The 55263-nt window shown below is 69.8% G+C and carries 58 protein-coding genes, 1 tRNA gene, 1 pseudogene and 1 riboswitch (2 of these 61 cut by a window edge); of the genes and pseudogenes, 27 read left to right on the top strand and 33 right to left on the bottom strand.

The window, feature by feature from the left end:
* A protein-coding gene (groL, locus tag ACIBF5_RS15400; protein WP_396811936.1) for a chaperonin GroEL crosses the window boundary here: on the bottom strand, nt 1–424 show its start. The gene continues 1199 nt to the left of window position 1, outside the view; only the first 424 of its 1623 coding nucleotides appear in the window; it begins with the start codon at nt 422–424; its stop codon lies off the left edge, out of view.
* 770 nt (nt 425–1194) lie between these two features.
* On the bottom strand, nt 1195–1398 hold the full coding sequence (locus ACIBF5_RS15405; protein ID WP_121157415.1) for a cold-shock protein: 204 nt from the start codon (nt 1396–1398) through the stop codon (nt 1195–1197).
* A gap of 367 nt (nt 1399–1765) precedes the next feature.
* Here ACIBF5_RS15405 and ACIBF5_RS15410 point away from each other — a divergent pair, with 367 nt between their 5' ends.
* Entirely contained in the window at nt 1766–2377 is a 612-nt protein-coding gene (locus ACIBF5_RS15410; protein WP_396812108.1) for a GNAT family N-acetyltransferase, read from the top strand.
* A gap of 87 nt (nt 2378–2464) precedes the next feature.
* Here ACIBF5_RS15410 and paaN read toward each other — a convergent pair whose 3' ends face one another.
* The 7 genes from paaN to ACIBF5_RS15445 form a co-directional block, all read right to left on the bottom strand.
* Entirely contained in the window at nt 2465–4138 is a 1674-nt protein-coding gene (gene paaN, locus ACIBF5_RS15415; protein WP_396811939.1) for a phenylacetic acid degradation protein PaaN, read from the bottom strand.
* A 67-nt stretch (nt 4139–4205) separates the two neighbouring features.
* On the bottom strand, nt 4206–5246 hold the full coding sequence (locus ACIBF5_RS15420) for a GNAT family N-acetyltransferase (protein WP_396811940.1): 1041 nt from the start codon (nt 5244–5246) through the stop codon (nt 4206–4208).
* Nucleotides 5247–5590: 344 nt separating this feature from the next.
* On the bottom strand, nt 5591–6889 hold the full coding sequence (gene thrC, locus ACIBF5_RS15425; protein WP_396811942.1) for a threonine synthase: 1299 nt from the start codon (nt 6887–6889) through the stop codon (nt 5591–5593).
* Nucleotides 6890–6900: 11 nt separating this feature from the next.
* Nucleotides 6901–7034, bottom strand: a riboswitch (SAM riboswitch).
* A 173-nt stretch (nt 7035–7207) separates the two neighbouring features.
* Nucleotides 7208–7522 carry a helix-turn-helix domain-containing protein gene (locus tag ACIBF5_RS15430; RefSeq protein WP_396811944.1) on the bottom strand — a complete coding sequence of 105 codons (315 nt, stop codon included), beginning with the start codon at nt 7520–7522 and terminating at the stop codon, nt 7208–7210.
* On the bottom strand, nt 7519–7920 hold the full coding sequence (locus ACIBF5_RS15435; protein WP_396811946.1) for a type II toxin-antitoxin system RelE/ParE family toxin: 402 nt from the start codon (nt 7918–7920) through the stop codon (nt 7519–7521). The genes ACIBF5_RS15430 and ACIBF5_RS15435 overlap by 4 nt, the downstream gene beginning before the upstream one ends.
* Before the next feature lie 66 nt (nt 7921–7986).
* Entirely contained in the window at nt 7987–8904 is a 918-nt protein-coding gene (locus ACIBF5_RS15440; protein ID WP_396812110.1) for an ABC transporter permease, read from the bottom strand.
* Nucleotides 8905–8906: 2 nt separating this feature from the next.
* A complete protein-coding gene (locus tag ACIBF5_RS15445) occupies nt 8907–11753 on the bottom strand; it encodes an alpha/beta fold hydrolase (RefSeq protein ID WP_396812112.1) in 2847 nt (948 codons plus the stop codon).
* A gap of 436 nt (nt 11754–12189) precedes the next feature.
* Between ACIBF5_RS15445 and ACIBF5_RS15450 the strand changes: the two genes are divergently transcribed.
* Genes ACIBF5_RS15450 through ACIBF5_RS15480 form a run of 7 tightly spaced genes read left to right on the top strand, consistent with a single transcriptional unit; the run spans nt 12190 to nt 20990 of the window.
* A complete protein-coding gene (locus tag ACIBF5_RS15450; protein ID WP_396811948.1) occupies nt 12190–13419 on the top strand; it encodes a hypothetical protein in 1230 nt (409 codons plus the stop codon).
* Complete coding sequence (locus tag ACIBF5_RS15455; protein WP_396811950.1) at nt 13406–16300, top strand: nitrate- and nitrite sensing domain-containing protein; 2895 nt, start codon at nt 13406–13408, stop codon at nt 16298–16300. Before ACIBF5_RS15450 ends, ACIBF5_RS15455 begins: the two co-directional genes overlap by 14 nt.
* Nucleotides 16297–16773, top strand: coding sequence for a roadblock/LC7 domain-containing protein (locus ACIBF5_RS15460; protein ID WP_396811952.1), 477 nt, complete (start codon nt 16297–16299; stop codon nt 16771–16773). The genes ACIBF5_RS15455 and ACIBF5_RS15460 overlap by 4 nt, the downstream gene beginning before the upstream one ends.
* Entirely contained in the window at nt 16770–17258 is a 489-nt protein-coding gene (locus ACIBF5_RS15465; RefSeq protein WP_396811954.1) for a DUF742 domain-containing protein, read from the top strand. Before ACIBF5_RS15460 ends, ACIBF5_RS15465 begins: the two co-directional genes overlap by 4 nt.
* Nucleotides 17236–18021 (top strand): GTP-binding protein, encoded by a 786-nt coding sequence (locus ACIBF5_RS15470; RefSeq protein WP_396811956.1) that lies wholly within the window; start codon nt 17236–17238, stop codon nt 18019–18021. Before ACIBF5_RS15465 ends, ACIBF5_RS15470 begins: the two co-directional genes overlap by 23 nt.
* 39 nt (nt 18022–18060) lie before the next feature.
* Nucleotides 18061–18672 carry a hypothetical protein gene (locus ACIBF5_RS15475; protein ID WP_396811957.1) on the top strand — a complete coding sequence of 204 codons (612 nt, stop codon included), beginning with the start codon at nt 18061–18063 and terminating at the stop codon, nt 18670–18672.
* A gap of 20 nt (nt 18673–18692) precedes the next feature.
* Entirely contained in the window at nt 18693–20990 is a 2298-nt protein-coding gene (locus ACIBF5_RS15480; RefSeq protein ID WP_396811958.1) for an AAA family ATPase, read from the top strand.
* Here the strand turns inward: ACIBF5_RS15480 and ACIBF5_RS15485 are convergent.
* The 3 genes from ACIBF5_RS15485 to ACIBF5_RS15495 form a co-directional block, all read right to left on the bottom strand.
* The gene (locus ACIBF5_RS15485) at nt 20987–22222 is read right to left on the bottom strand and encodes an acyltransferase family protein (RefSeq protein WP_396811960.1); all 1236 of its coding nucleotides are present in this window, start codon (nt 22220–22222) and stop codon (nt 20987–20989) included. The genes ACIBF5_RS15480 and ACIBF5_RS15485 overlap by 4 nt on opposite strands.
* 61 nt (nt 22223–22283) lie before the next feature.
* Complete coding sequence (locus tag ACIBF5_RS15490) at nt 22284–22775, bottom strand: GNAT family N-acetyltransferase (protein ID WP_396811962.1); 492 nt, start codon at nt 22773–22775, stop codon at nt 22284–22286.
* Between the two features lie 274 nt (nt 22776–23049).
* Entirely contained in the window at nt 23050–23892 is an 843-nt protein-coding gene (locus tag ACIBF5_RS15495; protein WP_396811964.1) for a hypothetical protein, read from the bottom strand.
* Between the two features lie 281 nt (nt 23893–24173).
* On the opposite strand from ACIBF5_RS15495, the gene ACIBF5_RS15500 reads away from it, so the two are divergent.
* The gene (locus ACIBF5_RS15500) at nt 24174–24389 is read left to right on the top strand and encodes a hypothetical protein (protein ID WP_396811966.1); all 216 of its coding nucleotides are present in this window, start codon (nt 24174–24176) and stop codon (nt 24387–24389) included.
* 4 nt (nt 24390–24393) lie between these two features.
* Here ACIBF5_RS15500 and ACIBF5_RS15505 read toward each other — a convergent pair whose 3' ends face one another.
* From ACIBF5_RS15505 to ACIBF5_RS15520, 4 genes are all read right to left on the bottom strand, one after another.
* Nucleotides 24394–24801, bottom strand: coding sequence for a DUF3263 domain-containing protein (locus ACIBF5_RS15505; protein ID WP_396811967.1), 408 nt, complete (start codon nt 24799–24801; stop codon nt 24394–24396).
* Nucleotides 24802–24953: 152 nt separating this feature from the next.
* Entirely contained in the window at nt 24954–25964 is a 1011-nt protein-coding gene (locus ACIBF5_RS15510; RefSeq protein WP_396811969.1) for an ABC transporter permease subunit, read from the bottom strand.
* Nucleotides 25961–26983: an ABC transporter ATP-binding protein gene (locus tag ACIBF5_RS15515; protein ID WP_396811971.1), complete on the bottom strand. Its 1023-nt coding sequence runs from the start codon at nt 26981–26983 to the stop codon at nt 25961–25963. Before ACIBF5_RS15515 ends, ACIBF5_RS15510 begins: the two co-directional genes overlap by 4 nt.
* A gap of 127 nt (nt 26984–27110) precedes the next feature.
* Nucleotides 27111–27896 carry a DeoR/GlpR family DNA-binding transcription regulator gene (locus tag ACIBF5_RS15520; RefSeq protein ID WP_396811973.1) on the bottom strand — a complete coding sequence of 262 codons (786 nt, stop codon included), beginning with the start codon at nt 27894–27896 and terminating at the stop codon, nt 27111–27113.
* Nucleotides 27897–28089: 193 nt separating this feature from the next.
* Here ACIBF5_RS15520 and ACIBF5_RS15525 point away from each other — a divergent pair, with 193 nt between their 5' ends.
* The 3 genes from ACIBF5_RS15525 to nagA are packed head-to-tail and all read left to right on the top strand — an operon-like array spanning nt 28090 to nt 31146.
* On the top strand, nt 28090–29019 hold the full coding sequence (locus ACIBF5_RS15525; protein ID WP_396811975.1) for an SIS domain-containing protein: 930 nt from the start codon (nt 28090–28092) through the stop codon (nt 29017–29019).
* Entirely contained in the window at nt 29016–30017 is a 1002-nt protein-coding gene (locus ACIBF5_RS15530; protein ID WP_396811976.1) for an ROK family protein, read from the top strand. The genes ACIBF5_RS15525 and ACIBF5_RS15530 overlap by 4 nt, the downstream gene beginning before the upstream one ends.
* Nucleotides 30018–30036: 19 nt before the next feature.
* Nucleotides 30037–31146 (top strand): N-acetylglucosamine-6-phosphate deacetylase, encoded by a 1110-nt coding sequence (nagA, locus tag ACIBF5_RS15535; protein ID WP_396811978.1) that lies wholly within the window; start codon nt 30037–30039, stop codon nt 31144–31146.
* A gap of 35 nt (nt 31147–31181) precedes the next feature.
* Here the strand turns inward: nagA and ACIBF5_RS15540 are convergent, their stop codons facing one another.
* Both ACIBF5_RS15540 and ACIBF5_RS15545 read right to left on the bottom strand, forming a co-directional pair.
* On the bottom strand, nt 31182–32453 hold the full coding sequence (locus tag ACIBF5_RS15540; protein ID WP_396811980.1) for an APC family permease: 1272 nt from the start codon (nt 32451–32453) through the stop codon (nt 31182–31184).
* A gap of 10 nt (nt 32454–32463) precedes the next feature.
* A complete protein-coding gene (locus tag ACIBF5_RS15545) occupies nt 32464–33246 on the bottom strand; it encodes a phosphatase PAP2 family protein (protein ID WP_396811982.1) in 783 nt (260 codons plus the stop codon).
* A 140-nt stretch (nt 33247–33386) separates the two neighbouring features.
* Between ACIBF5_RS15545 and ACIBF5_RS15550 the strand changes: the two genes are divergently transcribed.
* Genes ACIBF5_RS15550 through ACIBF5_RS15565 form a run of 4 tightly spaced genes read left to right on the top strand, consistent with a single transcriptional unit; the run spans nt 33387 to nt 35289 of the window.
* Nucleotides 33387–34607, top strand: coding sequence for a DUF4032 domain-containing protein (locus tag ACIBF5_RS15550; RefSeq protein WP_396811984.1), 1221 nt, complete (start codon nt 33387–33389; stop codon nt 34605–34607).
* 43 nt (nt 34608–34650) lie between these two features.
* On the top strand, nt 34651–34866 hold the full coding sequence (locus tag ACIBF5_RS15555) for a hypothetical protein (RefSeq protein ID WP_396811986.1): 216 nt from the start codon (nt 34651–34653) through the stop codon (nt 34864–34866).
* Nucleotides 34829–34954 (top strand): hypothetical protein, encoded by a 126-nt coding sequence (locus tag ACIBF5_RS15560; protein ID WP_396811988.1) that lies wholly within the window; start codon nt 34829–34831, stop codon nt 34952–34954. The genes ACIBF5_RS15555 and ACIBF5_RS15560 overlap by 38 nt, the downstream gene beginning before the upstream one ends.
* The gene (locus tag ACIBF5_RS15565) at nt 34951–35289 is read left to right on the top strand and encodes an XRE family transcriptional regulator (protein ID WP_396811989.1); all 339 of its coding nucleotides are present in this window, start codon (nt 34951–34953) and stop codon (nt 35287–35289) included. Before ACIBF5_RS15560 ends, ACIBF5_RS15565 begins: the two co-directional genes overlap by 4 nt.
* Nucleotides 35290–35370: 81 nt before the next feature.
* Here ACIBF5_RS15565 and ACIBF5_RS15570 read toward each other — a convergent pair whose 3' ends face one another.
* Nucleotides 35371–35751: a hypothetical protein gene (locus ACIBF5_RS15570; protein WP_396811990.1), complete on the bottom strand. Its 381-nt coding sequence runs from the start codon at nt 35749–35751 to the stop codon at nt 35371–35373.
* 113 nt (nt 35752–35864) lie between these two features.
* Between ACIBF5_RS15570 and ACIBF5_RS15575 the strand changes: the two genes are divergently transcribed.
* Nucleotides 35865–36716, top strand: coding sequence for a helix-turn-helix domain-containing protein (locus ACIBF5_RS15575; RefSeq protein WP_396811992.1), 852 nt, complete (start codon nt 35865–35867; stop codon nt 36714–36716).
* Nucleotides 36717–36723: 7 nt separating this feature from the next.
* Complete coding sequence (locus tag ACIBF5_RS15580; RefSeq protein ID WP_396811993.1) at nt 36724–36915, top strand: DUF397 domain-containing protein; 192 nt, start codon at nt 36724–36726, stop codon at nt 36913–36915.
* A gap of 71 nt (nt 36916–36986) precedes the next feature.
* On the opposite strand, the gene ACIBF5_RS15585 is transcribed toward ACIBF5_RS15580, so the two are convergent.
* Complete coding sequence (locus ACIBF5_RS15585) at nt 36987–38786, bottom strand: NAD-binding protein (protein WP_396811995.1); 1800 nt, start codon at nt 38784–38786, stop codon at nt 36987–36989.
* Between the two features lie 104 nt (nt 38787–38890).
* Between ACIBF5_RS15585 and ACIBF5_RS15590 the strand changes: the two genes are divergently transcribed.
* The 3 genes from ACIBF5_RS15590 to ACIBF5_RS15600 all read left to right on the top strand — a co-directional run bounded on the left by ACIBF5_RS15590 (nt 38891) and on the right by ACIBF5_RS15600 (nt 41890).
* Nucleotides 38891–39379 carry an MSMEG_6728 family protein gene (locus ACIBF5_RS15590; protein WP_396811997.1) on the top strand — a complete coding sequence of 163 codons (489 nt, stop codon included), beginning with the start codon at nt 38891–38893 and terminating at the stop codon, nt 39377–39379.
* Between the two features lie 73 nt (nt 39380–39452).
* On the top strand, nt 39453–41009 hold the full coding sequence (locus ACIBF5_RS15595; protein ID WP_396811999.1) for an FAD-dependent oxidoreductase: 1557 nt from the start codon (nt 39453–39455) through the stop codon (nt 41007–41009).
* 437 nt (nt 41010–41446) lie between these two features.
* Nucleotides 41447–41890, top strand: coding sequence for an HNH endonuclease (locus tag ACIBF5_RS15600; protein WP_396812001.1), 444 nt, complete (start codon nt 41447–41449; stop codon nt 41888–41890).
* 171 nt (nt 41891–42061) lie between these two features.
* On the opposite strand, the gene ACIBF5_RS15605 is transcribed toward ACIBF5_RS15600, so the two are convergent.
* Entirely contained in the window at nt 42062–42967 is a 906-nt protein-coding gene (locus ACIBF5_RS15605) for an oxygenase MpaB family protein (RefSeq protein WP_396812002.1), read from the bottom strand.
* An 88-nt stretch (nt 42968–43055) separates the two neighbouring features.
* Between ACIBF5_RS15605 and ACIBF5_RS15610 the strand changes: the two genes are divergently transcribed.
* Nucleotides 43056–43292, top strand: a complete 237-nt coding sequence (locus ACIBF5_RS15610) for a hypothetical protein (RefSeq protein WP_396812004.1) — start codon at nt 43056–43058, stop codon at nt 43290–43292.
* A gap of 60 nt (nt 43293–43352) precedes the next feature.
* Here ACIBF5_RS15610 and ACIBF5_RS15615 read toward each other — a convergent pair whose 3' ends face one another.
* From ACIBF5_RS15615 to ACIBF5_RS15625, 3 genes are all read right to left on the bottom strand, one after another.
* A complete protein-coding gene (locus ACIBF5_RS15615) occupies nt 43353–44270 on the bottom strand; it encodes a peptidase (protein WP_396812006.1) in 918 nt (305 codons plus the stop codon).
* A complete protein-coding gene (locus tag ACIBF5_RS15620; RefSeq protein WP_396812008.1) occupies nt 44270–45562 on the bottom strand; it encodes a VWA domain-containing protein in 1293 nt (430 codons plus the stop codon). The genes ACIBF5_RS15615 and ACIBF5_RS15620 overlap by 1 nt, the downstream gene beginning before the upstream one ends.
* Before the next feature lie 73 nt (nt 45563–45635).
* The gene (locus ACIBF5_RS15625) at nt 45636–45872 is read right to left on the bottom strand and encodes a hypothetical protein (RefSeq protein WP_396812010.1); all 237 of its coding nucleotides are present in this window, start codon (nt 45870–45872) and stop codon (nt 45636–45638) included.
* 117 nt (nt 45873–45989) lie between these two features.
* Here ACIBF5_RS15625 and ACIBF5_RS15630 point away from each other — a divergent pair, with 117 nt between their 5' ends.
* Nucleotides 45990–46640 carry an RNA ligase family protein gene (locus ACIBF5_RS15630; protein WP_396812013.1) on the top strand — a complete coding sequence of 217 codons (651 nt, stop codon included), beginning with the start codon at nt 45990–45992 and terminating at the stop codon, nt 46638–46640.
* 29 nt (nt 46641–46669) lie between these two features.
* Here ACIBF5_RS15630 and ACIBF5_RS15635 read toward each other — a convergent pair whose 3' ends face one another.
* Both ACIBF5_RS15635 and ACIBF5_RS15640 read right to left on the bottom strand, forming a co-directional pair.
* Complete coding sequence (locus tag ACIBF5_RS15635; protein WP_396812016.1) at nt 46670–47251, bottom strand: hypothetical protein; 582 nt, start codon at nt 47249–47251, stop codon at nt 46670–46672.
* Nucleotides 47252–47261: 10 nt separating this feature from the next.
* Nucleotides 47262–47465: pseudogene (locus ACIBF5_RS15640) on the bottom strand (RNA-binding protein); the annotation flags it as partial.
* Nucleotides 47466–47595: 130 nt separating this feature from the next.
* Here ACIBF5_RS15640 and ACIBF5_RS15645 point away from each other — a divergent pair.
* Nucleotides 47596–47802, top strand: coding sequence for a hypothetical protein (locus ACIBF5_RS15645; RefSeq protein WP_396812018.1), 207 nt, complete (start codon nt 47596–47598; stop codon nt 47800–47802).
* Nucleotides 47803–47859: 57 nt separating this feature from the next.
* Here ACIBF5_RS15645 and ACIBF5_RS15650 read toward each other — a convergent pair.
* Nucleotides 47860–47936: transfer RNA gene (locus ACIBF5_RS15650), tRNA-Thr, on the bottom strand.
* 323 nt (nt 47937–48259) lie between these two features.
* On the opposite strand from ACIBF5_RS15650, the gene ACIBF5_RS15655 reads away from it, so the two are divergent.
* Nucleotides 48260–49351: an ABC transporter ATP-binding protein gene (locus tag ACIBF5_RS15655; RefSeq protein ID WP_396812020.1), complete on the top strand. Its 1092-nt coding sequence runs from the start codon at nt 48260–48262 to the stop codon at nt 49349–49351.
* A gap of 56 nt (nt 49352–49407) precedes the next feature.
* Here the strand turns inward: ACIBF5_RS15655 and ACIBF5_RS15660 are convergent, their stop codons facing one another.
* The 4 genes from ACIBF5_RS15660 to ACIBF5_RS15675 all read right to left on the bottom strand — a co-directional run bounded on the left by ACIBF5_RS15660 (nt 49408) and on the right by ACIBF5_RS15675 (nt 52576).
* Nucleotides 49408–51603, bottom strand: coding sequence for an ATP-dependent RecD-like DNA helicase (locus ACIBF5_RS15660; protein WP_396812115.1), 2196 nt, complete (start codon nt 51601–51603; stop codon nt 49408–49410).
* A 394-nt stretch (nt 51604–51997) separates the two neighbouring features.
* A complete protein-coding gene (locus tag ACIBF5_RS15665; RefSeq protein WP_396812022.1) occupies nt 51998–52165 on the bottom strand; it encodes a hypothetical protein in 168 nt (55 codons plus the stop codon).
* On the bottom strand, nt 52162–52428 hold the full coding sequence (locus tag ACIBF5_RS15670) for a hypothetical protein (RefSeq protein WP_396812024.1): 267 nt from the start codon (nt 52426–52428) through the stop codon (nt 52162–52164). Before ACIBF5_RS15670 ends, ACIBF5_RS15665 begins: the two co-directional genes overlap by 4 nt.
* A complete protein-coding gene (locus tag ACIBF5_RS15675) occupies nt 52415–52576 on the bottom strand; it encodes a hypothetical protein (protein WP_396812025.1) in 162 nt (53 codons plus the stop codon). The genes ACIBF5_RS15670 and ACIBF5_RS15675 overlap by 14 nt, the downstream gene beginning before the upstream one ends.
* Nucleotides 52577–52859: 283 nt before the next feature.
* Here ACIBF5_RS15675 and ACIBF5_RS15680 point away from each other — a divergent pair, with 283 nt between their 5' ends.
* On the top strand, nt 52860–53726 hold the full coding sequence (locus ACIBF5_RS15680; RefSeq protein WP_396812027.1) for a helix-turn-helix domain-containing protein: 867 nt from the start codon (nt 52860–52862) through the stop codon (nt 53724–53726).
* Between the two features lie 16 nt (nt 53727–53742).
* On the top strand, nt 53743–53943 hold the full coding sequence (locus tag ACIBF5_RS15685; RefSeq protein WP_396812028.1) for a DUF397 domain-containing protein: 201 nt from the start codon (nt 53743–53745) through the stop codon (nt 53941–53943).
* A 164-nt stretch (nt 53944–54107) separates the two neighbouring features.
* Here ACIBF5_RS15685 and ACIBF5_RS15690 read toward each other — a convergent pair whose 3' ends face one another.
* Both ACIBF5_RS15690 and ACIBF5_RS15695 read right to left on the bottom strand, forming a co-directional pair.
* Nucleotides 54108–54533: a DUF4362 domain-containing protein gene (locus ACIBF5_RS15690; protein ID WP_396812030.1), complete on the bottom strand. Its 426-nt coding sequence runs from the start codon at nt 54531–54533 to the stop codon at nt 54108–54110.
* A 173-nt stretch (nt 54534–54706) separates the two neighbouring features.
* A protein-coding gene (locus ACIBF5_RS15695) for an epoxide hydrolase family protein (protein ID WP_396812032.1) crosses the window boundary here: on the bottom strand, nt 54707–55263 show its end. Its footprint extends 559 nt past the window's final position; the window shows 557 of its 1116 coding nt (coding positions 560–1116); the start codon falls outside the window, past its right edge — the gene reads right to left on this strand; it ends in the stop codon at nt 54707–54709.

Genomic DNA, 55263 nt, shown 5'->3' on the forward strand with positions numbered 1-55263 from the left:
GCTCCTTGGTCTCGACGTCCTTGGCGAGCTTGGCCAGCTCCTCCGCCACGGCGCCGACAGCGGCCTCGATGCCCCGCTTCAGGGCCATCGGGTTCGCGCCGGCCGCGACGTTACGCAGGCCCTCGCGGACCAGCGCCTGGGCCAGGACGGTCGCCGTCGTCGTGCCGTCACCGGCAACGTCGTCGGTCTTCTTGGCGACCTCCTTGACCAGCTCAGCGCCGATCTTCTCGTAGGGGTCCTCGAGCTCGATCTCCTTGGCGATGCTCACACCATCGTTGGTGATGGTGGGGGCACCCCACTTCTTCTCGAGCACGACGTTGCGGCCCTTGGGGCCGAGCGTCACCTTGACGGCGTCGGCGAGCTGGTTCATGCCCCGCTCGAGGCCACGGCGGGCCTCTTCGTCGAACGCGATGATCTTGGCCATACGGCGTTGTCCTCCTGGACACTCACGGCCGCCCGAGCCGGTTGTCCCGGATCGGCCGCCTGACTACGCACCTTCGGACGTCACCACTGCGCTGGCGCGCGGCATGATCCGACAGCGATCACACCGGACCGACTCCCGCGCGCTAGGCGGCAGTGACGTCCGTCGGTCGGGCCGGACAGCCCGCGACGACCGGCCATCCGCCGCGCCCCCGCTTCCGGTTGCGCGACCGTGGCCCTAACCGCCCCGACCTTCTGGCACTCACACCGCGCGAGTGCCAATCACTTGTTTAGCACTCTCCCATGGCGAGTGCAAGCGAGTGGGCCACAGCAGCCAAGGCCGAAAATGTCCAGGCGGGACGCCGACAGCAGCATCGACCAGGGAGATCTTCATGGGAGGCCGGCTCAGGCGCCCTCACCCCGGGCGGGCCGTACGGACACACCGCCGCGAACACCTCGGGAGAGCGACGCAGGGGTGAACGCCGAGGAGATCCGAAAGGAAGAACTCGCACAGGAAGCCTAGAAAAGCCCAAACAGGGCGGACCCGGACAACACGCGGGCCGAACGTACGAGGAACAGGTGCCGCCCGCGACACCGACTGACAGGGCTCGGCGCCCATCCGACTCCCGGGCACACACAAACCCGAAACGTCCCGTTCGAACGGGGCAATGACAGGGACGCCGCACTCCCGGGAAGCCGACGCCCTGTCGAATGAATCCGGCTGTCGCTACCGGTTGTATTCGATCAGCCAGACGACTGGTCTCGGACCGACGCTCAGGCGAGGAGGCGCACCTTCTCGGCCTGCGGACCCTTCTGGCCCTGGGCGATTTCGAACTCCACCCGCTGCCCGTCGTCGAGCGCCTTGTAGCCATCCATCTCGATCGCGGAGAAATGGACGAATACGTCCTGTCCGCCATCGACCGCAATGAAGCCGTAGCCCTTTTCGCTGTTGAACCACTTGACGGTGCCCTGTGCCACGGTGCACTTCCTCACTTCGATCGTGCTGGGTCGCAACCCCCGTGCCGACGTACGCCGGCCGGGGCGGCCAACTCGCCGAACCCATATCGGTCCACCGAATCAGCCGCCGAAATCGCACGCTACACGAGGTCCGACGCCGGTGCACTACCCCAAAAGGGACAGCAGGGACCGCTCACGCCCCACTCCGGCGATTAACTCCGCATCGTCGGTCGTCTTTACGTCGCACAATTGATCATGTATCCGTAGATGGGTACGCGTCGGCTGATCGCCGATCCGGTTGCCGGCTCGCGGCCCGACGGGGTAGGCATGCCTGATGACCAGCCTGCCGGCATTCGCCGCGAGCGCACCACCCGACGCGACCACCACCATGGCAAGCCCCCCTCCGGCTGGCCCTGGCTCCGACAGCAGCAGCCCCGGAGCGGGCAGCCACGACTCCGACGTCGAACGTGCCGATCAACCACGAATCCGGCGAATCGAGGCGGCCGATGCCGCACGGATGCGGGCACTACGGCTGGAGATGCTCGCTGACGCGCCACTGGCCTTCCTCGAAACGGTCGCCGAAGCGGCGGCTCGCCCACACGCCGAATACGCCTACCGAATCCGACAGAACGCCTCGCGCAGCGACGTCGTCGCCTTCGTCGCCGAACTGCCGGCCGCCCGGAAACTCGCACGCACCGCCGGGCGATTCGTCGGGCACGTCGGCGGGCACGCTCTCCCCAACGAACCGGGGCTCACCGTCATCTTCGCCGTCTACGTCACCCCGGCTCGACGCGGCACCGGCCTGCTCGCGGACCTGATCGAGCAGGTGGCGGTCTGGTCCAGGGCCGCCGGACGGCCGGAACTGATGCTGGAGGTGGTGGTCGGCAACGACCGCGCGCTCCGGGCCTACCAGCGCCTCGGCTTCGTCGACACCGGCGTACGGGTTCCGCATCCCCGCGTACCCGCCCTGACCGAGCTGCAGATGCGCCGCCGCGCTTGAGCGTCACCGCCGGTTCCCCACACCAGCGGTGTTAGGAAGGGCCCCTTCCTATACAAAAAGCGATAACAAGGGGCCCTTCCTTACACCTCAGATGTGGCGGCGGGACTGGACGACGCGGAACCGGTTGGCGACGTACGCGCCGTCGGTCAGTGCGGCATTCGCCGCCGCGTTGGCGCCACTGGCGTGGAAGTCGGAGAAGGCCGCCGACTGGTTGACGAAAACGCCACCGGTGAGGTTGCAGGAGAGGTGCACTCCGGCGTCGAGCGCCGCCGCCTCGGCCGCGTCGAGCACCTTGCCGTCGGTGGCGTAGACCGCCGCGGTCAGGGCGCCCTGCGCTCCCACGGTCTTCCGCAGGATCTCCAGGCTGTGCGCGGTCGAGTCCGTGGAGATCGCGAACGAAATCGGCCCGAACCACTCCCGGCCGTACGTCTGTGCGTCGTCCGCCCCGAGCCGGACGATGGCCGGGGTGCGGACCACCGCGTCCGGGTAGGTCGGGTGCGTGACCGTGCGCGACGCGAGCACCACCTCGCCGACGCCGGCCACCTCGTCCAGCCGGCCGAGCACGCCGTCGTTGACGATCGCACCGGTCAGCTCGACGGCCCGTGCCGGGTCGCCGGTGAGTTTGCCGACCACTGCGGCGATTGCGGCGGTGACCTCGTCGAAGGTCTTGTGCCCCTGGTCGGTGTCGATGCCGTCGGCCGGGACGAGGATGTTCTGCGGCGTCGTGCACATCTGTCCGCTGTAGAGGGTCAGCGAGAAACCGATGTTGCGGCACATGCCGGCGAAGTCGTCGGTCGAGTCGATCACGATGGTGTTGACGCCGGCCTTCTCGGTGTAGACCGAGGCCTGCCGGGCGTTGTTCTCCAGCCAGTCGCCGTACTCGGTGGAGCCGGTGAAGTCGATGATCCGGACCTCGGGGCGGAGTGCCAGCGTGGTGGCGAGCTTCTCGCCCGGTTCCTCGGCGGCGAGCAGCACCAGGTTGGGGTCGAACCCGGCCTCGGCGAGCACCTCGCGGGCGTACCGGACGGTGATCGCCAGCGGCAGCACGGCGCCGGGGTGTGGCTTGATCACCACCGGGTTGCCGGTGACCAGCGAGGCGAACAGACCGGGGTACGAGTTCCAGGTCGGGAAGGTGTTGCAGCCGATCACCAGCGCCACACCCCGGGGCACCACGTGGAACGTCTTGACCATCCGCAGCGGGTCGCCCTTGCCGGCCGGCTTCTCCCATTCGGCGCTGCCCGGGTGCCGGGTCATCTCGGCGTAGGCGTACGCGATCGACTCCAGTGCCCGGTCGAGGGCGTGCGCCCCGCCGGCCTGGAACGCCATCACGAATGCCTGCCCGCTGGTCGCGTGTACCGCGTTGGCCAGCTCGAAGATGTGCCGGTGCAGCCGGGCCAGGATTTCCAGGCAGACACCGGCCCGGGACTGCGGTCCGGCGTCACGCCAGCTCGGCAGCGCGGCGGAGGCGGCGGCGATCATCGCGTCGAGGTCGCCGTGCGGGTAGCGCACGGCGAGGTCGAACCCGAACGGGCTGGCCTCGGTCGCGACCCGTCCCTGGGTGCCGGGCTGGTCGAGCGGAAAGTCGGCGTCCAGGTAGGAGCGGTAGGCCGCCTCCCCTTCGGCGGCGGCGGTCTCGCCGTACACCCGGGGGCTGGGCGATTCGGGGAAGGCCGACCAGTAGGCACGCTCGGTGATCGCGGTCAGCGCCCGGGCGAGGGTGTCGGCGTGCGTGGCGTAGAGGGGATGCGGGGTCTCCGTCATCCCGTCATCATGCCCCAGCTCACCTCCGTCCTCCCTCCCCTGGGCGGGGGAGGGAGGACGCGGCGGGTCAGAGGGTCAGTTGCCAGTTGTTCCAGGAGTCGGCGGGGCGGAAGCCGATGGCCTCGTTGATAGAGATCATGTGGTCGTTGACCCCCGCGTTCCAGGTGTCGATGACCCGCAACTCGGGTTCGTGGGACAGGGTCCACCGCAAATTTTCGATCTTGGCGATGGTGCCGAGCCGGTGGCCACGGTGGTTCGGGTCGACGATGGTGATCTGTTGGAAGGCGTGCCAGGGCGGGGTCGCGCCGACGTCGATCATGGTCCAGGCGACGAGCCGACCGGTCCCGTCGTGGCGCAACGCGCTGCTGTAGAGACGCCGACCTCGTACGGCGAGCCCCGCGTCGACCGCCAGGATCCGCTCCCGGTCCGGTTTCGGCGCCTCCCACTCCAGGTCACCGAGGGGGGCGTCCTGGAGCAGCCGACCGTCGAGATACGCGATGTCGTCGAGGTACTCGTCGGGCGCGCTGCCGATCCAGCGGACCAGGGAGTAGCCGTCGGCCCGCTGCCAGGCGGCGGCGAGCAGTTCGTCGAGGTGCGGCTGGTCGAGAGTGGTGAGGTCAAGCCGCCGTCTGATGTCGACCAGCGCGTTCTTCGCGCCGATCGAGGCCGCGAACGCGGCGGCAGGGTCCTCCCGGGGCGCCTGGCCGGGCAGTACGTCGACCGAGACGGTATTGAGCCGCTTGCGCCCCAACTCGCGCAGCGTACGCAGGCTGTAATCGAAGAGTGCCCGGCCGACGCCACGACGCCGGTACTCGGGCAGCACCTCGATGTCGATCGAGGCGTTCTCGGTGTTCTCCAGCTGGGGGAGTTCGATGCAGAGGTAGCCGACCGGTCGCCCGTCGAGATGGGCCAGCACATACCGGTCCTCCTCGCCGGGCATGGGATGGCGGAGCTGGCCGAGGAAGCGTTGGTGACAGAGCGGCGGGAAGTCGGGCAGGTCGGCCGCGATGACCGCGGACCGGATCGCGTACGCCTGCTCGACCGCGAGATCGTCAGCGACATCGAGTGGGGTGACGGCGATGCCTACGGGGGTGGCGGCGGTGTCCATGGCTCCGAGGGTGCCCGGCTCGTACGAGGAACGCGAGCGAATTAGTTTCGCTCAGCTCCGCCGACCTTGGTCGGGAGGACGCTCGCACAACGCCTCCGGCGTCGGGTCGTAAGAGCTTGAAAAGTCTACGGCGATGCGTCCTCCCGCACGGAGCATTTTGCGTCGCCCGATTCGCGACGTCAAGCCCTCGTCGGGGTCTTTTGCTAACGGGTGGCAAATCGGCAGCTACCCACCGCATCGGACAGATCCACCGATCGGCCTACTTGTCCCGGTCCGAACGACTGACGGCGCGCTCCGGCGAGGCGGGCGGCCGTCAGTCGTCGAGACCAGACGAGTGGGCCACCTCAGCCCAGCAGGCCCGCCTCACGGGCGGCCTTCAGCGAAGGCTTCACCCGGTACGTCGGGCCGACCAGCGACGCCACCGCGTCGATGGTCTTCAACCCCTCGCCGGTGTTGTAGACAACCGTCTCGGCGGTCGGGTCGAGCAGGCCGCTCGCCACCAGCTTGCGGAGGCAGGCAACGGTCACGCCACCCGCCGTCTCGGCGAACACCCCGGTCGTACGCGCCAGCAGCCGGATCGCGTCGCGGATCTCGTCGTCGTCGGCGTACTCCATCCAGCCGCCGGTACGCCGCACCGCCTCCAGCGCGTACAGACCGGCGGCCGGGTCGCCGATGTTGAGCGACTTGGCGATTCCGGTCGGCTTCACCGGAACAATGGTGTCGGTGTCGTTGTGCAGGGCGGTCGCGATCGGGTTGCAACCGGCCGACTGTGCGCCGAAGACCTTCCAGCCGTTCGCGGGCGCCTCGACCAGGCCGATCTCGACCAGTTCGCTGAATGCCTTGTCGACCTTGGTGAGCAGCTCACCGCTGGCCATCGGGATGACCACCTGTTCGGGAATGCGCCAGCCAAGCTGTTCGGCGACCTCGTACCCCAGGGTCTTGGACCCTTCGGCGTAGTACGGCCGGACGTTCACGTTGACGAACGCGGTGTCCTCGAACTCGTCGGTCTCGACCAGTTCGCCGCAGAGCCGGTTCACGTCGTCGTACGAGCCGTCGATCGCGACCAGGTCACCGCCGTACACCGCGGTCGTGATGACCTTGCCCTGTTCCAGGTCGGCGGGGATGAAGACGATCGACGGCACCCCGGCGCGGGCCGCGTGCGCGGCAACCGAGTTGGCCAGGTTGCCGGTGGAGGCGCAGGCGAAGCGGCTGAAACCGAGGCCCCGGGCGGCGGTGAGCGCGACCGACACCACCCGGTCCTTGAACGAGTGGGTGGGGTTGGCGCTGTCGTCCTTGATCCAGAGCGGCGCGGTGATGCCCAACTCGGCGGCGAGGTGCGGGGCAGCCACCAGCGGCGTCAGGCCGGGGTCGAGGGTGACCCGGGTGGTCGGGTCCTGGCCGGCGGGGAGCAGGGCGGCATACCGCCAGATGTTCTGTGGGCCCGCCTCGATGTCGGCCCGGGTGACCTTGGACAGGGCGTCCTGGTCGTAGGCGACCTCAAGCGGGCCGAAACACTCGTAACACGCATGCTGGGCGATCAGCGGGTACTGCGCGCCGCAGCCCCGGCAGACCAGCGCACGCGCCGGGTTGGCCGGGGTTTCGCCGCTGGTGGAAGTCTGGGTTTCGCCGAGGGTCGCAGTCACGCGATGCCGTCCTCTCATCTTTCCCCTACACCGCACGGTGCGGCGGGGACGGACTTGGCACCTGCCTCGCCAGGCTCGTCATCGAGCCGGCGGGTGGTTGCCGGGGCTTCATCGGGCCGTATCCCTCTGCCCCTCTGGATGAGGTATTCAGTTGTGTTCCCGATCCTACGGGTGAACCCGCCTCCGGCCCAGCAGGCCGCCGCCCGTGTGACCCACACCCCACGCGCTCCGTGCCGTGCGGTGTGCACGGCACGGAAAGGCCCATCGGGTACGCGAGCAGGAGTCGCACTTACACCGACGTTGTCCGAACGAGGACGATCAGGCGATCTGCCGCAAGTCGGTACCGTAATCGAAGATGATACGAAGCTTTGCCCCCAGAGCTTCCGCATACCGAGCAAGCGTGGCGACCTCGTTCACGTCAAGATCGCCGTTCTCGATCTGACTGACCCGCCCCGGCGTCACACCCATGGCCTCAGCAACATCACGTTGAGTCAGCCCGAGGCGCTTGCGTTCCTCCGCAAGATGGAAAGCGCTCACCCACGCTTCGGTCCGGGCACGTTCCGTTGCCAGCGCCGCGTTGTCCCCATCGTCCAACTCGGCGCGGATCTCTTCCCAGTCGTGGAACTCCGTCATTGTTGCTTCTCCTGCCTGCGCTGACTCTCGTCGACGAGCCAGTCGGCAAACGCGTCCTCCGCTTGCGGGATCGCCTCGTCGTACCACTTCACCCAGTTCCCCGCCTTGTTGCCCGCAACCAGCAGTACAGCCTGCGACCAGGGATCGAACACAAACAGAATCCGCACCGCGACATCCCGACCGGAGCGAGGTCGCAGCTCCTTCAAATTGACCACGGAGGAGGCGCGAAGCGTGTCCACCAACGGTCTCCCAAGCCCGGGCCCGGTTTCGGCGAGGATATCGAGAGCGACGTTGACCGATCGGTAGACATCGGGGTCAGTCCGACGCAACTCGCGCAACCACTCGCGTACGCCGCCGGTCACCTTGATGAGCCACCGTCGCGAGGCTGACCTGGACATGACCCGCAGTATAGCTCGAGCTAAACACCAGGTCCATGCAACACGTCAAGTGAGCGCGACCAGCGGTCAGCTGACCACGTCCTTGCGGGTGAAGCGCCAGAACGCGAGGCCCCAGAAGATGGTGGCGTAGCTGATCGCCGAGATGCAGCCGCGTACCAGGTCGTCGGTCTGCACCGGAGTGGAGAGCAGCCCCAGCCAGGCGGTGCTGTAGTGGGTCGGCAGGAAGTCGCGCACCACGCCGAGCGCCTCGATCTGGTCCAGGATGCTGGAGAGGATCCAGAGCAGGACGGCACCGCCGACCGCTCCCAGGGCGGCGTCGGTGGAGACCGAGAGCAGGAACGCCAGTCCCGCCACCACCAGCAGCGCCACCGCCAGGTAACCGACGATGCCGAGCAACCGCAGCAGCCCCTCGGCGGCCGGGATCTGGGCCGCCACGGTGCTGCTCAACGGCTCCCAGCCGTAACGCAGGGTGCCGAGCAGCAGTGCGGTCCCGACCAGCAGCACCAACGCCAACCCGGAGTACGCCAGCGCGACCACCAGCTTCACCGCCAACAGCCGTGCCCTGGGCACCGGCACCGCCAGCAGATACCGCAGGCTGCCCCAGCTCGCCTCGCTGGCCACGGTGTCGCCGCAGAAGAGGGCGACGACCACAACCAGCAGGAACGACGCCGACACGAAAAGGCAGAAGAGGGCGAAGTTCAGTCCGCCGGTGGTGGCGAGGTCGATCAGGCTGGCGAACTCGCCGTTGCCGTTGTCGTCGTCGCCACCCGCGTTGAACTGGAACGCGATCAGGACGATCAGCGGCAGCAGCACCATCGCGGCCAGGGTCAACTGCGTACGTCGACGCGCGAACTGCCGACGCCACTCGGTCGCCACCGAGAGCGTCGCCCCCGGCCGGTAACCCGGCGCGGCACCCGCACCGGAGACGGTCACCTGGTCCGTACCGGCCATGTCGGCGGCCCCGCTTCCCGGAGAATCGGCCATCGTCATCGGTCCCCGCTCCCCCGCGAGTTTTCGCCGACCAGGGCGAGGAACGCGTCCTCCAGGCGCCGTCGCGGCATCACCCGGTCCACCCCGACCCCGGCCCGGACCAACTCGGCGACCACCTCACTGCGAGCGGTCCCGTCGACGTCCACCACCAGCGTCCCGTCGCCGTTGGACAGCACCCGCACCCCGTCGAGTCGGTTGAGCACGGTCCGCGCCGCCACCGGGTCGCTGACGTCGAACTGCACGCTCGGCGACTCGCCGACGATCTCCTCGACCGGTCCGGCGGCGACGATGGTGCCCTTGTTGACCACCACCGCGTGGGTGCACGACTGTTCCACTTCGGCCAGCAGGTGACTGGAGACCAGCACCGCCCGACCGCCGGTGGCGTACCGGCGCAGCACCCGGCGCATCTCGGCGATCTGCGGCGGGTCGAGCCCGTCCGTCGGTTCGTCGAGCACCAGCAGTTCGGGCAGGCCGAGCATGGCCTGGGCGATGGCGAGCCGCTGCCGCATCCCGTGGCTGTACGTCTTGATCCGACGGTGGATCGAGTCACCGAGCCCGGCGATCTCGATCGCCTCGTCGAAGTGGGCGTCGGCGAGGGGTCGCCCGGTCGCCCGCCAGTACGACCGCAGGTTCGCGATCCCGCTCAGGTGCGGCAGGAAGCCCGGCCCCTCGACCAGCGCACCGATCCGGGAGAGCACCGGCGAACCGGGGACGAGCCGGTGCCCGAAGACGTAGATCTCACCCGCGGTCGGCTGGGTCAGCCCCATCAGCACCCGCAGGGTGGTGGTCTTGCCGGCGCCGTTCGGGCCGAGCAGGCCCACCACCTGCCCCCGGTGCACCTCGAAGTCGACCCGGGAGACGGCAACGAAGCCGTCCGCGTACTCCTTGCGCAGTTCGCGGATGACCAGCGGGATGTCCGCGTACTCGGCGGTCACCGAGGTGTCGTGGCGGCGGTGCCGGCGGCGGACCACCAGCAGGACCACGACGAGACCGACCACGATCGCGGCGAGCAGTGCGGCCAGCGCCCAGCGCCACAGCACGCCCGTGGTGGCGATCGGCTCCCCGTCCACCGTGGGCAGGGTGATCTGGTCGCCGCCGAGAGCGACCGAGTAGACGGTCGGTTGGACCGGGGTGGCGTAACCCTGGTCGGAGGTGGCGACCACCAGCGCGAGCCGGTGCCCGGCCTCGACCCGGTGCACGATCCCCGGCAGGGTCACCCGGACCGGTGCCGCGCCGGCCAGGTCGGCCGGGAGGCCGCTCAGGCGGACCGGTGCGATCAGGCCGCTGGGCAGCTCGGCGGTGCCGTCCGGGCCGAGGTCGTAGAGCTTGACGAAGAGCACCGCCTCGCCGGTCGGCGAAGCGGCCCGGATCGAGACGGTCGGCGCCCCGACCACGTCCACCGGCTCGGCGAGCGGCTCGGTGACGAACCGGGCGTACTGTCCGGGCAGGTCGCCGGCGACTCCGCCGACCACGCTGGAGAGCACCCCGGCGAAGGGCACGGTCGAGATCGCGGCCGGGTTGCCGTTCGGAGGGTTGGCGACCTGCTGCGGCGGCCCGGCGACGGTGACCGTACGGGCGCCGCCCCCCGCCGAGGTGTCGGTGCCGGTCAGGCCCGGGTAGTCGGCGGTCCGGAAACCGGTCGCGACCAGGCCCCGGTCGAGCGCGTCGAAGCCGGCCAGTCGGGACCAGGTGAAGCTGGTGCCGGGATCGTCGGCGTCGCCGCGTACGTAGTGGTCGAGCCACTGCACGGTGAGGAACCTGGTCCGGTCCTGGTCGGTCTGGGGCCCGGCCCCGCCGTCGTGGCCACCGGTGAACCAGGCGACCCGGACCGGGGTGCCGGCGGCGGCGATGCCACGCGCGTTCGCGTCCGCCTCGGAGAGCGGAAAGAGCGTGTCGGCTTCGCCTTGGATCAGCAACGTCGGCGCTTTGATCCGGTCGAGTACGCCGGCCGGGCTGGAGCGGCGCAGCAGCGCGACCGCCTGCTCGGTGCCGCGCCCGGTGGTGGCGATGTCGAGGTAGGCCGCGCAGACGTCGGCGGCGAACCGACCGCAGGCGGGGTTGGGCGCGCCGGCACCGGGACCGGCGCCGGGCCCGACACCCGGGGCGGGTTCGTTACCCGTGGCAGCGCCCTGGGCCGGGCCGGTGCCAGCGACGGGTCCGCCGAGCCCACCGGGGCCGGTGCCGCCGCTTCCGAAGAAGATGCCGGCCCAGCCCTTCTTGAACACCCCGTCCAGGGTGGGTCGGCCACTCGACTCGGGCAGGAACGAGGCGGCCAGGTCGTGCCAGGTGATCATTGGAACGATCGCGTCGACCCGGGGGTCCGCCGCGGCGAGCAGCAGGGCGAGGCCGCCGCCGTACGAGCCACCGACGACGCCGACCCGGGGGTCACCCGTCGCGTCGGTGCGGATCTCCGGCCGGGCGGCGAGCCAGTCGAGTAGCCGGGCGGCGTCGCGTACCTCGAAGTCGGGGCTGTCCAGGTGGATCTCGCCGCCGCTGCGTCCGAAGCCCCGCGCGGTGTACGCCAGCACGGCGTACCCCTGCTCGGCCAGGTCTTCGGCGTCGCGGCGGACCGAGTCCTTCGTCCCGCCGAAGCCGTGCGCGAGCAGCACCGCCGGTACGGGCCGGTCCGCGCTGGCCCCCTCCGGTAGGTAGAAGGTCGTGTCGATGTCGACGGGCTGGTTCCCGTCCGGACCGGATCGGAGGCTGAGCAACCGGTTCTCGGTCCGGAAGGAGTCCCGCTCGGGCCAGACCGCCCAGCCGACGACGGCGGCGAGTAATGCCACGACCAGGGCCGCCGCGCCGAGTCGACGCCGGCCGAATCGGCCCTTCACGGCGTCCCGGATCGGGTCGGTCCGGACAGGACACGGTGCGGGGCACGGCGGAGCCGGGACGGCAGCGCGGAAGGCATGGGCACACCGTACGGGCCACAACCTGTGCTGTGGCTGAGATCCGCCGTACGTCCGTCCGGTCAACCCGAACGTCGGCCAAATCGGGTCGTATGAACATCCGAGGCCCAAAGCGAGGGGGACAAATTCGGACTATGTGAATTCCGATTTACTGGACATAAAACCCAATCGATGCATGTCGCTTGACAATAGGCACGCAGAGTGACGATTTTGAGTACCCGTGACCACGGGAGCGCAACTGACGTGAAACCGACTGTTCGTCGTGGACGGACGGAGTCGGGCGTTCAGTTAGTTTTCCGCTCCGGTGGGCGGGACCCCGGCGGCCTCCCGGCGCCCACCACCGGATCCTGGCCGTCGCCGGAGGAGATGCACGATGACAGTTCCCGCGCAGCGGCCACGACGATGGCCGAACGCGCCCGGAAAGGCACTGCGCCTCTCCCTAGCGGTGATCTTGATAGCGCCCATCGCCGCGCTCTTCGTGCAGCTACAGGGATCGGTCGACGACGATCAGGAGTTGGCCCTCCGGGAACAGCACGGCATCGAGTACCTCCGCTCCCTCGCCGATGTCACCGTGGCCCTGACCGAGGCGCAGTCGGCGGCGGTGGCGGGCCGCCCGGTGCTCCGCGAGGCGCTCGCCACCGCCGTGGAACGGACCACCGTGATCGACACCCGGCTCGGCGCCGAACTGCGCACCCGGGAACGCTGGGCCGGCGTACGCGCCAAGATCGAGGCGCTCCCGGATCGCGGCTCCACCGCGCCGGACGCCGTCTTCACCGTCTACCGCGAAGCAGCCGACCTGCTTCTCGCCCTCTACGACAAGGTCCGGGAAAGCTCCGGACTGATGCGTGACCCGGAGGCCGACTCGTACTACCTCCAGGACGCGGTCGGCGAAGAACTACCGTTCGCCCTGATCGCGGCCGGTCGCCTCGCCGACCTCGCGGTCCTCGGCGCGGCCCGGCGACCCGCCGAACGGCTCCGTACGGTCGCCGAACTGACCGCCGCCCGCACCTCCCTGCTCGACCCCGCCGGCGACCTGATCAAATCCCTCCAGGCGGCGGTGGACAGCACCGAGAGCCCCAACCTCGGCGGCAACCTGCTCAACCAGCTCGACAGCTACCAACGGGCCATCGAAGCCCTCGCCGCCGCCTCCGCCCTGACCGACGGCACCTCCGAGACGGACCTGACCCAGATCGCAGCGGCCCGGGTCACCGCCCACGCCGCCGCCGAACAGCTCTCCGCGATCATCCTCACCGAACTCGCCACCCTGATCGACGCCCGCGTCGACCGGCTCGCCCGCGACCAGCAGATCACCATCGGCGCCGGCATCCTGGCCCTGCTCCTGGTGCTGGCCCTGATCACGACAATCCTGCTCGGCGGCCGGGGACGGCGGTCAACCCCGGCGGCAACGGCTGCCCCCGACACCCCGTCGGCCGAAATCCCCGGAACCGAGCCCGGACGCTGGGACGCGCTGGTCGAATGGTCGGCCACCGGACCGGCGGGTTCCCCCGCCGCAACGCCCACGACCCGACCGGTCGCCGCAGCCGGAGCCGGTACGGGCGGCGACGGCCCCGGAACCTGGGGGCGTACCGATGCTGCTCGGTAGGCTCCGGATCCGGGCGAAACTCGCGCTGCTCGTGATCACCCCGCTGCTCAGCATGGTCGGTCTCGCCGTGCCGGTGGTCGTCGAACGGGTCAACCAGGCCAGCCGCGCGGCCGAGACGGCCGAGACCGTACGCATCGCCGGCCGGGTCGGCTCGTTGGTGCAGGAATTGCAGCAGGAACGGCTCCTCTCCATCGGCTACCTGATGAACCTCACCGACCGGTCCACACTGATCCAGCAGTCGGCCACGGTCAGTGACGAGATCGCCGACCTGCGGGCGGACCTCGGCGACAAGCTCACCGAACGGGTGTCGGGCGCGATCGCCGGGGTGCAGCAGCTCGCCGAGCTACGCAACGCCGTACTCAACCGTCGGGCCACCCCGGAACAGGTGCTGGGCAAGTTCGGACCGGTACACGTGGCGCTCATCGACGCACTCCAACTCTCGTACGAGGTGGACACCGCCACCCCGCAGGGACGGCAGGTCGTCGCACTCGACGCGGTACTCCGTACCGACGAGGGAATCAGCGCCGGAGCATCGATCATCGTCCTCGTGGTCGCGAGCAAGAACCAGGGTGCGATCACCGCCTACATCAGCAACATGGCCGCCCTCCAGGTCAGCACCAACCGGTTCAGCGCCTTCGCCACCCCGGAACAGAACGCGCTCTACCGGCTGGTCGAGGACGCGGTGGCAAACCGCACCAATCCGGAGTTCCTCACCACGTTCGCCCAGAACCCCGAGGGCGCCATCGCCGGCTTCTCCATGGCCCGGCTCTTCCCCGCCGTTCTGTCCCTGATCACCCTGGGACAGTTCGTGGAGAAGCGAATCGTCACCGACGTCATCGCCCAGGTCACCGCCGAGCAACGCGCCGCGCTGACCACCGCATACTGGGTCGGCGGGCTGGTGCTGTTCATCCTCCTGGTGGTCGTCCTGCTGAGCCTGGCGGTGGCCCGTACGGTCGCCCGCCCGCTGATCCGGCTCACCCAGTCGGCCGACCGGGTGGCCCGGGTCGCCGAGGGCGAACTGGTCCGGATCGCCGACGACGAATCCGAGTCCGTCACCCCGATTCGGCTCGACCCGGTGGACATCCGTGCCCGGGACGAGGTCGGCGACCTCGCCCGCGCCTTCGACCGGGTGCAGGGAACAGCGGCCCGGCTGGTGGAACGGCAGGCGGCGAGCCGGCGCAACGTGGCGCAGATGTTCGGTCACGTCGGTCGGCGTACGCAGAACCTGGTCGGCCGGCAGATCGCGTTGATCGACCGGCTGGAGCACCAGGAGACCGACCCCACCCGGTTGCAACACCTCTACCGGCTCGACCACGTCTCCAGCCGGCTCCGGCGCAGCGCCAGCAGCTTGGTCGTACTCTCCGGTTCGGCCGGTGCCGACGGACACGTGGCACCGATGCCGCTCGGCGACGTCGTCCGGCTCGCCCTCGGTGAGATCGAGGACTACACCCGGGTCGACGTCGGCGTACGGATCGACGTGGGGGTCGCGCCCGCGGTCATCGGCGATCTCGTACTGACCCTGGCCGAGCTGATGGAGAACGCCACCGCCTTCTCACCGCCGCACACCCGGGTGAGGGTCTCGGGCGAGACCATCGAGGGCGGCGTCCGCCTCATCCTGGTCGACCACGGCATCGGGATGAACGCGGAACGGCTGACCGAGGAGAACGCCCGGCTGACCCGACGGGAGCGGCTCGATCTGGCCCCGACCGAGGTGCTCGGACTCTTCGTGGTCGGCCGGCTCGCCCGCCGGCACGGCTGGCGGGTGACGCTCTCGGCGACCTCCGGCGGCGGCGTCACCGTCGAGCTGGACATCGCGGAACGGCTGCTGGTGGCGCGGCGTACCGAGTCGTCGGCGGTCGCGGTCGCGCGGGTGACCGTGCCGCCCGCGCCGCTGCGCTGGCCGGCCGGCGAGCCGGGATCGGTCGCCGCCGCGCCGCTGCCGTCCCGGCTGCCGTCGACGCCGCTCCCGGGCCCGATCGGTGTCACCCCGGTCCCGGGCCCGATCGATGTCACCCCGGTCCCGGGACCGATCGGTGTCACCGACATCGGCGTCACCCCGGTCGCGAATGCGCTGCCGCCGCTCACGCCCACCGCCCTGGCCGGGTCCGGCCCGGCAACCGACGACCCGGGAGCCGGCTCCGCCGGCACCGGCCCCCGACCGGAACCGGTCGACCCGGCCGGTGCCACCACCGTGTCCTCCTCAGCCGCGCCGGCCCTGGCCGGCACCGGTGTCGAACCGGTCTTCGACGCCGCGTTGCTGCACCGGGCGAGCCAGTCGCTCGCCGCCGGTGAGCCCTGGAACGCGTTCGCCGAAGCGCCCGCCGGCGGCACGGCCGGACCGACCGGCCCGGTCGACTACCCCGGCGGCACGGCCGGGCCGGCACCGACCACCGGGGCACCGGGCTTCGACGACGCCGCCTCGGCCAGGGCGATGGGACTGCGCCAGCGGGTGCCCGGCGCCCAACTGCCGGTCAATCCCGGTCCGGCCGCGAACGGCCGGGGCCCGGGACGCAACAGCGGCCCGCAGCCGGCCGATCCGGCCGTCGTGCGCGCGTTGATCGAGGAATTCGAAGCCGGCGTACGACGCGCACATCGCCAGCAACCAGCGACGGCAGCCACGACCGGGGCGAACCCCCGGGGTACGGCGCCGGAGGTCGCGCCGGTCGGAGCGGGGCCGGTGCAACTCACCCGGCGGGTTCCCGGTTCCCACCTGGACGCGTCGGGACCGACGGCCCGCCGGGACCGGCAACGGTCCATCGGCGCCCGCGTGGACGATCCCGACGCGGTCCGCGACCTCGTCACCCAATTCGAGGCCGGGGTGGCCCGCGCCCTGAGTGAAGTCCGCCCCGACCACCGTCACGAAGAGGAAACGCCACGATGACCAGCCCCTTCACTCGCGACAGCATCGAACGTGAGCAGCCCGGTACGGCCACCGCGGAACTCAGCCAGGAGGCCCGCACCTTCAACTGGCTGCTGGACTCGTTCACCACCAACACCGCCGGCGTGGTCGAGGCGATCGCGGTCTCGTCCGACGGATTGCTGATGGCGATGTCGGCGATCAAGGACCGGTCCAACGCGGAGCGACTCGCGGCGGTGGTCTCCGGCATGACCAGCCTGGCCGGCGGAGCCGCCAACTGGTATTCACTCGGCGGTCTGAACCGGGTGATCGTGGACATGACCGACGGCTACCTGCTGGTGAGTTCGATCAGTAGTGGCTCCGTACTCGGCGTGGTGGCCGACCGCTCGGCCAACCTGGGCACCGTCGCGTACGAGATGACGCTCTTCGCGGGCCGGGCGGGCAGTGCGCTCACGCCTCGGCTCATCGTCGAGTTGAAGAACTCCGTTCAGTCGTGACCCGGCCCGCGGCCGGCGCCGGGCGGGAACCCGAGCCGGCCATCCGGATCCGCCCCTACCTCCAGGCGGCGTCGGCGCCGGGCGTGCCCGATCCGGAGATCGACAGCACGGACCCGGAGGCGTTGCCGGGCGTGGCCCCACAGGGTCTGCGGCCGTTCGTGCTCACCGCCGGTCGGGTGGACAGTGTCGATCCGGCGATCTGCCTGGAGACGCAGGTGACGGCCCGGCCGGACGGGCCGTCCTGGACCAGCCCGCCACTGGGGCGCCTGGCACCGGAACTACAGGACATCGTCACGCTCTGCGCCGAACCGATGTCGGTGGCGGAGATCTCCGCTCGACTGCGGTTGCATCTCGGCGTGACCAAGATCTTGGTCGGTGACCTCCGGGCCACCGGTCACCTCGATGTGCACACCTATGACATCGAGGATGCCCACGACCCCGACCTCATTCTGCGAGTGATCGATGGACTTCGTGCGATCTCCTGACTGGCCGACCAGCCCGACGGCCAGCTTCCCCGTGAACAGCGCGCCCAGCCGGTACGGCGGGCCAACCAGTCACGGCGGCGGGCCGGGTGGCAACGGCGGCCCCGCCGGGTACGCCGGCCCCACCACCCCGGCCCGACACACGCGGCCGACCGACTACGGCGAACCGGCCGGTGCCGGCGGAGCCGCCCCCAGTCGTCCCAAAAGCGCACCGATCCCGGTGAAGATCCTTATCGCCGGTGGCTTCGGCGTGGGGAAGACCACCACGGTCGGCGCCATCTCGGAGATCGCGCCGCTGACCACCGAGGCGGAGATGACCGCTGCGGGGATCGGAGTGGACGATCCGGGTACCCGCTCGGAGAAGACCACGACGACGGTGGCGATGGACTTCGGCTGTGTCACGATCGACCGCAGTCTGAAGCTCTACCTGTTCGGCACACCGGGGCAGTCCCGGTTTGGTTTCATGTGGGATGACCTGGCCCGGGGCGCGCTCGGGGCACTGGTCGTCGTCGACAGCGCCCGGCTCGATGACTGCTACCCTGCGATCGACTTCTTCGAGCGCGCGAGACTACCCTTCGTTGTCGCGGTCAACGCGTTCGACGGGCAACTGGCCCACGATCTGGATTCGATCCGTTGGGCCCTGGCGATCGGCGAGCACGTGCCGCTGGTGCGGTTCGACGCCCGCGACCGGCTGTCGGTACGCGATGCCCTGCTGGTCGTCCTGGACCGCGCACTCGATCGAGCGATCCGGGAGCGGGAGACGTGAGCCGGTGACCACGGCGTGGCGTTCGGAAGAGGTGGCGTGATGCGAGGCGAACTGGACGACGCGCTGGCCCGCATGGCCAGGCGTGAGGAGTTGCTGCGACGGCGGGCCGCTCCGGCCGGGGAGAGCGCCGCGCCTGCGGGCGAGCCAGCCGGACCCACCGGTCAGGGCGTGCACCCGCCGGTGCCGGGCACCCGTTCCCCGAACGCCGGTCTGCGTCCACCGACACAGACCGTCCACTCGTCGGCCGAGGCGATCCGATCGTCGCCCCGGTCCCTGGCCGACGGCTTCCGTCCCGCCGCCGAGGCCCCCCGGCCGCCGGCCGACCCGGTACGCGAGGCGGCCGACGAGGTGGTCGAGGCGGTACGTCGGGTGCTCGCCCACCACCCGGGAGTGACGGTCAACCTGAGTGTGGAGCAGGGTGGTTCGCGGGCCGCGATCCGGGTCGGTTGGTCGGAGGGCATGGTTACGATGCTGCCGGTCAACGAGTCGCCCGCCGGGGTGGCGTCGTCGGAGCCGCCGGCCTGGCCGTTGTCGGTGCAGCCGATGCCGGCGTGGAGTGCCCCGGTCGACGAACGCCCTGGTGACTCGGCGGCCCGGCTGGCCGAGCTGATCCGACGCGATCCGTCACTTCTCGGCCGTCGGGACGAGTAGCCGCCGGTTACGCTCGGTCGGTGGCCGAGCCCGATCTCATCCTCACCGCGAACCTGCGTTCGGCGACCCTGGACGCGCGCCGGGGGATCGTACGGCTACACCCGAGTGTGCTCGCCGCGCTGGGACTGCACCCCGGCGACCCGGTGCGGCTGACCGGTCGCCGGACCACGTCAGGAATCGTGGCCCGAGCCGAACCGGGCGCCGGGCGGGACCTGCTCCACGCCGACGACCTGTTGCTCGGCAACCTCGGAGTGCGCGCCGGTGACCCGGTGACGGTCGCGCCGGCACCCGTGGTCGCCGCCCGCCGGGTCGTCCTGGAGGGCCCGGCGGAGGTCGCGGCGGTCGTGTCACCGGAACTGCTCCGCCTCGCCCTGCTCGGCAAACTGGTCACGGTCGGCGACGACGTGTCCCTGTTACCGCAGGACGTGCTGCCCGACGTCACGGTCCGCCCGTTGGTCGAGGCCGCCCGCCGCAGCCTCGCGAACAGCATGGGGTACGCCTGGACGAGCACCCTGTTGACGGTCGCCGCCGCCGAGCCGGCCGCTGCCGCACTGGTCACCATGGACACGGTGGTCGGCTGGCCGGACCGTACCGGCTCGACCGGGGTGACCCGCCGCGACGCCGGTGCCGGTGGGGTGGCGACAGCCGCGCGGGTGGTCGGAGCGGTCGGAGCGCCCGGTGTGGCCGCGTCGTCCGGGGCTGCCGGGTCGACGGCGACGACACCAGCACCGGAACCGGCACCGAATCTGGAGGACCTGCCCGGCCTGCGGGACCAGGCGCAGGCACTGACCGAACTGCTCGACCTCGGCTTCCACCACGGCGAGGTGCTGGGCCGGCTCGGCACCACGGTCTCGCTCGGCGTACTCGTCACCGGTCCAGCCGGGTCGGGCAAGTCGGCGCTGGTCCGGGCGGTCGCCGGTGAGGTCGGGGCCCGGGTCGAGGCGGTCTGGGCGCCGGAGTTGGCCGCGCTCACCAACGATGCGGCGGCCCGCCGACTGGAGGCGGCCACCACCTCCGTACGCGACCGGGGACCGGCGGTGCTCCTCGTCTCCGATGTCGAGGCGCTCGCCCCTCGTGACCAGCCGGGCCCGTTGGCGACGGTGTTCCGGCAGTTGCTCACCGAGACGGTCCGCTCCGGGGCGGCGGTGGTCTGCACGACCAGCCGGCCGGAGGCGGTCGACCCGTCGTTGCGCGCCCCGGACCTGCTCTCCCTGGAACTGGTCGTCCCGCTGCCGGACACCGCGCTGCGGCGTGAGCAGTTGACCGTCCTGACCCGGAAGATGCCGCTCGCCGAGGACGTACGGCTGGACGAGGTCGCCGCCCGTACGCCCGGGTTCGTCGCCGCCGACCTGTCCGCGCTGGCCCGCGAGGCCGGGGTACGGGCGGCGCTGCGCCAACGCACCGAGCCGTCGCCGCTGGTCACGATGGCCGACTTCACCGCCGCACTGGAGGTGGTCCGGCCGACGTCGATGTCGTCGTCGACGCTACGGCTGGCCACGGTGACCCTGGACGACGTCGGGGACATGACGGAGGTGAAGCAGACCCTGACCGAGTCGGTGCTCTGGCCGCTCACCTACCCGGACACGTTCGCCCGGCTCGGTGTGCAACCGCCTCGTGGGGTGCTGCTCTACGGACCGCCGGGCTGCGGCAAGACCTTCCTGGTCACCGCGCTCGCCGGCTCGGGGCGGGCGAACGTGCTCTCGGTCAAGGGCGCGGAACTGCTCTCCAAGTGGGTCGGTGAGAGCGAGCGGGCGGTACGCGAACTGTTCCGCCGGGCCCGCGATGCCGCACCCACCCTGATCTTCCTGGACGAGGTGGACGCCCTCGCCCCGACCCGGGGGCAGGCCACCGACGGGGGAACCACGGACCGGGTGGTGGCGGCCCTGCTCACGGAGTTGGACGGGGTGGAGACGCTCCGCAACGTGATCGTGGTCGGTGCGACCAACCGACCCGACCTGGTCGATCCGGCACTGCTGCGCCCGGGTCGGTTGGAGCGGCTGGTGTACGTGCCGCCGCCGGACGTGTCCGGGCGGGCCGACATCCTCCGCGCGGTGGCGAAGCCGGTGCCGCTGGCGCCGGACGTGGACCTGGCGGCGCTGGCGGAGTCCCTCGACGGGTTCTCGGCCGCCGACTGCGCGGCCCTGGTCCGCGAGGCGGCGCTGGCGGCGATGCGGGAGTCGCTGGCCGCGGCCACGGTCACCGCCGCCCACGTGGCCAGCGCTCGGCAGCGGGTACGGCCTTCACTCGACCCGGCCCAGGTCGCCTGGCTGGCCGCGTACGCCGCCAACCGGGAGGGCAGCGCGTCTGTCGACCGTTAGGGCGTCTCCTGGGGCCGGGCCGGCACGATCCGACGCCCCCGCTCGTCCGGGTTCGCCCCGGCCTCGGTAGAGCGCAGCCGTACGTCGGCAAAGTTGGCTCTCAGCCGGTCACGCAGCAGTCGGCTGACCGGTCGCTCGTAGACGATGGTCAGCGTCGCCGCGACGAGCGAGATGCCGACCACGACGCCACCGAGCAGCAGCCAGGGCGGGATGCCGCTGTCCCGGAGCCCGTGGATGACCTGCTGCCCGATCCGCTGGTGGAGGAGGTAGACCGGATAGGTGAGCAGGCCGATCGTGACCGCTCCCCGCCAACGGATCCACGAGAACCAGCCCAGCGCGACCCCGGTCATGACCAGGAGGAACGCCATCAGGAGCAGGAACGCCACCGGATAGTGGGTGACCTTGCCGTCCACCCGCCTGGCCAGCGAGACGGAGCAGAGGATGGCGGACATGCCGAGCGTCGACCAGAGCAGGAGACTCGGACCGAAGCGGTGCATCAGATAGAGCGTCATGCCCACCACGAAGTACGAGGTGTACATCGGCTCGAAGATGATCTGCAGCAGCCGGGTCTCGCTGGCCTCGGCGAACACCCCGCCGATCGTCCAGACCGCGCAGAAGAGCAGCACCCGCCGGTACGCCACGCCGAACCAGACCACGATCGCGAAGAGCAGGTAGAACTTGAGTTCCACGATCAGGGTCCAGTAGACCGTGTCGACGCTCGGGAAGCCCAGCAGCCCCTGGAGCATGGTGAGGTTCGCGAGCACCCCGGGGATCGTGAGCTTGTTGTCGGCGGCCGGCCCGAGGACGACGACGGCCGAGGTCAGAAGCACGGCCATGACGTACATGGGCATCAGCCGGGTGACCCGGGAGATGAAGAACTCCGAGAGCGTACGACCCCAGCCGCTCATGCAGATGACGAAACCGCTGATGACGAAGAAGAACTCCACGCCGATCCAGCCGTAGTGGAAGAACTGGCGGATCGGGTGGGTGAAGAGGGCCTCGGTGTCCGTACCCCACACCTTCGGCGGGGTCAGCAGGTGGTAGCCGACCACCAGCATGGCCGCCCCGAAGCGGAGCAGGTCGAGCACGTGGAGGCGGTCGTTCGAGCGGGTACGCGTGGCACGACGGCCCGGGTAAGCGGAGTCTGATCCCACCTGCTCGGCGGCGTCGTCGTGCGGCTGGGACGCGTCCGGACGCACACGTTCCTGGTACAGGCTGGGCGTGCTGTTCAAGCTTCTCGTCTCCTGCCGGCCAAGCTACTGGCGGCGGAATCCTACCGGCCGGAGCGCCGGGTCAGCCGAGGCGGATCTGCGCCCGTACGACGTCGCCGTCGCGCTTGAGTTCGGCGCCGGCCCGGCGGAGCACGCTCAGGGCGGGGGTGTTGTCCACGGTGGTCTCGGCGGTAACCAGGCGGGCGCCGGCTCCGACCGCCTCGGCGAGCAGTAGACGGAGCGCGGTGGCGGCGATGCCCTGCCCCCGGGCCGACTTGCCGAGCCACATGCCGGTCTCCATGGTCGTCGGCTGGCCGTCACAGGTCATCCGAATCATGCCGACCACGTCGTCGCCGACCATGATCGCGAACATGGCGGTACGGGTCGCGCCGGTCAGGCCGTCGAACCTCGCCCGGTGGAACTCACGGAACGCCTCCCTGCGGGCGTGCGACCAGCCTGCCGGGGCGTCGACCGGTGGCATCACGTCGTCCGGTTCCGCCTCTGCGGCGGCTACGGACAGCAACGGCTCCAGGGTCCGCTCGTCGATCGGCGTCAGTCGTACGTTGCTGCTCACGAAGCGAGTGTTCCCGCCCCGAACCCGAGTCGTCCACCGCTTTGCGCAAGGGTTGCCGTTCCGCCGTCACGCCCTGTCCGGTAAAACCCGCGCAAGACGCTGAACGGCCCTACCCACGGTGACCAAGGGGAGGACGGGGGCGTCGATCGGCGCGCTACCGGACCCGACGCGGCAACCCGGGTTCGGCCACCCTCTGGGGGCACCATCGGCCGATCGCCACCGTCGACGGTTGCGGTACGTAACCAAGGTGGCCACCATCCGGTGGGCGCGGCGGTCAGCGGTCGAAGCGGCAGAGTGCGACGGTGGCGTCGTCGTACTGCTTGAACCGGCGCCGATCCTGCCCCTCAGCGGTGCCCTGCTCCGCGATCCGGACGCGACGGATCAGCTCGCTCGGCCCCTCTGAGGTGAGCAGGGCGAGCAGGTTGTGCCAGTCGAAGAGACCCAGCTTGTCGACCGCGTACGACGCGCCGTCGGTGAGTAGCGCCGCTCGGCGTACCCGGTCCGGGCCGGTGAGCGAGAGCCCGCCGCCGATCGCGTGGTACGCCGCGTCCGGGTCGGCGGCGGCGACCCAGTAGCCACCCGGGGTGTTCATCTGCTGGCGCTGCCAGGTCACCGAGCGGCGGAACCGGGCCTGCGGGTCGGTATCCTCGCCGCCCGCCTTGCCGGCGAACGCGGCCGACTTCATCCCGACCATGGTGGTGTCGAGCCGGTCGTCGGTGATCACCTGCAACCGGCTGCCGAGGTCGACGACGAGCGGACTGTCGCAGAGGACCAGGTAGTCGACATGCTCGGCGCCCTCCCGGATCAGGCAGACGGTCGATGACGGCGTGCCCGGGTGCCCGAGGTCGCACCGGTTGCCGTGATCGCCGCGTACTGCGTCGATCGCGCCGGCCAGGATCTCCATCAGGGTGGCTCCGGGCTGGTCGGCGGCGACCAGGCCGATCCGCGCGGCGAGCCGGCGAACATACCACGCGGGGCCGTGTACGCAACCGGTGTCGAAGCCCTCCGGCACGGTCGCCCCGTCGAGCACGCCGACCAGTTGGCCGTACTGGAAGACGTGATCCTCGTTCGCCAGTCGGTCCGGTGCCGCCTGCGAGGCGGACCATACCTGCATCATCCTGAGGTCTCCGGCTCTGCCGCGAGGCAGCGGGGCTGCGCTCGGTCGAAGGGGTTGTCGAAGAAATCTCGCCTTGACCCATGTCTACCCGAGCGGGCCCGCGGGCCCTTACCGAATGAGTCCCTTCCCACCACGCGGAATACCCGTTCGATCGGCGAAAGTACGTGCCGGCAACGGATATGAGAAACCCGAGAACGACTCAGCATTACTGACGGTAACGTCAGGGACCTGACGGTGTGCCCGCCCGCGCCCGGGTGACAACACCGCGAGAGGGGGGCCAGATGCTGAGGAAGCTGCACGACATGGGTCTACGTTCAGACCACTGCTACATCGCCGGTTTTGCGAGTATCGCCCTGTCATTCGGCTGTTGGCTGGCGTCCAAGCAGTTCGAGAAGGGGGCGGAGATCGACCGTGCGGACCGCTGGGGCATCTTCGTTGGCGAGTGGGCCCCCACCTTCATCGCCCTCGGCAACGGCCTCCAGTCGTACGAGAAGTAAGCCGTCAACGGCGGCGGGAACGGGACCTGGCGGCCCGGAGCCGGCGCAGTCTGCCGATCAGCAACGGTTCGGCGGCCAGTGCGGCCGGGTTGTCGAGCAGTCCGTTGAGGAGTTGGTAGTAGCGCGTCGCGGAGAGGTCGAAGGTGTCCCGGATCGCCTGCTCCTTGGCGCCGGCATGCTTCCACCAGCGCTGCTCGAAGGCGAGAATCTCCTGCTCCCGTGCGGAGAGCCCGGTTCCGGCGGATTCGTCCGGGGCCGGTCTGGTCTGTTCTGGATCTTCGGCTCCGAAATCGGCCTGATCGGGCGCGGTCCGATGTTCCGGACCGACCCGCTGTCCCGGTACGACCGGCGGTGCGAGCTGTTCGGCGTGGCCGTCGTCGTCGGTGGCTGGAGCGTCGGCACCCGGCTTCATGGCGCTCCTCACCGACCTCGCGAAACCGCACCCGCCGTACGGCCCCACCAGCCTAATCGCGCCTGGCCACAAGCGCATCAGGCGCCACGGCGACACCGTCACCACCCGGGCGGAATCGACCGGGTGGTGACGGTCAGGTCAGGTCGGGCCGGTCAGGTGACGTCGCGGCTGCGCATCGCCCAGATCGCGGCGGCGAGCACGACTGCCGTACCGACGCCGAAGACCAGTCCGGAGTCCTGCCAGGTGAGGACGAGTTCCCCCGGGGCACACTGCCCCTGCTGAAAGTTGCAGGCGTTGTAGTCGAAGAGCTTCCACTCCTTCGAGAACCAGGCCAGCGCGTAGGTCGAGAGGACGTACCGGTCACCGAACGGGGTGCCGATGATCGCCATCACGGTCCGGATGCCGATCTCGCTGACCACGGTGACACCGACCGCGACGCCGAGCGCCATCGCGGTGTGCCGGCCCAGCGAGGCCAGCCCGAAGGCGATCGCGGCGACAGCCAGCACCAGGCCGACCGCGCGGAGTCCGGAGAGCGCGAACGACTGCCAGACCCCCGAGGTCAGCTTGCCGGTCACCCCGTCGAAGCGGCCGATCAGCCAGAACGCGGCCGTCCACAGAGCGCCGAGCACCAGGCTGAGGCCGAGGACCGTGCTGAGCAGCGCGCCCAGCTTGGTGAAGAGCACGGTGAGCCGTTTCGGGCGCCAGAGCAGGAGGTTCATCATCCCGCCGCTGTGCCACTCGGCGCCGACGTACGACGCGCCGACGACGAAGCCGAAGAGCGCCATGATGCCGGCGAAGATGGCGATGAAGTTGCCGAACTCGTCGCGGAAGTCGAACTGGTACGGCATGAACCACTCGGCCTGGAAGTTGTCCCGGGTCGGGGTCCACTCCCGCCCGCAGTCCGGCGGGTACCGGTCCGTGCCCGCACCGGCCGCCTTGGCCGCCTCGCAGGCACGCACGGACTCCTCGTGGTACTTCACCTGCTGCTGGTACTCCGCCTCCGCCCTGGCCTCGGCTGCGGCGACCTGCGCCGGTCCGACCTTGTGGCTGTTCGCGGTGAAGGCGATGGCGATGCCGCCGAGCCCGAGGACGAGCAGGACGAGCATGATCCTGGTGAGCCGGCGCTTGAAGATGCGGCGCAGCTCTGTCGTGTAGAGGTTCATACTCCCCAGCTCCCCGATGTGCCGCCGGATCCGTTCGCGTCCGGGTCGGAGCCGCCGACCAGCGCGGACTCGTCGACCTGGCGGTGCTGACCGGGCACCGGTGTGGTGGCGGTCAGGTCGAGGAAGACACTCTCCAGGTCGGCGGTGACCGGGGCCAGTTCGCTCACGTACAGGCTCTGGGCGGCGAGGGTACGGCTGACCCAGGCCGGTTGCTCGACGCCGTACACCATCAGGTGGTCGTCGTTGGTGGTGATCTCGGCGCCGGCCCGGCTCAACGCCTCGGCGGCGAGCGGCAGGTCGCTGACGGCCTCCAGGCGTACCCGCAGGCCGTTGCCGGCGTGCTGGGCGAGGACCTGGGCGACCGGTCCGGCGGCGACCCGTCGGCCGAGCGAGATGATGGTGACCGAGTCGCAGATGAGTTGGACCTCGCCGAGGATGTGGCTGGAGAGGACCACGGTCATGCCGGACTCGGCGAGGTTGCGCATCAGCGCCCGCATCTCCCGGATACCGCCGGGGTCGAGTCCGTTCGCCGGCTCGTCCAGGATCAGCAGTCGCGGGTTCTTCAGCAGCGCGGAGGCGACCGCGAGTCGCTGTTTCATGCCGAGCGAGTACGACTTGACCCGGTCGCCGGCGCGGTCCCGCAGGCCGACGAGTTCGAGCACCTCGGCGACCCGCTGCTGGGGCACCCCGCCGGCACCGGCCAGCAGGGAGAGGGTGTCCCGGGCGGTGAAGTGGGGGAAGAACTGCGGGCTTTCCACGATCGCGCCGACGGCGCCGGCGACCTCGGGCAGGGCGGCCGGCACCTCGTGGCCGAGCAGCGCCATCCGGCCGCCGTTGGGCTTGATCAGGCCGAGCAGCGTACGCAGGGTGGTGGTCTTGCCCGAGCCGTTGGGGCCGAGGAAGCCGTGCACCTGCCCTCGCTCGACCAGCATGTCGAAACCGTCGAGGGCGTGTCGTACGCCCCGGCGTCTACTTCGGTAGGTCTTTCGCAGACCCTCGATCTCCAGTACGGCCGTCAACGCCGACCTCCCGTGCCACGGTTAGGGCTCGCCCGACCTGCTCGGTATACCAGGCAAACCTGCTGTAAGTACCCGAAACTCATCATTTGCCCACAAACCCTGCCGCACGTCAGGCCAGCGGAGAACGTCAAGCGGTGATGACGTGCACCCCGGCCTGCCGGAACCCGTCGACGATCGCCGGGTCGGCCCCGGAGTCGGTCACCAGGGTCTCCACCCGTTCCACCGGGCAGATCCGGGCGAAGGCGTGACCGCCCAGTTTGGACGAGTCCGCAATGATCACCACGCGCTTGGCGCGGGCCACCATCAGATTGTTCATCGACGCCTCGCCCTCGTGGTGGGCCGCCGCGCCGAGCTGTACGTCGATCGCGTCCACCCCGAGCAACGCCACGTCCAGGGTCACCTCGCGCAGCAACGCCCCACCGAGCGGGCCGACCAGTTCGAACGACTGCGGCCGGACCACACCACCGGCCACCACCACCTTCATCCGGGAACGGACCAACAGCTCGTTGGCGATGTTCAGCGCGTTGGTGACCACGGTCAACTGCGAACCGTCGGCGCTGGTGTTGAGGTCCGGTCGGACGGCGAGCGCGCGGGCGACCTCGGTGGTCGTGGTGCCGCCGTTGAGACCGACCACCATGCCGGGAGCGACCAGCGCCGCGGCGGCGGTGCCGATCCGCTGCTTCTCGGCCGAGTGCTTCGCCGTCTTGTACCGCAGCGGCAGGTCGTACGACACCCCGTTGGCGACCGCGCCACCCCGGGTCCGGTTGATCATCTGCTGCTGGGCGAGCTGGTCGAAGTCACGGCGGATGGTGGCCTGCGAGACGTCCAGCCGTGCGGCGGCATCCTCCACACTGACCCGGCCGCTCTCAGTCAACAGCTCAAGCAGGGCGTTCCATCTCGCGTACCGGTCCACCGCGAGCCTCCATGCACGTACGGTGATTGATTGCGTGCACACTAGTGCGCGAAACTACCGTCGCGCAAAGAACGGCTCTGCGCAAAGCCGCATTGTAGTTGCCAGGTCGAACATGTTTCGAGCAGAATAACGCGCGAAAGACGCTCGGAACGAACGGTATCGCGCAGCAATTCTCGTCAACCGAGGAGCCCTGATGGCGTACGTCGACGCGGAAATCACCAGCCAACCCGACTGTTGGCTGCGGGCAGCCGCACTCGCCGACCCGTCGGCACAGGCACTGCCCCGACCCGGTGAACGAGTGGCCGTGATCGGCTGCGGCACCTCATGGTTCATCGGCATGGCCTACGCCGGCCTGCGCGAACGCGCCGGCCACGGCGAAACCGACGCGTTCCAGGCGTCCGAGTTCCCGACCGAACGACGCTACGACCGGATCATCGCGATCACCCGTTCCGGCACCACCACCGAGGTCCTCGACCTGCTCGCCGCCGTACGGGGCCGGACCGCGACCACGGTCATCGTCGGCGACCCGGACTCACCCGCGGTCGGCCTCGCCGACGCCGACGTACGCCTCCCCTTCGCCGACGAACGCTCGGTGGTGCAGACCCGCTTCGCCACCAGTGCCCTGGCGCTGCTCCGCGCCCACCTCGGCGAGAACCTCACCGCGCTGGCCGCCGACGCGGAGGTCGCCGTACGGGCCCCGCTCCCGGTCGACCCGGGCATGATCGAGCAGGCCACCTTCCTCGGCCGTGGCTGGACCATCGGACTCGCGCAGGAAGCCGCGCTGAAGTGCCGGGAGGCGGCCACCTTCTGGTCCGAGGCGTACCCGGCAATGGACTACCGGCACGGTCCGTTCGCGATCGCCGGCCCCGGGCGGATGGTCTGGGCGTTCGGCGAGATCCCGGACGGGCTGGCCGAGGAGATCGCCAGCACCGGTGCCGCCTTCGTACACAGCCGCACCAACGGCACCCACACCGTGCTCGGCGACTGGGCCGCCGGGCGTACCCCGCTCGACCCGATGGCCGACCTGATCCTTGCCCAGCGCTTCGCGGTGGCCCTGGCCACCAGCCGTGGCCTGGACCCCGACGCGCCACGAAACCTGACCAGGTCCGTGGTGCTCGCGTGACGGACGTTCTCCCGACGGTCCCGTCGACCGAGCCCGCCCACCCCACCGTGGTGATCGCGCTCGACGTCGGCGGGACCGGCATCAAGTCCGCCCTGGTCCGGCCGGACGGCTCCACCCACCACAGCGAACGCCACCCGACCGGCGCCGACCGGGGACCGGCGGAGGTGGTCGAGACCATTCTCGCCGTCGCCGAGGGCCTGGCCGGTCGGGCGCGCGCCGACGGGCTCGCCCCGGTGGCGGTCGGCATCGCGGTCCCCGGGGTGGTGGACCAGGCGGCCGGGGTGGCGGTCTGGTCGGCGAACCTCGGCTTCCGTGACGTACCCCTGCGGGACCTGGTCACCGAACGGCTCGGGCTGCCCTCGGCGCTCGGCCACGACGTACGCGTCGGCGGCATCGCGGAGGCGCGGCTCGGCGCCGGCCGGGGCGACCGGTACGTCCTCTTCGTAGCCATCGGCACCGGCATCGCCGCCGCGCTCACCATCGACGGTACGGCCTTCGTCGGCGCCCACGGCGCGGCCGGCGAACTCGGCCACATCGTCGTACGCCCGGACGGGCCGACGTGCGGCTGCGGCCAGATCGGCTGTCTGGAGGCGGTCGCCTCGGCCGCTGCCGTCGGACGCCGCTACACCGCACTCGCGGGCTCCGCGAGCACCGGAGATCGGGTCAGTGCCGCCGAGGTGGTCCGCCGGGCGGCGGGCGGCGAGGAACTGGCCGGCCGGATCTGGCAGGAGACCGTCGACGCGCTGGCGGACGGGCTGCTGATCGCCCAGGCGCTCTACGATCCCGCGGTGGTGGTGGTCGGCGGCGGTCTGGCCGAGGCCGGCGACGACCTGCTCGTGCCGCTGCGTACGGCGCTACGCGCCCGACTCACCTTCCACCGCGAACCCCGACTGGTGCCGGCCGCGCTCGGCGACGAGGCCGGCTGCCTCGGCGCCGCACTGCTCGCCCTGGACACCATCGGCGACCTCGAAACCGGTAGCGCCGACCACATCCCCTGACAGGCTGGAGAGAGCCCTCGTGACCGACCGCGTGACTGGCAAGGTGGTAACCCCGACCGGGATCGTCCGGCAGGGCTGCGTGGAGATCAGCGGCGAACGGATCACCGCGGTCGCGGAGTATCCGTCGATCCGGGACGGAAACTGGATCGTGCCCGGGTTCGTCGACATCCACAGCCACGGCGGCGGCGGGCACAGTTTCACCACCGGCGACGCCGACGCGGCGCGAGCGGCAGCACAGTTTCACCTCTCCCACGGCAGCACCACCCTGCTGGCCAGCCTGGTCAGCTCCCCGTACGAGTTGATGCAGGACGCCACCGCCGCGTTCGCCCCGCTGGTTGAGGAGGGCGTGCTCGCCGGGGTGCACTACGAGGGTCCGTACCTGTCGGAAATCCGGTGCGGGGCGCAGAACCCGGAGTTCCTCCGCGACCCGTCCCTGGACGAGCTGGACAAGCTGATCGAGATCGGTGACGGCGCTCTGCGCATGGTCACGATCGCCCCGGAGCGTCCGGGCGCACTGGAGGCGATCCGGATGCTCGTCTCCCGTGGCATCGTCGCCGCGATCGGCCACACCGACGCCACGTACGAGCAGACGATGGCCGGGATCAAGGCCGGGGCGACCGTCGCGACCCACCTCTTCAACGGCATGCGTACGCCGCACCACCGCGAACCCGGCCCGGTCTTCGCGCTGCTCGGCGCGGCCGGGGTGGTCTGCGAACTCGTCGCCGACGGAGTGCACCTGCACGACGGCACACTGAGTTTCGCCGCCACGGTCGGCGGCGCGGACCGGTCCGCGCTGATCACCGACGCGATGGCCGCCGCCGGGATGCCCGATGGCGAGTACGAGTTGGGCGGTCAGACGGTCACGGTCGCCGACCGGGTGGCCCGGCTGACCCGCGACGGCGCGATCGCCGGCAGCACCCTCACCATGGACGCCGCCCTGCGCCGGGCGGTCGGCGTCGGCATCGGCATGCCGGACGCCACCCGGATGGCCTCGACCACCCCGGCCCGCGCCATCGGCCTCGGCGACCACGTCGGTGCCCTCATCCCGGGCCTCCGCGCCGACCTGGTGGAACTGGACGAGAACCTCCAGGTCCTGCGCGTCATGCGCGCCGGCACCTGGCTCTCCTGACCGTCTCGCGGGTTCCGTCGCGCTCCCGCCTCCGTTCAGCCGTGGCGGGAGCGCAGGAGGGTGCGGGTGAGGGCGCCTACGGCGAGGACGGTTAGGCCGGCGAGGACGCTGGTCGGGGGCAGGGTCGCGGCGAGGGTGAGACAGCCGACCAGGCCGAGCAGGGCGATCAGGCGTACGGGCAGCCGCCGGGCGGGATCGGGGCCGAGGGTGAGCGCCGCCGCATTGGTGATCGCGTAGTAGACCAGCACGGTGCAGCTGGAGAAGCCGATCGCGGTGGTCAGGTCCCCGAGGCTGATCAGGATGATCACCAGCCCTGCCACCAGCAACTCCGCCCGGTGTGGCACCCGTCGACGCGGGTGTACGGCGGCGAGCGCACCGGGCAGGTCACGGCGCCGGGCCATGGCCAGTGCCGTACGGCCGATTCCGGCGACCAGGGCCAGCAGTACGCCGGTGACGGCGACCGCCGCGCCGACGCGTACCAGCCAGGCGAGGCCGGGTAGTCCGGCGGCGGTGACCACGTCAGCCAGGGGCGCGGACGAGTCGGCGAGCCGGTCGGCGCCGAGCACGGAGAGGCTGACCGTGGCGAGCGCGAGGTAGACCAACAGGACCAGTCCAAGCGCCAGCGGCACCGCGCGCGGGATGGTGCGCTCCGGTTCGCGTACCTCCTCGCCGAGAGTGGCGATCCGGGCGTAGCCGGCGAAGGCGAAGAAGAGCAGGCCGGCGGCGCCGAGTACGCCGTACCCGCTGATGCCGGCGCTGTCGACGAGCCGGGACGGGTCGGCGGACCCGGTGACCAGCCCGACGACGGTGACCGCCGCGAGCACGGCCAGGGTTGCCGCGACCAGCCAGCGGGTGGCGCGGGCGGTCTTGCTGATACCGCCGAGGTTGACCGCGGTCACCGCGACGACGGCGACCACGGCGACCAGCCGGGCATGGCCGGGCCAGAGGTACGCGCCGATGGTGAGCGCCATCGCGGCGCAGCTCGCCGTCTTGCCGGCGACGAAGCTCCAGCCGGCGAGCCAGCCGGCGAAGTTACCGAGTCGTTCCCGCCCGTAGACGTAGGTGCCACCGGATTCGGGGTAGCGGGCGGCGAGCCGGGCGGAGCTGTCCGCGTTGCAGTAGGCGACCAGACCGGCGACGGCGAGTGCGGTCAGGAGCCCGGTGGCGCTGCCGGCGGCGGCGGTCGCCGGGGCGAAGACCACGAAGACGCCCGCGCCGAGCATCGAGCCGAGCCCGATGATCACCGCGTCGCGTACGCCGAGCCGCCGGTCGAGGGGGGCGGCTGTCGTGGGCTGCTGTCGTTGCACGAGCCGCAGACTAGGGGGCGGAGGTGAACACTCCGGGTCGGTCGATCCCGTTACGGAGAGCCGGGAGGGGCAGGTCGTCCCAGGGGATCCGGGTGAGCAGCCGGTCGACGAAGAGGCCGAGCAGGATGCCGGCGACGCTGTCGGTGATCCAGTGCCAGCTCAGGTAGGTGGTGGTGCAGAAGACGATCAGCGGGGGCGCGATCCGGATGACCCGGGCCAGGGCCGCGGGCGGGTGCGGGCGGCCCAGTGTACGCAGGAGGGCGACCAGGAGCAGGGCGATCGCGCCGTACCAGATGATCGCGTTGGCGACGTGCCCCGACGGGTAGGACATGCTGTACTCGTCCGCCGGCAGGTGGCTGTTGAAGATCTTCACTGACTCTTCGGGCGGCAGGTCCGAGGTGGGTGCGGCCCGGTCGGTCCAGATCTTGAGTGGCCCGATGGTGAGGTACGTCGCCGCGTAGGCGGCGACCACCACGAGCAGCGGCCGGATCGAGCGGGACCGCAGGGCGGTGAGGATGCCGAGGATCGCGGCGAGCGGGGTGAGCAACCAGCCGCCCTGGCCGAGGAAGTTGAAGACCCGGGCGATCCAGTAGGCGTACTCGGGGCGGTTGTCGTCGGACCATTCGCGTACGGCCTGGTCGACGCCGTAGAGGTGGCCGTTGGCGAGGGCGAGGGTGAGTCCGGCCAGTCCGGCGAGCAGCAGAACGTCGAGCCACCAGCCACCCGGGTAGACCGGACGCAGCCGCGGCCAGCTCCGCCGTACCGTCTCGGTTCCCTGTCCGCTCTCTCGCACCCGCCCAAGCTACCGTGCCCGGTCGCGGTGCCCCGTTCCGCGCACACTGTCCCCCCGGCCTCTCCACAGGATCCGCACCGGCCGCCGGGGCGGGTGTGTGACGGGCCACGGTGGGGAGCGTTGTGGGGTCCGGAGCCGGCATGCTTGTCCCCGTGCGCATCACCTCGGCCCTCGTGGACCCGGCGCTGCTCGATCTACCGTGGTCGAAGCCGCTGGAGGAGTGGCCGGCTGACCATTTGGTGGCACTTCCCCAGGGTATTTCCCGGCATATCGTACGTTTTGTACGTCTTGCCAACACCGTGTACGCGGTCAAGGAAACCGGCGAACGGGTCGCCGAACGGGAGTACGACCTACTCCGCGCCCTGGAACGGATCGATTTCCCGTCGGTGCAGGCGGTGGCGATCGTCGCCGACCGGCAGGACGACAACGGGGAACCGCTCGACCCCGTACTGATCACGAAGCATCTGCAGTTCTCACTGCCGTACCGGGCGCTCTTCTCGCACACACTCCGCCCGGAGACGATGACCCGGCTGCTCGACGCGCTCGCCGCGCTGATCGTACGGATGCACCTGACCGGTTTCTTCTGGGGCGACTGCTCGCTGTCGAACACCCTCTTCCGGCGCGACGCCGGGGCGTTCGCCGCCTACCTGGTCGACGCGGAGACCGGGGCGCTGCGCAACCAGCTCTCCAACGGGCAGCGCAGCGAGGACATCGAGATCGCCCGGGTGAACATCTTCGGCGAGGCACTCGACCTCCAGGCCGCCGGACTGCTGCACGAGGCGATCGACCCGGAGCAGGTCGCCGACCAGGTGGTGGAACGCTACGAACGGCTCTGGCACGAGATCACGTACGAGCAGCAGGTGGAACGGGACGACCGGCACGACATCGAGGGCCGAATCCGGCGGCTCAACGAGATGGGCTTCGACGTCGCCGAAGTCGCGATGTCCCTTGTGGACAATGGTCGCTACCTGGTACGCCCCAAGGTCGTCGACGCGGGCTACCACAGCCGCCGGCTGCTCCGCCTGACCGGACTCGACGCCGAGGAGAACCAGGCCCGCCGACTCCTCAACGACCTGGACACCTACCGCGCCGAGAGCGACCTGTCGGACGAACAGCAGTCCGCGCACCGCTGGCTCACCGAGGTCTTCGAACCCGTCGTACGCGCCGTCCCGGCCCACCTGCGCCGCAAACTGGAGCCGGCCGAGCTGTTCGTCCAGATCATCGAGCACCGGTGGCGGCTCTCCGAGGAGGCCGGGCGGGACGTCGGGCTGGCCCCGGCGGTGCAGTCGTTCATGGCCGACGTACTCGTGCACCGACCGGACGAACAGGCGGTGCTCGGCGTACCGATCCAGTCCGTCTAGCCAACCACTGGCGACGACTTAACCCTGGGGTTAAGCTTTCCTGGTGGGTGGATGGCAGATCCTGCTCGTCGAAGACGTTGCGGAGTGGTTCAACGACCTTACGAAGAACGATCCCGGCACAGCCGATCTGATCGAAGACGCAATCGACCGCCTGGCGGCGGAGGGGCCGACCCTGGGTCGCCCGCTCGTGGACAGAGTAAAAAAACTCTCAGCACCACAACATGAAGGAGTTGCGGCCAGGATCAACGGGATCGAGTGAGGTTCGTATCTTGTTCGTCTTCGACCCGGTCCGACGAGCAGTGCTGCTCGCCCACCTGGCCGAACTGGAAACGAGGAACTACCAATGAGTGCGATCCCGTGGGAAGAGGCCAAGCGCCGCGCCGAGGAAACCCGCCGCGCCGCCGGCCATCCGATCCGTACCGATGCCGAGCGTGCCGCCGGTCAACAACGCCTGGACGACGAGATCCACGCGTTCCGCCTTGCCGAGGTAAGACGGAACCGCTCTCTCACCCAGCGAGAAGTCGCCGAGGTGATGGGAGTTTCCGGTCCCCGCGTCTCGGACGTCGAGCGCGGCAAGCTCGACACCGTGTCCGTGTCCGTTCTCCGCGCCTACGTCGAAGCCCTCGGCGGAAGGCTTCGCGTCACCGCCGAATTCGACGACTCCACCTACCTCGTCGCTTGAACCTGATGGGTGGCTAATCGCACGGGAAGGACCCGCGAAGTAGGTCGATCCCGCCGCGAACCAGGCTCGGCCGGGCCGAGCTCAGTCGGCGGGTTGACGCAGTCGGGCGGTCCAGTAGGTCAGGTCGGAATGGTGCTCGACCAGGGTGATCGGCTCACCGCAGGCTTCCTGGATGATGTCGACCGCTTCGTCCAGGTCACCCGGGTTGTGGTCCCAGTCGCCGTCGCGGAACATCCGCAGCCCCGCGTCACTGCGGTCGTAACCGATCACTTCGGCGGCCTCCGGCGGCACCAGCACGATCGTGTAGCGACCGGCCTCGACCTCGGCCTCACTCGGTTGCGGCTCCTCCGGGCGACCGCGACGGAATCGTTCCACCACCGACTCGATCGGTCCCGGCGAGTTTGCCGGGTCGTACGGATGCGCCCAGGGCGGCGCGTACCGGGACGGCTTGAGATCGCTCATGTTGACACTCCTCACGCAGTTGATCACCACGAGGTTGCTTGGCATCGCAATTTGCGATTAGATTGGCGTCCTGGCGTACGGATGTCAATACCTGATGGTGGAGGCGAGCGGACATGCCGAAGCAGAGCGCACCGACCGTTGTCGGCCGTGGACTCGGCGGTGAGCTGCGACAACTGCGCAAGGCCAAGGGCCTGACCGGTGCAGCCGTCAGTGCCCAGCTCGGCTGGCAGGCGTCCCGACTGTCCCGGATGGAGACCGGCCAGCAGGGCATCCCGCCCGAGGATGTCGCCTCGCTGCTCGTCGTCTACGGCGTCATCGGGGACGAACGCAAGCGCCTGCTCGCCATGTCCGAGCGGGGCAAGGACCGGGGCTGGTGGGAGACGTACGGCTCCGGGCTCACACCGTGGTCGCGTACGTTCATCCGGTTCGAGACCGAGGCGACCCGAATCGTCAACTGGGAGCCGATGCTCGTGCCCGGCCTGCTCCAGATCCCCGACTACACCAAGGCGATCATGCGCGCCTGCGACGTGCCCGATGCGGATGCCCAGATCCGGGTCGCCGCCCGGCTCGGACGGCAGGCGATCCTCTCCCGCGACGAACCACCCGAACTGCACGTCATCGTGGACGAGTCCGCCCTACGCCGGGTGCTCGGCGGGCCACGGGTGATGGCCCGGCAGCTCCGCCACCTGGCCGAGGCCGCCGAGCGGCCCGGCGTGACGCTGTCCGTGCTGCCGTTCGGCGTCGGCGGACACATCGGCGTGGACGGTCCGTTCGTCATCCTCGACTTCGTCCGTGACCCGGCCGTCGTGCACCTGGAGCACCGGATGTCGAGCCAATTCCTGGAGGAGCCCGCGCAGGTGGATGCCTTCCGCCGCGCGGCGGATAAGCTGACGAAGATGGCGCTCAGCCCGGCCAGATCGGTCGAGTTCGTTGCGCGCGTCGCAACCGAGCACGAGCGAGAGTGAGGCCCTGATGGTCGCTGCGGATCTCGGCGACGTGGTCTGGCGCAAGTCCAGCCGCAGCGGCTCCGACACCAACTGCGTCGAGATCGCCGAACTACCGCAGACCATCGCCGTACGCGACTCCAAAGACCCGGATGGGCCCGTGCTCACCTTCGTGCGCTCGGCGTGGACGAGCTTCGTCACCGACATCCACGCTCGGTGAGCCACTGTTCCAACCGAACGACCTGCGGTGCGTCGTTCCCTTAGGCGACTAGCCGGCCGACGATCCGTCCGTCAGCCGGGACCGGCGGTCGGGAAACGCGACTGGGTCGGCAGTGCCGGTGGCTCCGGGTCGGCCAGCGGCGGGCTCGCCTGTTTGAGCAGGGCACTGAGCGCCGCCCGGCGTACCACCACCACGAGTTGGTCCCCCACCGCGAGTCGCTGAGCGGGTGCCGGGGACCAGTTCAGGACCGGCTGGCCGACCGGGGTCAGCCCGATCACCCGTACCCCGGCGGTCTGGTCCACCTCGGCGAGTGCCCGGCCGACCAGCGACGACCCGGCCGCAACCGGCACCTCGCCGACCAGCAGGGCGTGCCGGTCGATCGGGATGGTCGCGATCACCTGGCGGTTGAGCAGTGCGGCGGCGAACGACGGCGCGGCCAGGTAGGACACGCTCCGGGAGATGTTCATGTTGAACGAGTTCTGGATCCGGTCGGCGAAGTCACCGTCGTAGAGACGCAGCACCACTCGCAGGTCGTTCTTGATCGCCCGGCCGTTCAACGCGGCCTGGAGGTTGGTCACGTCGTCGGTGGAGACCACCACCAGGGCCTGGCAGGTGGCGACCGAGGCGGCCTCCAGGTTCTCCTCCCGGGCACCGTCACCGACGATCAGCGGGACGTTCAGCCGGCGGGCGAGCGACGCCCCGCGCGCCTGCGGGTCCTTGTCGATCGCGACCACCTCGATGCCGAGGTCGTGCAGTTGTGCCATCACCCGGGTGCCGACGTTGCCGAGCCCGATCACCACCACGTGCCCGTTGCGCGGGCTGCGCAGCCGGCCGTCGTCCAACGCGAGCCGGGCGTTCACCATGCCGTCGACCACCGCAGCGGTGATCAACGGAATCAGTGCCAGCCCGGCCAGGTTCAGCACCACCTGCATGAGCTGCGCCGATGGTGTCTTGTCCGGGTCTGGGTCGGCGCCGCTGATGGTGGTGACCAGTGCGACGTAGAGCGCCTGCCAGACCGAGACCCCGCCGGCACGGACCAGCAGCGAGCCGGAGATGACAATCACCGCGAGCACCGCCAGGGTGGCGATCCCGATCTTGCGGGTGGCGAAGGAGCGTACGGCTCGCCAGATCGCGGCGCTCGGACGCTGCTTCCGGCGACGGGCGCGGATGATCCGCCGGGCCGCGACCTCGGTGCCGGGCGGCTGCCCGGTCGCCTCGGCCAGCACCAGGTCCGCCGTCGTCTGGTCCGAAGGGAGCAGCCGCACCTGGCGGGCGTCGTCGGTGTCGGCGAGGCCGCACACCACATGCTCCGGGCGTACGTCCTTGCGCCGGGCCACCACGAGAGTGCGGCCACGGAACCGGAAGTGGGTCGGCGTCGGCTCGCCGAGCGCCGCCGCCACGAAGGTCGGTGCGGCCATCGAGGCGTCGGAGAGGACCGCACAGTCGGCGAAGAGCGGCCGTACGCTGTTGCCGAGCCCGGTGTTGAACATCCGCAGCACCAGCCGGAGCCGGGGCTCGACCGCCTGGGCGCAGAGCGCCGCGTGGATGTTGCCGACATCGTCCTGGTGCATCAGGGCGAGGCCGTCCGCGCCGACCAGTCCGGCCGACCGGAAGGACTCCTCGTCCAGCCGCTCGGCCACGACCACCCGGATGCCACGGATCGCGCGGATGTCCGGACCCTCCGGTCGACGGTGCGGAGGAACGATCACGGTCACCCGTACGGACTCGGCGAGCAGCGCGTTGACCAGGTGCACGACCAGGTCGTTCTGGCCGCAGACAACGTAGTGGGGGCGGTTCTCGTTGGCCCGTAGCCCGTCGCGGAGTCGGGTCTCGACCGCGCGTCGCGCCCGGTTACGCCACTGATCCGCCATGCCCGGATCGTAGTCACCACGATCACCGTTCGCCGCCCGCTGATGATCCACAAGCTCCGTGGCGCCGCACGCATGCGGGCACCCGTCACGGGTAGTGCGGTGGGATGCAGACCTTCCTCCCGTACTCGGATTTCCGGGCGACCGCCCGGGCGCTCGACCCCCGGCGACTGGGCAAGCAGCGGGTGGAGGCACTCCAGGTGCTGCGGGCGCTGACCTGGCCACGGTACGGCTGGCGGCACCACCCGGCGGTCAAGATGTGGGCCGGGTACGAGGAGGCGCTGGTCCGGTACGGGCTGGACGTCTGCGACGTCTGGTCCGCCACCGGCCGGGGCGACACCGTCGCGACCACCCTCGTCGTCGACTTCACCGCTGCCTGCGGCACCGACCAGGTACGCACCCAGCCCGAACTGGCCGCCGCCGGGGACCTGCCACCGTGGCTGGGTCAGGAGGACCTGCACCTGAGTCACCGGGTGTCGCTGCTGCGCAAGGACCCCGACTTCTACCGCCCCATCTTCGGCGACCTGCCGCCGGACCTCCCCTACGTCTGGCCCCCCTCCGACCGCCCACCCGCCTGCCCGCCGCAACCCTCCTAGCCTTGGTTTGGAAGGGCCCCTTCCTATACAAAAAACGATAAGAAGGGGCCCTTCCTTACCCCCGGAGCGGAGGATGGGGTTTATGGGGCTGGTGGGGCGGGTGCTGGGTGTGCGGCCGGTCCGGGTCGACGCCGAAGGCGGCGCGGGCGGTACGTCGCGCGTACCGGACGGGGTGGACGCGCTGGTGGTCGGCGGCGGAATCGCCGGCATCTGCGCCGCCGTGGTGCTCGCCGAACGCGGGGTACGGGTGACCGTGCTGGAGGCCCAACCGACGCTCGGCGGGCGACTCGCCTCCTGGCCGGAAACGCTCGCCGACGGCACCGAGCAGTACGTCGACCACGGCTTCCACGCCTTCTTCCGGCAGTACTACAACTGGCGGTCGATCCTGCGCCGGATCGACCCGCCGCTCGGGCTACTGAAACCGGTGGCCGGTTATCCGGTCCTCTCTGCGGACTGGCCGTCTGAGGAGTTCGCCCGCCTGCCCCGCACGCCGCCGCTGAACCTGTTGGCCTTGATCATGCGCAGCCCGAGCCTGCGACTGCGGGACCTGCGCACGATGGACGGGGAGGCGGCGCTGCCGCTGCTGGCGTACCACCCGGAGCGCACCTACCTGGACCTGGACCGGGTCAGCGCCCAGGAGTTGCTCGATTCGCTGCGGCTACCGGACCGGACGCGGGCGATGCTCTTCGAGGTCTTCGCGCACTCGTTCTTCAACCACGCGCACGACATGTCGGCTGCGGAGCTGGTGGCGAACTTCCACTTCTACCTGCTCGGCAACCCGGAGGGACTGGCCTTCGACGCACCGGGGCGGGACTACGACTCGGCCATCTGGCGCCCACTCGCCCGCCACCTGCGGCGGCTCGGTGCCGAGGTGCTGACCGGTGAGCCGGTGACCGGGATCGGTCGTGGTGCCGACGCGGGCGGCGGCTGGCGGGTCATCGCCGGGGGTGCGGAACACCGGGCGCAGTCGCTGGTGTTGGCGGTCGACCCGCCAGCCCTGCGTACGCTCCTCGCCGCCGCGCCGGAACTCGCCGCCGAGGCGCCCCGCCTGGCCGGCCAGGCCGCCGCTTTGGAACCCGGGCCGCCGTACGCGGTGGCGCGCTTCTGGCTGGCCGGCGACGTGGCCCCGGACCGGGCGGTGTTCAGCGGGGTGTCCCGGCAACCGACGCTCGACTCGGTGACGCTCTACCACCGGCTGGAGGCCGGAGCGCGGCGCTGGGCCGGGGAGACCGGCGGGTCGGTGCTGGAACTGCACGCGTACGCCTGCGCGCCGGATCTGCCCGCGACCGAGCTGGCCGAGCGGATGCGCGCCGAACTGGCCGAACTCTGGCCTGAGGTGGCGAGGCTGCCGGTGGTCGAACTGCGGGCCCGGGTGGAGCGGCAGGCACCCTCGTTCCGTCCCGGGGGTCACGGTGACCGTCCGGCGGTGGTCACCGACGCCGAAGGGCTTTTCCTCGCCGGCGACGGGATCCGAGCCGGCACCGGAGGGGCGACCGATGTGCCGAGCGCGCTGATGGAGCGGGCCGCCGTCACCGGCATCCTGGCCGCGAACCAGATCCTGCGCCGGTACGGCACCGCACCCGAGCCGATCTGGTCCGTACGCCCACGCGGCCTGCTCGCCCGCCGCTGACCGGCGGCTCCGCCGCTGACCGGCGGCACTGCCGGACGGAACAGGGTTTTCGACCGCGCTTCGGGACGGAAACTGATCAAATCCGTTGGCGGTCACGGGTGGACACAATTACCGTTTAGCGCGTCAGGTCATCCACCCGATCGAAGGGTCAGCCATGAAGGCGTACGGCAATGGTGCGATGCGGCGGTTCCGACCGCTCGCCATCGTTGCGGTCGGCGCCGATCGGTTGACGTGTTGGCGTAAGGACAGGACAGAACACGAGCTGAGCAGGCTTCGCGGCTGACGTCGAAAACGACATGACGCCGCGCCGCCCGCCCCCAGCAGACAGGGAGAAGGGCGGCTTTCTGTTTCGGTCGCCCCGGATCCCGGATTAGTCGTCGGTCGATCAGCGCCCAGCCGGTCGTACCTGTGGATTTCCGAATCGGAAGGAGGACCCGGTGGACGCGGTGCTCGTCATCAACGCCGACCTCGGCCCACTACACAAAGTCAGTGTCCAGCACGCGATCCGGATGCTCTGCCGCCGGGTCGCCGAGATCCACGAGGCCGAGCCGGACCGGCGGATCGGGGTCTTCCCGATGCCCCGGGTGGTCCGGCTGCTGCGGTACGTCGTCACCCGCTGGCGGTTCAGCTCCGGCCCGGCCTGGTCCCGGTCAGGGGTACACGTCCGGGACAGCCACCGGTGCGCGTACTGCGACGGACGGGCGACCACCATCGACCACGTCCTCCCCCGCTCCCGGGGTGGACGGAACACGTGGAAGAACACCGTCGCCGCCTGCTACGCGTGCAACCAGCGCAAGGGCGACCGTACGCCGGCCGAGGCGGGCATGCCGCTGCGGTACGAGCCGACGGTCCCGGGCTGGGCGACGCTGGTACGCCTCTGACCGGTACGCCGCTGACCGGCCGGCGGGGATTCGGGGTCCCGCCGGCCTCCTGTCCCGGGGCGCGGGCCGTTCGGTCCCGCCCCCGGGCAGGGTCTACCGGTCCGCGTCGCTGGCAGGGTCTACCGGTCCGCGTCGCTGGCAGGATCTACCGGTCCGCGTCGCGGGCAGGATCTACCGGTCCGCGCGGTCCGGCGCCGGTCGGTCCGGTCCGAGTTGGTCCAGGGTGTAGCCGTCGGGGTAGGCCGCGTTGGGCTGACCGGGAGTCCAGAGGTCACGGTCGGGGATGGTGGCGAACCGGCGCAGCCGTCCCCGCAACCGCAGCAGTCCGTGCACGGCCATCTCGACGGCCCGGGAGGGTTCGGGGACGCCGAGGGCGGTGCGCACCGGCGGGTCGAGCATGGTGTCGGTAGCGGCGGCCATGGCCCGGCGGGCCCATCCGACGTTACGCAGGGCGGCGGGAAGCCGCTGCGCCATCAGGTCCTTGGTGGCCAGGATCAGGGTGCTGGCAGCCGGGTCGAAACCGAAGTTGACCCGTTCGAACTCGTCGAACTCGGCCTCGAACGCGGCGAGGGTCGGCGGGATGTCGGGGATGTGCATCGCGGCACCGACCCGGCGGTAGAACTGGAAGGTCGCCTCGTGCTCCGTCCGCGTCAGGGGACGCGGGCCGAACCGGTCGATCCACCTCCCAGGTACGAACACCAGCGTGCCGAGCACGTACCGGTACTCGGGGTCGCTGATGCCGTGGACCCGGTGCATCCGGTTCAGCATGGTCAGGACGCGCTGGCCGCGCGGGTGGTCGATCCCGTGGGCGATCAGCTCGTACATGATGGCGCCGGTGTCGTAGGCGCGCTTGACGGGACGGCCGGTCAGCTCACCCGTGGCGAGCAGCAGCCGGGCGATCGACGGCACCGCGTACGTGCGGTAGAAGGCCAGGTTCAGGCCGACCCGTGCCTCGGGCCAGAACTCGCGCATCACCATGTGGCGGTAGATCCGCTCATGGTCCGCCACCGGATCCAGCCCGCGCAGGTATCGGGGTGCACGTCGATCGGGCGTGGTGTCGCGCGCGGGGGCGGTCACCGAACTCTCCTTTCGCTGCCCGGCCGCTGACAAGAATCGGCGCCGACAAGAATCGGCCGGGTACCGTCCGTCAGCGTATATTGACGGCGTGCCGGACGAACCGCTCCAGGAGCTGCTCAGGCTCAGTGCGGGACCGGAGCCGTTGGAAAGTCTGCGCGCTGCGGCCGAGTTGCGCCGTGGGGTGGAGCGGATGGAGGCGGTGTTGGTCCGCCGGGCCCGGGTGGCCGGCGCGTCCTGGGCGCAGATCGCCGAGGCGCTCGGTGTCTCCAAGCAGGCCGCCCACCGCAAGTACGGCGGTGGTGGCCTCTTCCGTCAGGAACCGTGAGGTGTTAAGGAAGGGCCCCTTGTTATCGGATTCCGTTGTACTAGGGGCCCTTCCTTACATCTAGCGGACCACCGGGCGGCGGGGGCGGCGGGTCAGGGCGAAGCCGACCACCCCGGCAACCGCGGCCAGTACGCCGCCGGCCGAGGTCCAGATCCACCGGGACGAGAAGCCGTCGAACCAGCCGTCGAACCAGCCGAAGAAGAAGCCGTCGTCCTCGTTCGCGGCCTGGGCGGCGGGATCCGCACTGGCGCTGGTGCTCGGCGTCGGCGCGGCACCTCCCTCGGGCAGGATCGCTCCGGGCTTCACCGCCGGTACGAGCGGCGTCTTGAGGTCGCCGTCCTCCGGGGTGATGTTGTCGTCGTCGACCGCGCTGACCACCAGGCCCACCTGGATCGGCAGGCCCAGGTCCTGTTCCGGCAGGTCACTGATGGCGAGTCGGACGTAGTACGTGCCGGGCAGCGGGTCCCCGGACCACGGTTCGGCCCACGAGCGGACCTGGCGCAGGGTGCAGTTGAGCGCCACCGTGCTCTCGGTCGCCGCGACCGTCGGGGTCTGGGCACCGGCGGTGCACGCCTGCCGGCGGCGCAGCCCGTCGAAGACGTCGACCGTCCAGGTCGACTGGCCGTGCCGGTCCGCCGACGGCGGCAACGTCACGTTGATCGCGACGTCGTTGGTCTGACCGGCTTCGGCCGTGAACGACCAGTACAGGTAGTCGCCGGTGGAGGCGGCGACGTTGACCGGTTGACCGGCGGCGATCCCGGTGGCGGTGAGGAACGAGGTGCCGGCCTTGGTGACCGTGACCGCGCCCGGTGAGGGGGTCGGCAGCGGTGACGCCGGTGCGGCTTCCGCCACGCCGGCCGGGAGCAACAGGCCGGCGGCCGGGAGTAGCAGGCCAGCGGCGACGGCAAGCGTCGTCGCACCGAGGCGCAGCGCGGTGGCCGTACCCGCCGTGGCCGTCGGAGTCTGGTTGCGGGCCATCAGTTCTCCCTCCAGGTGGCGACCCACCAGCGGGTCAACCAGCCGGTGATCAGACCGGTGAGCAGGCCGGCGACGGTCAGCAGCAACAGCAGGACCCAGCCGCGGCCCAGCCCCGGGCTGTTCGGCGCGGGCGAGAAGTCGACCACGTCGATGGTCAGCTCAACCGGCATGCCGGGAACCTGGGCGGCGGTGTTCTGTCCCGAGAAGGAGTTGCTGACCACCAGGCAGACGGTGGGCGTCGGGACAATCAGGGTCGTGCCCTCGGCCGGTTCCTCGCTGGGCTCCTCGGTCGGCTCGTCCGGCTCCGAGGCCGACCAGCGCAGGCCGGTGGAGAGCACGTCCGTACGACCGCTGCCGGCGTCCGTTCCGCGTACGAGTTCGCGGCCGTCGGCTGCGGTGGCGCGCAGCAGGACGCCGTAGTCACGGTTGAGCGGGCGGTCGAGGGCGACGCTCACCGAGGCGCGCAGCTCCTGGTCGGCCCGGACCGGTACCCGGTAGTAGCGGTGTTCCTGGAACTTCTCCCGGTCGGAGTAGACGCCGGGGGCGAGGATCGGCGCGTTGCCGCACTCGCCGGTGCCGGTGACCAGCGCCGGGGTGGCGGTGTAGGTGTCGTTCGCGCGGTCGACCAACTGTCGGATCCGGCCACTGAGCTGCTCGACGCTGTTCGCGGAGGTGTACGTGCCGCCGGTGGCGGAGGCGATGCAGACGAGTTGCTTGCGTACCTTCTCGTCGGGGGCCAGACCGAGGGTGTCGACGACCAGGTGGGTGCCCTGGGCGGCGAGTTCGCGGGCGACCTCGCACGGGTCGGGCGGGGCGCAGGTGTCCTCGCCGTCGGTGATGAGCACGATCCGTCGGGTGGTGCCGCCGGTGCCGAGGTCCTGTGCGGCGCCGCGCAGCGCGAGTCCGACCGGGGTGAAGCCGGTGGGGCGGAGCCCCGCGATGGCGGCCTTGGCCTGTTCCCGGTTGACCGGGCCGACCGGCACGATCTGCTGGGTGTCCTGGCAGCCGATCTTCTTGTCGTCGCCGGGGTAGGTGGCGCCGAGGACCCGGATGCCGAGCTGAGTTTCGTCGGGTAGCGCGTCGACCACCTCGTGGAACGCCTGTTGGGCGACGGCGATCCGGGTGCGGCCGTCGATGTCGTTGGCCCGCATCGATCCGCTCACGTCGAGCACAAGCTCCACTTTGGGCGGCTCGGAGGTGGGTTCGTCGGCGGATGCCGGCGGAATACCAAGTGGCGTAAGGGCGGCCAGTAGTCCTAACAGGACTGCGATGGACCGTCTTATGATGATCACGCCGAGATCCTAGTGAGGATCGAATGGGTGCGATCTCAGTGGTATCGGCCGAATCCGACAGCCGGTACGGGGGTCAGTTGTCGCTGGTCGCGGCCCAGCTCGCCGCCGCGATGCAGAGCAGCAGGACGATGCCGCCCTTGCTCGCCACGATCCGGATCAGTCCCCAGGCCGCCTTGCGCATCCCGGGCACGCTCGCCTTCGTCTTGCGGTAGTCGACCCAGGAGCGGCGGGCGACGGCGTACGCGATCCCGACCGTCAGGCCGAGCAGCACTCCGATGGCCAACATGACTGCCGTCAGTGGGCGTTCCACCAGGTCAGTCTGGTAGGGGTGAACGAATCGCCGCTATCCCCCGTTCGGTGCATATAGTCATGAATCACCCTCATAATCGAGCTGCCCGCCGCACCTCACGTATGCCACGATCTGCCGGTGCGCGACGAGCCGGAACTAGCGCCGGCCCGCAAGTATCCGCGTACCCACCACCTGCCGGACTCCCCGGGCGCGACCAGCGACGACCGGATCCTCACCAACCTTGACGGGCTCACCGGCGAACTGGTGGTGACGGAGAAAATGGACGGCGGCAACGTCACCTTCACCCGTGACCTGATGTACGCCCGCTCGGTCGACTCCGGCACGCACCCCTGGGACCGGCCGGCGAAAGCGCTCTGGGCACGGGTGGCACACGAGATCCCGACCGGCTGGCGGATCTGCGGCGAGTCGATGTGGGCCCGGCGCAGTGTGGCGTACACCGATCTGCCCGGTGTCTTCCTGGTCTTCGCGGTCTGGGACGCCACGCACACGCTCCGGAGCTGGGACGAGACCGTCGAGTGGGCGACCCTGCTGGAGTTGCCGCTCGTGCCCGTACTCCATCGCGGCCCCGACCTGGCCACGGCCCGCGCGACCTGGTCGCGGCAGCGCGACGCCGCCGGTTCGGAGGGCTTCGTCGTGCGCACGGCAGCGCCGATCCCGGAGGCCGAGTTCGGCCTCCGGGTCGCCAAATGGGTACGCCCACAGCACGTCCGCACCGAAGCGTCCTGGCGGCACCGCGACGACTTCGCCGTCAACGGTTTCGCCCGGTGAGGCGCACGATCAGCCGGTGAGGCGCACGATCAGTTGGTGGCGGTGAACCGAACCTTCAGTCGATGAGCCTGCACCAGCTCCACCAGGCGTGGACTGCACACCATGGTCCGGTAGCGGGCATCGCGGGCGATCAGGAACTGGTTGGCGTACTCCTCCCGGTAGAAGGGCTCGGCCAGGATCGGTGACCCGCCACCGGCCGACGGGCGCTGCCGGGACCGGGCCTCGTCGATCAACGGCAGCACGGTCTTCACCCGGGCAACGGAGTAGTCGTCGTACTCCTCGGACTGACAGCGCACCACACAGCGGTGAAACTCCAGGTCCCGGTCGAGTTCCGACCCGATCGCCGCGACGAACGCGGCGGAGAAGATGGGAATGCGTACGCTCGCCGCCAGGTAGTCCGCGTTGCGGACCAGGCGGGCGGAGAGCCCCCTCTGGGCACGCGCGACCACGTTTGTGTGCCGCAGGAAACCGTCGTCACCGCTGTCGTGCACGAAGTAGGCGGTGAGCCGGTGACTGGTGCCCGGACTCGGCTCACCCGTCCGGGCGGAAACGAAGTCGAGCAGGTCCGGCACCCGGGCCAGAGTCGGTGAGGTGAGGTAGTGATAGGCCACGTCAGAACCGCTCCACGACCGTAAAACGCTCCGGTTGGTCCGCCAAGTCGACGACCGCACTCCGTTGCCCGGCAGCCGGCAGTGGATCCTGTTCAAGCTGGTAGTCGATTTCCAGTCCGGTGGTCGAGGTCTTCGTACCGTTCAGGATGGCCGCGACCAGCTGGTCGCGCAGTGGCCCGGGAAAGGCGAATTGGGCCTTCGGCAGGTCATGCATCCCCAAAGGCTACCGATCGATTCGACATCCCGACCCGTCCGAAATTGGCAGCGGACCCGATCACGCGCATCCAGCAGCGGGTCAGGCGCAGCCGACCTATGTTGGTGAGGTGACCACTGGCGGAAGTTCCATGGATACGCAGACGATCCCGCACGGGATCTGGACCCGGGTGGGCGACACCGGGGTCGAGGCGTACCAGGACACCGGCGTGGAGGTGCTGCTCTACGTCGATGCCGAGGAGGGCGAAATCACCGTGCCGGTCGGCTCCGCACTCCACCTCCAGTTCCGCGCCGCACTGAGCCGTCTCAGCGACGAAGACGAGGTATGGGGCAGGTAACGTCGCTCGACCCGCCCCGGGGTACGGGCCAGTCAGGGAGGTCCCTGCTGGCGGTGTTGGAGCCCCCGGCCGGGGTCGAACCGGCGACATCCCGCTTACAAGGCGGGTGCTCTGGCCAGCTGAGCTACAGGGGCAGTGTTCCGGGGGTCAGCATAGCCAGTGCGGTTGCGATCCCAGCGACGCCACGGTCGTGGGTGGCGAACTTCGCTTACCCCCGGCCGCCTGTTGATGACCCAACGTACCCCAATGCCCGAAATGTGAGTCGTTCGCATCTCTCCGTACGCCTCTGACCTTGGCAGGGTGGGCGGAGCGGATTACCGTGGCGTAACACGGACGACACGCCAACCACCCCAGTGGCCGTCGGCGGGTCGTCCGGACCGGCGCGGCCCCCCGCACCGGTGGCTCCTTCACTCGGATCGTCCGGCACGTTCCTGCCGGTGAAAGGAAGCGCTCCACCATGGCTACGGTCACCTATTCCAAGGCCACCCGCGTGTACGCGGGTACCGAACGCCCCGCGGTCAACCAGCTCGACCTGAAGATCGGCGACGGCGAGTTCCTCGTCCTGGTCGGCCCCTCCGGCTGCGGTAAGTCCACCAGCCTCCGGATGCTCGCCGGCCTGGAGGACGTCGACGACGGCTCGATCTTCATCGACGACCGCGACGTCACCCACCTGCCGCCGAAGGCCCGGGACATCGCGATGGTGTTCCAGAACTACGCGCTCTACCCGCACATGACGGTCTACGAGAACATGGCGTTCGCGCTGAAGCTCCGCAAGACCTCGAAGGCGGAGATCGACCGTCGGGTCAAGGAGGCGGCGGCGCTGCTCCAGCTCGACGACTACCTCGGCCGCAAGCCGAAGGCGCTCTCCGGCGGTCAGCGCCAGCGGGTCGCGATGGGCCGGGCGATCGTCCGCGAGCCGCAGGTCTTCCTCATGGACGAGCCGCTGTCGAACCTCGACGCCAAGCTCCGGGTGCAGACCCGTACCCAGATCGCGTCGTTGCAGGCCAAGCTCGGCATCACCACCGTGTACGTCACCCACGACCAGGTCGAGGCCATGACCATGGGTCACCGGGTGGCGGTCATGCTCGACGGTGTGCTCCAGCAGGTCGACACCCCGCGTGCGCTCTACGACACCCCGTCGAACGTCTTCGTCGCCGGCTTCATGGGCTCCCCGGCCATGAACATCAAGACCGTGCCGCTGACCGAGGGCGGCGCCAACTTCGCCGAGCTGATCGTCCCGCTCACCCGTGAGCAGGTCGAGGCGGCCAAGGCCGACGGCGGCAACGGCAAGGTCACCGTGGGCTTCCGCCCCGAGGACTGCGACCTGGTCAGCCCGACCGAGGGCGGCCTGCCGGTCGTCGTCGAACTGGTCGAGGACCTCGGCTCGGACGCGAACATCTACGGCACCGCCACGATTGACGGCACCTCCGAGCGGTTCGTGGTCCGGACCGACCGGCGCACGATGCCGAACATGGGTGACACCGTCTACGTGAAGCCGCGTACCGGCAAGAACCACACCTTCCACGCCACCACCGGCGTACGGATCTGAGCTAGTCCGAAACACGTCGAGGGGCGGTCCGCACGAGCGGGCCGCCCCTCGGCCTGTCACTGCCCGGCGGAGACCAGTCGGTGGGTCAGGGCGGTGTGCCGGCGACCGGTTCCGGCGGTACGGACCGCGATCGCGATCGCCTTGCGCGAACCGGCCAGCACGACGAGCTTCCGCGCCCGGGTGACGGCCGTATAGAGCAGGTTGCGCTGCAACATGGTGTACGAACTCATCGACACCGGCACCACCACCGCCGGATACTCACTCCCCTGCGAGCGGTGCACCGTGATCGCGTACGCGTGCTGCAACTCGTCGAGTTCGTCGAAGTCGTACGTCAGGTCCTCGTCCTCGTCGGTGCGGACGGTGAGCTGGCGGTCCTCGCCGCTGAGCGCGGTGACCACGCCGACCGTGCCGTTGAAGACCCCGGCCTTGCCCTTGTCGTAGTTGTTCCTGATCTGGATCACCTTGTCGCCTACCCGGAACACCCTGGCCCCGTGCCGCCGCTCCGGCATCGACTCCCGGTGCGGGGCCAGCGCCTCCTGGAGGATCGTGTTGAGGTTGCCGGCACCGGCCGGGCCCCGGTGCATCGGGGTGAGCACCTGGATGTCGCGTGGGTGCAGCTTGAACTTGCGCGGGATGCGGCGGGCGACGATGTCCACCACCAGCTTCGCGGTCTCCTCCGGTTCGTCCACGGGGAAGAGGAAGAAGTCGGGGTACTCGCCGATCGCGGGAGGCTGACCCGCGTTGATCCGGTGCGCGTTCACCACCACGCCGGACTCCTGTGCCTGCCGGAAGATCTTCGTCAGGCGTACCCGGGGGATGCTCTCGGCGCCGAGGATGTCGCGCAAGACCTCACCGGCACCGACCGAGGGCAACTGGTCCACGTCGCCGACCAGCAGCAGGTGCGCGCCCGGCGCCACCGCCTTGACCAGCTTGTTGGCGAGGATCAGGTCGAGCATCGACGCCTCGTCGACCACGACCAGGTCGGCGTCGATCGGGTTGTCCCGGTCATGGGTGGGTTCGCCGCCGGGACGCAGTTGCAGCAGCCGGTGCACGGTGGCGGCCGGGTGCCCGGTCAGTTCGGTCATCCGTTTCGCGGCCCGCCCGGTCGGTGCCGCCAGCACGATCTTCGCCTGCTTCGCGGCGGCGAGCGCGATGATGGACTTGACCGTGAAGGACTTGCCACAACCGGGTCCGCCGGTGAGGGCGGCGACCTTCGCGGTGAGGGCGAGCCGGACCGCCCGTTCCTGCTCCTCCGCGAGGTCGGCGCCGGTTCTGGTACGCAACCAGGCCAGCGCCTTCGTCCAGTCCACCCCGCCGAACGCCGGCATCCGGTCGTTGCGGTGGTGCAGCAGCCGGAGCAGGCTGTTCGCGAGCGCGGTCTCGGCCCGGTGGAACGGCACCAGGTAGACGGCCGGAATGGTGGTGCCCTCCGTGCTCGGGTTCGGCACCTGTTCGCGTACCACTCCCTCCTCGGTGACCAGGGTGTCGAGGCAGGTGCGGACCAGGTCGGCGGGGACCTGGAGAATCTCGGTAGCGTCGGCGACCAGGTTCGGTTCGGGCAGATAGCAGTGGCCGCTGTCGGTTGCCTCGGAGAGGGTGTACTGGATGCCGGCCTGGACCCGCTGTGGGCTGTCGTGGGGGATGCCGACGGCCTGGGCGATGGTGTCGGCGGTCTTGAAGCCGATCCCCCACACGTCGGCGGCGAGCCGGTACGGCTCGTCGCGGACCACGGCGACGGACTTGTCGGCGTACTTCTTGTAGATCCGTACGGCGAGCGAGGTGGAGACGCCGACCCCCTGAAGGAAGATCATCACTTCCTTGATCGCCTTCTGTTCCTCCCATGCGGCGGCGATCATCGCGGTACGTTTCTTGCCGAGCCCGTGCACCTCGACCAGCCGCCCCGGCTCCTCCTCGATGATCCGCAGGGTGTCGGCCCCGAACAGCTCCACGATCCGGGCCGCCATCTTCGGGCCGATCCCCTTGATCAACCCGGAGCCGAGGTACCGCTCGATCCCCTGGATCGTCGCCGGCAGCACCGTCGTGTACGAGTGCACCTCGAACTGCCGCCCGTACTTCGGGTGCGAGCCCCACCGCCCGACCAGTCGCAGGCTCTCCCCCGGCTGCGCCCCGAGCAGCGCGCCGACCACGGTGAGCAGGTCGTTCCCGGAGCGTTCGGTGGCGACCCGGGCGATCGTGTAACCGGTCTCCTCGTTGGCGTACGTGATCCGCTCCAACACCGCGTCCAGCAGCACCGTGCCCGGCGGCCGGCCCCCACTCGTCGCAGCGGGCGGTACGCCGGTTGCCGTCGCAGTCGTACTCACCGGTGCATCATCCATCAGTCCCGGCGAAGCGGCCGAAGGCCCACGAGCAATTGCCAAGCCACCCCGCCGCCGATTGACAAACCTGTAGGGACAACGGGCGATGGCTACAGAAAATAGACTCGCTCAACCGTGCCGTCCGGTTGCACGACCAGGAGCCCGCGCCCGTCGCTTCGGCTGAGTAGCTCATCGAGGACAAGGAGCAACGGCAGAGCACGGTTGATCGCTTCGGTCTTACTCTCACGCGCCCGGCCGCACACGCTGTCCATGGCGTCTACTGCACGGGGTGTGAGGTTCACCGTCACCTTGGTCGGGCGGTGCCCGTCGTCTACCCCAGACATCCCACCTGATCAGCCTCGGGATCGTAGGGTTCTAGCAATTCAGTCAACATCAGCAGCGCGTCGACGGTCATGTTTCTCTTCCAGGCAACCTCGGCCAGGCGGTGCATTTCGCCGTAGAACTCGGGCTCCTTGGTCAGTTGGTCGAGGGCCCTCACGACCTCCCCCTTCTTGCCGCTGGACGTGGGATGGTGACCTGTATAGGTCTCAAGCCGTCGCGCAGGGCGAGAACCGCGCGCCGGGTCCTCGCGAGCCCCTGCTGGTTGATCTCGTAGCCGTACAGCCAGATCCAACCGAGGCGGGCTTGGGTTGGCAGCACCTTGATCACGCGGAGCAGGATCTGTTTTTCGCCGGCATACCGTCGGTTGGCTTTCCTGCCAACCACCAGGACGTCGCCGGGCTTCGGGTCAACGCCGGGCATTTGGCGCGTGGTGGTGACGGCCGACGATCGCGCTGGTCGTGGAGCCGCACTGCGGGCACCACCGGCTCTTCACCTTGAAGGCGAACAAGCCGGCGAAGAAGCCGAGCAGTGTGCAGCCAACGACTGCGAAGAACAGGTTCAGGAGCATGACGACCTCCTTCTCACGGGGAGGCCCGGTGCCCGCTAGTTGCCGCTAGACGACCACCGAGCCTCCCACCTGGAGTGGCTGACGCAGCGTGTGCGAAGGGTTGAACACGCGGCGGCCAACCCATGTCACCGTGCAGTTGGTCGGTGACATGCTGTACTCATCGTGCTACCGCCTATGGGATAATGCAAGGTATGCATAGGCCTGATCATCACTTGCTTGTCCTGCCTTGTGGCCGCATCCGCCGGGCAGGGAGACTCTGACCAGAACAGAGAGCGAAGGGATCATGGACTTGTCTGCTCGACGGCAGCCACCCACCGTGCGCCTGCGCAGGCTCGCGGGTGAGCTGCGCGGACTGCGCACAAAGTCAGGCATGACCCGCGAGGAGGTCAGCGAGCAGACCGGGATCAACTCGGCAACGCTCTACCGGATCGAGACAGCCAGGGTGCGCCCACAGCGCCGAACCTTGGTCGCACTCCTCGATAAATACGGCGTAACGGACGAAGACCGGCGAGACGAGCTGATCGATCTGTCCAAGCAGGCCACCCAACTCGGCTGGTTGCAGGCCTACGAGTCAGCGCTCCCCGAGGAGTACACCGCCTACATCTCCTTCGAGAACGAAGCGCTCGGCGTCCGCAACTACGAAAGCCTGTTCGTGCCGGGGTTGCTCCAGGTGGAGAGCTACGCCCGTGCTGTCATCGCGGGAGCAGTGCCGATCGCGGACGAGGATTACGTCGAGCGCCGCGTAGAGGCCCGCCTCAAACGGCAGGCGTCGCTACGGAAGCCGGACCCCCTCAAGCTGTGGGCAATCGTTGACGAGGCAGTGCTCCACCGCCTCGTCGGTGGTCCCAAAGTCATGGCCGAGCAGTTGAACGCACTCGCCGCCGCGAAGCAGCCACATGTCGTCGTCCAGGTCGTGCCGTTCGGCGTCGGCGCGCACCCCGGCATGCCGGGCTCGTTCGCGATCATGGACTTCCCGGACCCCGCCGACCCCGACCTGGTCTACATCGACAGCATGGCGGGCGACCTCTTCCTGGAGCGTGAGCCAGACATCAAGCGCTTCGCCGTCATCTTCGAACACCTGCGTGCCGCAGCCCTGAACCCCGTGGATTCCGCTCGACTGATTCGCGAGGTAGCCAGCAAGATGAAGTAGGTAGGAAGGAACCGGAATGGCGAGCAGGCAGACAGAAGCGGCTTGGCGGAAGTCGAGCCGGTCATCATCCAACGGCCAGTGCACCGAAGTACGCGACCGAAACCAAGCCGTCGATGTTCGCGACTCAAAAGACCTCAGCGGCCTCATGCTGACCTTTCAGCCCGAGGCTTGGAGCAAGTTCGTGGACGGAGTGAAGAGCGGAAGGTTCTCAGGTTAAGTTGCATGGCGTACGCAGCGGTTCCCCGCCAGATCTCGCTGGGGAACCGCTCGCGTCTGGCAGCATCCGGATCGCACGAACCTGCTTTCCGATGAGGGTGGGATTACAGCAAGGATCAGCCCCAGGCGCGGCATACCTCAGCCTGCTCGGCACCGACTTCGACGTCACCCGCCACCAACCGGCGTCGGCTCAGAACAGTGTGCGAAGTCGATCATTCCTGGTCTGGGAGTCGGCCCGGTACAGGTGTGACGGCTGATAATCTGTTGCCCGAAGTTGTCCTGCCGGGAATCCGTGACGATCTCGACTCGGCCATCGGTACCCGCCTCGTACTCGGTGATGATCGGGTCGCCTTCCGTGGTAGGACTAGTCTGTTTCAGCCGGGCGGGACGCCCAGCCTGCACAGCGTCGACGAAGCACTTGACGGCATTATCCGTAAGTGCCTCGCCCTGCGACAGCACAAAGGTGCCGCAGTCCGTGAGTTCTTCCGAACTAGCGTCAGCCGGCGCGGCGGCGTCCACATCCGACGCGTTCGGGCCACCACAGGCCGAGAGCGCGACCGCGACCACTGCCAGGTACAAGACTCGTTTCACCAGGACACCTTCCCTCATCCCACCCCGATCCAAGGACTTCGACGCGGCGGCGCGGCACCTGGTTGCCATCATCTTTGATGTACATCCTCATCGAGTCATTGGGCAACAAGCAACGAGCAGGCGGCGAGCGGGCGGCGGCCTGCTGGTGGGCGGCCGCCGCCTGACGCCAGTTGTCAGCGCAGCTTGCCGTAGAAGGTGCGCAGGTCCTCGGCGAGCACCTCCGGGGCGATATGCGCGGCGTAGTGGCCACCGGGACCGTACGACTTCCAGTGCACGATGTTGCGGTGGTCGCGCTCGGCGAACGTACGCATGGAGACAAAGTCCCCCTCGAACATCGCCAGACCAATCGGGACCGTGGTCGGCTCCGTGGGGTGCTCGGCCTTCGCGTCCTCGTAGTAGAACCGGGTCGCCGAAGTCGCGGTGCCGGTGAGCCAGTAGAGCATCGTGTTAGTGAGCACGAAGTCGGCGTCAACGTCGGCGGTATCACCGAAGAGCTGCGAGTTCCAGCCGAGCAGGCCGACCGGCGAGTCGACAATCGCGTACGACAGGGTCTGTGGCTGCTGTGAGTGCAGGGTGTTGAACGACATCTTGTTGTCGTAGAACCATTGGAGCTTCTCCAGCGCCTTCTGGTCCTCGGGGGTGATCGTCGCGAACTCGGCCGGGTCACCGGACGGGAACGAAAAGATCTGGGTCACGTGTACGCCGACGACGTGCTCCGGGTCGATCCGGC

It is taken from the genome of Micromonospora sp. NPDC050417, assembly GCF_044458865.1.
Taxonomy (GTDB): domain Bacteria; phylum Actinomycetota; class Actinomycetes; order Mycobacteriales; family Micromonosporaceae; genus Micromonospora_G.

What these genes read in the sequence shown, in the direction of transcription:
- ACIBF5_RS15410 (WP_396812108.1), top strand. Translation starts at nt 1,766, where the DNA reads ATGGCAAGCCCCCCTCCGGCTGGCCCTGGCTCCGACAGCAGCAGCCCC.
- paaN (WP_396811939.1), bottom strand. Translation starts at nt 4,138, where the DNA reads ATGACGGAGACCCCGCATCCCCTCTACGCCACGCACGCCGACACCCTC.
- ACIBF5_RS15420 (WP_396811940.1), bottom strand. Translation starts at nt 5,246, where the DNA reads ATGGACACCGCCGCCACCCCCGTAGGCATCGCCGTCACCCCACTCGAT.
- ACIBF5_RS15430 (WP_396811944.1), bottom strand. Translation starts at nt 7,522, where the DNA reads ATGACGGAGTTCCACGACTGGGAAGAGATCCGCGCCGAGTTGGACGAT.
- ACIBF5_RS15435 (WP_396811946.1), bottom strand. Translation starts at nt 7,920, where the DNA reads ATGTCCAGGTCAGCCTCGCGACGGTGGCTCATCAAGGTGACCGGCGGC.
- ACIBF5_RS15440 (WP_396812110.1), bottom strand. Translation starts at nt 8,904, where the DNA reads ATGGCCGATTCTCCGGGAAGCGGGGCCGCCGACATGGCCGGTACGGAC.
- ACIBF5_RS15450 (WP_396811948.1), top strand. Translation starts at nt 12,190, where the DNA reads ATGACAGTTCCCGCGCAGCGGCCACGACGATGGCCGAACGCGCCCGGA.
- ACIBF5_RS15455 (WP_396811950.1), top strand. Translation starts at nt 13,406, where the DNA reads ATGCTGCTCGGTAGGCTCCGGATCCGGGCGAAACTCGCGCTGCTCGTG.
- ACIBF5_RS15460 (WP_396811952.1), top strand. Translation starts at nt 16,297, where the DNA reads ATGACCAGCCCCTTCACTCGCGACAGCATCGAACGTGAGCAGCCCGGT.
- ACIBF5_RS15470 (WP_396811956.1), top strand. Translation starts at nt 17,236, where the DNA reads ATGGACTTCGTGCGATCTCCTGACTGGCCGACCAGCCCGACGGCCAGC.
- ACIBF5_RS15475 (WP_396811957.1), top strand. Translation starts at nt 18,061, where the DNA reads ATGCGAGGCGAACTGGACGACGCGCTGGCCCGCATGGCCAGGCGTGAG.
- ACIBF5_RS15495 (WP_396811964.1), bottom strand. Translation starts at nt 23,892, where the DNA reads ATGATGCAGGTATGGTCCGCCTCGCAGGCGGCACCGGACCGACTGGCG.
- ACIBF5_RS15500 (WP_396811966.1), top strand. Translation starts at nt 24,174, where the DNA reads ATGCTGAGGAAGCTGCACGACATGGGTCTACGTTCAGACCACTGCTAC.
- ACIBF5_RS15505 (WP_396811967.1), bottom strand. Translation starts at nt 24,801, where the DNA reads ATGAAGCCGGGTGCCGACGCTCCAGCCACCGACGACGACGGCCACGCC.
- ACIBF5_RS15510 (WP_396811969.1), bottom strand. Translation starts at nt 25,964, where the DNA reads ATGAACCTCTACACGACAGAGCTGCGCCGCATCTTCAAGCGCCGGCTC.
- ACIBF5_RS15525 (WP_396811975.1), top strand. Translation starts at nt 28,090, where the DNA reads ATGGCGTACGTCGACGCGGAAATCACCAGCCAACCCGACTGTTGGCTG.
- ACIBF5_RS15550 (WP_396811984.1), top strand. Translation starts at nt 33,387, where the DNA reads ATGCTTGTCCCCGTGCGCATCACCTCGGCCCTCGTGGACCCGGCGCTG.
- ACIBF5_RS15560 (WP_396811988.1), top strand. Translation starts at nt 34,829, where the DNA reads ATGAAGGAGTTGCGGCCAGGATCAACGGGATCGAGTGAGGTTCGTATC.
- ACIBF5_RS15565 (WP_396811989.1), top strand. Translation starts at nt 34,951, where the DNA reads ATGAGTGCGATCCCGTGGGAAGAGGCCAAGCGCCGCGCCGAGGAAACC.
- ACIBF5_RS15570 (WP_396811990.1), bottom strand. Translation starts at nt 35,751, where the DNA reads ATGAGCGATCTCAAGCCGTCCCGGTACGCGCCGCCCTGGGCGCATCCG.
- ACIBF5_RS15575 (WP_396811992.1), top strand. Translation starts at nt 35,865, where the DNA reads ATGCCGAAGCAGAGCGCACCGACCGTTGTCGGCCGTGGACTCGGCGGT.
- ACIBF5_RS15580 (WP_396811993.1), top strand. Translation starts at nt 36,724, where the DNA reads ATGGTCGCTGCGGATCTCGGCGACGTGGTCTGGCGCAAGTCCAGCCGC.
- ACIBF5_RS15585 (WP_396811995.1), bottom strand. Translation starts at nt 38,786, where the DNA reads ATGGCGGATCAGTGGCGTAACCGGGCGCGACGCGCGGTCGAGACCCGA.
- ACIBF5_RS15590 (WP_396811997.1), top strand. Translation starts at nt 38,891, where the DNA reads ATGCAGACCTTCCTCCCGTACTCGGATTTCCGGGCGACCGCCCGGGCG.
- ACIBF5_RS15595 (WP_396811999.1), top strand. Translation starts at nt 39,453, where the DNA reads ATGGGGTTTATGGGGCTGGTGGGGCGGGTGCTGGGTGTGCGGCCGGTC.
- ACIBF5_RS15615 (WP_396812006.1), bottom strand. Translation starts at nt 44,270, where the DNA reads ATGGCCCGCAACCAGACTCCGACGGCCACGGCGGGTACGGCCACCGCG.
- ACIBF5_RS15645 (WP_396812018.1), top strand. Translation starts at nt 47,596, where the DNA reads ATGGATACGCAGACGATCCCGCACGGGATCTGGACCCGGGTGGGCGAC.
- ACIBF5_RS15655 (WP_396812020.1), top strand. Translation starts at nt 48,260, where the DNA reads ATGGCTACGGTCACCTATTCCAAGGCCACCCGCGTGTACGCGGGTACC.
- ACIBF5_RS15670 (WP_396812024.1), bottom strand. Translation starts at nt 52,428, where the DNA reads ATGCCCGGCGTTGACCCGAAGCCCGGCGACGTCCTGGTGGTTGGCAGG.
- ACIBF5_RS15675 (WP_396812025.1), bottom strand. Translation starts at nt 52,576, where the DNA reads ATGCTCCTGAACCTGTTCTTCGCAGTCGTTGGCTGCACACTGCTCGGC.
- ACIBF5_RS15680 (WP_396812027.1), top strand. Translation starts at nt 52,860, where the DNA reads ATGGACTTGTCTGCTCGACGGCAGCCACCCACCGTGCGCCTGCGCAGG.
- ACIBF5_RS15685 (WP_396812028.1), top strand. Translation starts at nt 53,743, where the DNA reads ATGGCGAGCAGGCAGACAGAAGCGGCTTGGCGGAAGTCGAGCCGGTCA.